General features: G+C 45.3%; 40 protein-coding genes and 1 tRNA gene (2 of these 41 running past the window's edge). 16 read left to right on the top strand and 25 right to left on the bottom strand.

Annotated features, from left to right (window positions below; all coding sequences use genetic code 11):
• The 4 genes from uvrC to B5D48_RS05010 all read right to left on the bottom strand — a co-directional run.
• Positions 1 to 497, bottom strand: partial view of an excinuclease ABC subunit UvrC gene (gene uvrC, locus B5D48_RS05030; RefSeq protein ID WP_023938161.1) — the start only. 1,375 nt of this gene lie to the left of the window's left edge; 497 of the gene's 1,872 nt are visible here — the first part of the coding sequence; its start codon is at positions 495 to 497; the stop codon falls past the left edge of the window.
• A gap of 18 nt (positions 498 to 515) precedes the next feature.
• Positions 516 to 2,405 carry a tRNA uridine-5-carboxymethylaminomethyl(34) synthesis enzyme MnmG gene (mnmG, locus tag B5D48_RS05025; protein WP_023938160.1) on the bottom strand — a complete coding sequence of 630 codons (1,890 nt, stop codon included), beginning with the start codon at positions 2,403 to 2,405 and terminating at the stop codon, positions 516 to 518.
• Positions 2,406 to 2,539: 134 nt separating this feature from the next.
• The gene (locus B5D48_RS05020) at positions 2,540 to 3,136 is read right to left on the bottom strand and encodes a hypothetical protein (RefSeq protein ID WP_042120445.1); all 597 of its coding nucleotides are present in this window, start codon (positions 3,134 to 3,136) and stop codon (positions 2,540 to 2,542) included.
• A 1,467-nt stretch (positions 3,137 to 4,603) separates the two neighbouring features.
• Complete coding sequence (locus B5D48_RS05010; protein ID WP_023938152.1) at positions 4,604 to 5,530, bottom strand: hydrogen peroxide-inducible genes activator; 927 nt, start codon at positions 5,528 to 5,530, stop codon at positions 4,604 to 4,606.
• A 270-nt stretch (positions 5,531 to 5,800) separates the two neighbouring features.
• On the opposite strand from B5D48_RS05010, the gene B5D48_RS05005 reads away from it, so the two are divergent.
• Positions 5,801 to 7,162 carry a PhoH family protein gene (locus B5D48_RS05005; protein ID WP_023938151.1) on the top strand — a complete coding sequence of 454 codons (1,362 nt, stop codon included), beginning with the start codon at positions 5,801 to 5,803 and terminating at the stop codon, positions 7,160 to 7,162.
• Between the two features lie 68 nt (positions 7,163 to 7,230).
• On the top strand, positions 7,231 to 7,608 hold the full coding sequence (locus B5D48_RS05000) for a hypothetical protein (protein WP_036889922.1): 378 nt from the start codon (positions 7,231 to 7,233) through the stop codon (positions 7,606 to 7,608).
• Between the two features lie 242 nt (positions 7,609 to 7,850).
• On the opposite strand, the gene B5D48_RS04995 is transcribed toward B5D48_RS05000, so the two are convergent.
• The 10 genes from B5D48_RS04995 to B5D48_RS04945 all read right to left on the bottom strand — a co-directional run bounded on the left by B5D48_RS04995 (position 7,851) and on the right by B5D48_RS04945 (position 23,414).
• Positions 7,851 to 8,801, bottom strand: coding sequence for an NAD(P)H-dependent flavin oxidoreductase (locus B5D48_RS04995; RefSeq protein WP_023938148.1), 951 nt, complete (start codon positions 8,799 to 8,801; stop codon positions 7,851 to 7,853).
• Between the two features lie 359 nt (positions 8,802 to 9,160).
• Positions 9,161 to 11,743, bottom strand: coding sequence for a TonB-dependent receptor (locus B5D48_RS04990; RefSeq protein ID WP_023938147.1), 2,583 nt, complete (start codon positions 11,741 to 11,743; stop codon positions 9,161 to 9,163).
• Between the two features lie 412 nt (positions 11,744 to 12,155).
• Positions 12,156 to 14,108, bottom strand: coding sequence for a DUF6562 domain-containing protein (locus B5D48_RS04980; RefSeq protein ID WP_023938145.1), 1,953 nt, complete (start codon positions 14,106 to 14,108; stop codon positions 12,156 to 12,158).
• 56 nt (positions 14,109 to 14,164) lie between these two features.
• A complete protein-coding gene (locus B5D48_RS04975) occupies positions 14,165 to 16,162 on the bottom strand; it encodes a DUF6562 domain-containing protein (RefSeq protein ID WP_036888091.1) in 1,998 nt (665 codons plus the stop codon).
• Positions 16,163 to 16,243: 81 nt separating this feature from the next.
• On the bottom strand, positions 16,244 to 17,281 hold the full coding sequence (locus B5D48_RS04970; RefSeq protein ID WP_036889918.1) for a DUF6562 domain-containing protein: 1,038 nt from the start codon (positions 17,279 to 17,281) through the stop codon (positions 16,244 to 16,246).
• A 16-nt stretch (positions 17,282 to 17,297) separates the two neighbouring features.
• Positions 17,298 to 18,389: a DUF6562 domain-containing protein gene (locus B5D48_RS04965; RefSeq protein ID WP_023938139.1), complete on the bottom strand. Its 1,092-nt coding sequence runs from the start codon at positions 18,387 to 18,389 to the stop codon at positions 17,298 to 17,300.
• 11 nt (positions 18,390 to 18,400) lie between these two features.
• On the bottom strand, positions 18,401 to 19,690 hold the full coding sequence (locus tag B5D48_RS04960; RefSeq protein ID WP_023938138.1) for a DUF3575 domain-containing protein: 1,290 nt from the start codon (positions 19,688 to 19,690) through the stop codon (positions 18,401 to 18,403).
• A gap of 1,307 nt (positions 19,691 to 20,997) precedes the next feature.
• The gene (locus B5D48_RS09240) at positions 20,998 to 21,255 is read right to left on the bottom strand and encodes a peptidase associated/transthyretin-like domain-containing protein (protein ID WP_023940632.1); all 258 of its coding nucleotides are present in this window, start codon (positions 21,253 to 21,255) and stop codon (positions 20,998 to 21,000) included.
• 403 nt (positions 21,256 to 21,658) lie between these two features.
• Positions 21,659 to 22,087: an acyl-CoA thioesterase gene (locus tag B5D48_RS04950; RefSeq protein WP_023938124.1), complete on the bottom strand. Its 429-nt coding sequence runs from the start codon at positions 22,085 to 22,087 to the stop codon at positions 21,659 to 21,661.
• 64 nt (positions 22,088 to 22,151) lie between these two features.
• Entirely contained in the window at positions 22,152 to 23,414 is a 1,263-nt protein-coding gene (locus B5D48_RS04945) for a peptidase U32 family protein (RefSeq protein WP_023940636.1), read from the bottom strand.
• 277 nt (positions 23,415 to 23,691) lie between these two features.
• On the opposite strand from B5D48_RS04945, the gene B5D48_RS04940 reads away from it, so the two are divergent.
• From B5D48_RS04940 to B5D48_RS04920, 5 genes are all read left to right on the top strand, one after another.
• Positions 23,692 to 24,501, top strand: a complete 810-nt coding sequence (locus B5D48_RS04940) for a glycogen/starch synthase (RefSeq protein WP_042120452.1) — start codon at positions 23,692 to 23,694, stop codon at positions 24,499 to 24,501.
• Positions 24,501 to 25,868, top strand: a complete 1,368-nt coding sequence (locus B5D48_RS04935) for a DUF4270 domain-containing protein (protein WP_023940640.1) — start codon at positions 24,501 to 24,503, stop codon at positions 25,866 to 25,868. The genes B5D48_RS04940 and B5D48_RS04935 overlap by 1 nt, the downstream gene beginning before the upstream one ends.
• Positions 25,869 to 26,157: 289 nt before the next feature.
• Positions 26,158 to 27,441: a nucleoside permease gene (locus B5D48_RS04930; protein ID WP_036889910.1), complete on the top strand. Its 1,284-nt coding sequence runs from the start codon at positions 26,158 to 26,160 to the stop codon at positions 27,439 to 27,441.
• A 54-nt stretch (positions 27,442 to 27,495) separates the two neighbouring features.
• Positions 27,496 to 28,968 carry a cysteine--tRNA ligase gene (cysS, locus tag B5D48_RS04925; RefSeq protein WP_023938112.1) on the top strand — a complete coding sequence of 491 codons (1,473 nt, stop codon included), beginning with the start codon at positions 27,496 to 27,498 and terminating at the stop codon, positions 28,966 to 28,968.
• Positions 28,956 to 29,978 carry a glycosyltransferase gene (locus B5D48_RS04920; RefSeq protein ID WP_023940645.1) on the top strand — a complete coding sequence of 341 codons (1,023 nt, stop codon included), beginning with the start codon at positions 28,956 to 28,958 and terminating at the stop codon, positions 29,976 to 29,978. The genes cysS and B5D48_RS04920 overlap by 13 nt, the downstream gene beginning before the upstream one ends.
• A 515-nt stretch (positions 29,979 to 30,493) precedes the next feature.
• Here the strand turns inward: B5D48_RS04920 and rnc are convergent.
• Genes rnc through B5D48_RS04905 form a run of 3 tightly spaced genes read right to left on the bottom strand, consistent with a single transcriptional unit; the run spans position 30,494 to position 32,809 of the window.
• Entirely contained in the window at positions 30,494 to 31,246 is a 753-nt protein-coding gene (gene rnc, locus B5D48_RS04915; RefSeq protein WP_023940648.1) for a ribonuclease III, read from the bottom strand.
• Between the two features lie 43 nt (positions 31,247 to 31,289).
• Complete coding sequence (gene fabF, locus B5D48_RS04910; RefSeq protein ID WP_023939023.1) at positions 31,290 to 32,546, bottom strand: beta-ketoacyl-ACP synthase II; 1,257 nt, start codon at positions 32,544 to 32,546, stop codon at positions 31,290 to 31,292.
• A gap of 29 nt (positions 32,547 to 32,575) precedes the next feature.
• Complete coding sequence (locus tag B5D48_RS04905) at positions 32,576 to 32,809, bottom strand: acyl carrier protein (RefSeq protein WP_023939024.1); 234 nt, start codon at positions 32,807 to 32,809, stop codon at positions 32,576 to 32,578.
• Positions 32,810 to 33,068: 259 nt separating this feature from the next.
• On the opposite strand from B5D48_RS04905, the gene purN reads away from it, so the two are divergent.
• Positions 33,069 to 33,650, top strand: coding sequence for a phosphoribosylglycinamide formyltransferase (purN, locus tag B5D48_RS04900; RefSeq protein WP_036888285.1), 582 nt, complete (start codon positions 33,069 to 33,071; stop codon positions 33,648 to 33,650).
• A gap of 34 nt (positions 33,651 to 33,684) precedes the next feature.
• The gene (locus B5D48_RS04895; RefSeq protein ID WP_143742809.1) at positions 33,685 to 35,001 is read left to right on the top strand and encodes a DUF6080 domain-containing protein; all 1,317 of its coding nucleotides are present in this window, start codon (positions 33,685 to 33,687) and stop codon (positions 34,999 to 35,001) included.
• Between the two features lie 760 nt (positions 35,002 to 35,761).
• On the opposite strand, the gene B5D48_RS04885 is transcribed toward B5D48_RS04895, so the two are convergent.
• The 3 genes from B5D48_RS04885 to B5D48_RS04875 form a co-directional block, all read right to left on the bottom strand.
• A complete protein-coding gene (locus B5D48_RS04885; RefSeq protein WP_023938616.1) occupies positions 35,762 to 37,096 on the bottom strand; it encodes a T9SS type A sorting domain-containing protein in 1,335 nt (444 codons plus the stop codon).
• A 541-nt stretch (positions 37,097 to 37,637) separates the two neighbouring features.
• Positions 37,638 to 39,266 (bottom strand): GLUG motif-containing protein, encoded by a 1,629-nt coding sequence (locus B5D48_RS04880; protein WP_023938612.1) that lies wholly within the window; start codon positions 39,264 to 39,266, stop codon positions 37,638 to 37,640.
• A gap of 9 nt (positions 39,267 to 39,275) precedes the next feature.
• Positions 39,276 to 40,478, bottom strand: a complete 1,203-nt coding sequence (locus B5D48_RS04875) for a hypothetical protein (RefSeq protein WP_023938611.1) — start codon at positions 40,476 to 40,478, stop codon at positions 39,276 to 39,278.
• Between the two features lie 420 nt (positions 40,479 to 40,898).
• On the opposite strand from B5D48_RS04875, the gene rseP reads away from it, so the two are divergent.
• Positions 40,899 to 42,218, top strand: coding sequence for an RIP metalloprotease RseP (rseP, locus tag B5D48_RS04870; protein WP_023938606.1), 1,320 nt, complete (start codon positions 40,899 to 40,901; stop codon positions 42,216 to 42,218).
• 13 nt (positions 42,219 to 42,231) lie between these two features.
• Complete coding sequence (locus B5D48_RS04865; RefSeq protein ID WP_023938604.1) at positions 42,232 to 44,802, top strand: endonuclease MutS2; 2,571 nt, start codon at positions 42,232 to 42,234, stop codon at positions 44,800 to 44,802.
• A 140-nt stretch (positions 44,803 to 44,942) separates the two neighbouring features.
• On the opposite strand, the gene B5D48_RS04860 is transcribed toward B5D48_RS04865, so the two are convergent.
• The 4 genes from B5D48_RS04860 to B5D48_RS04845 all read right to left on the bottom strand — a co-directional run bounded on the left by B5D48_RS04860 (position 44,943) and on the right by B5D48_RS04845 (position 48,995).
• Entirely contained in the window at positions 44,943 to 45,659 is a 717-nt protein-coding gene (locus B5D48_RS04860) for a Bax inhibitor-1/YccA family protein (protein ID WP_023935709.1), read from the bottom strand.
• Between the two features lie 39 nt (positions 45,660 to 45,698).
• Positions 45,699 to 47,738 (bottom strand): transcription termination factor Rho, encoded by a 2,040-nt coding sequence (rho, locus tag B5D48_RS04855; RefSeq protein WP_023935708.1) that lies wholly within the window; start codon positions 47,736 to 47,738, stop codon positions 45,699 to 45,701.
• Positions 47,739 to 48,026: 288 nt separating this feature from the next.
• Positions 48,027 to 48,746 (bottom strand): MarC family protein, encoded by a 720-nt coding sequence (locus B5D48_RS04850; protein ID WP_023935707.1) that lies wholly within the window; start codon positions 48,744 to 48,746, stop codon positions 48,027 to 48,029.
• A gap of 173 nt (positions 48,747 to 48,919) precedes the next feature.
• Positions 48,920 to 48,995 (bottom strand) — tRNA-Gly (locus tag B5D48_RS04845).
• Between the two features lie 279 nt (positions 48,996 to 49,274).
• On the opposite strand from B5D48_RS04845, the gene B5D48_RS04840 reads away from it, so the two are divergent.
• From B5D48_RS04840 to B5D48_RS04830, 3 genes are all read left to right on the top strand, one after another.
• Positions 49,275 to 50,288 carry an aspartate-semialdehyde dehydrogenase gene (locus B5D48_RS04840; RefSeq protein WP_036888281.1) on the top strand — a complete coding sequence of 338 codons (1,014 nt, stop codon included), beginning with the start codon at positions 49,275 to 49,277 and terminating at the stop codon, positions 50,286 to 50,288.
• Positions 50,289 to 50,488: 200 nt separating this feature from the next.
• Entirely contained in the window at positions 50,489 to 51,730 is a 1,242-nt protein-coding gene (locus B5D48_RS04835) for a hypothetical protein (protein ID WP_023935704.1), read from the top strand.
• Positions 51,727 to 53,424, top strand: coding sequence for an OmpP1/FadL family transporter (locus tag B5D48_RS04830; RefSeq protein ID WP_036888076.1), 1,698 nt, complete (start codon positions 51,727 to 51,729; stop codon positions 53,422 to 53,424). The genes B5D48_RS04835 and B5D48_RS04830 overlap by 4 nt, the downstream gene beginning before the upstream one ends.
• Positions 53,425 to 53,657: 233 nt before the next feature.
• Here B5D48_RS04830 and B5D48_RS04825 read toward each other — a convergent pair whose 3' ends face one another.
• A complete protein-coding gene (locus B5D48_RS04825; protein WP_023935701.1) occupies positions 53,658 to 53,927 on the bottom strand; it encodes a hypothetical protein in 270 nt (89 codons plus the stop codon).
• 632 nt (positions 53,928 to 54,559) lie between these two features.
• Here B5D48_RS04825 and B5D48_RS04820 point away from each other — a divergent pair.
• A complete protein-coding gene (locus B5D48_RS04820) occupies positions 54,560 to 55,870 on the top strand; it encodes a T9SS type B sorting domain-containing protein (RefSeq protein ID WP_052115827.1) in 1,311 nt (436 codons plus the stop codon).
• 54 nt (positions 55,871 to 55,924) lie between these two features.
• Positions 55,925 to 57,671, top strand: the 5' portion of a protein-coding gene (uvrA, locus tag B5D48_RS04815; protein WP_023935693.1) for an excinuclease ABC subunit UvrA. Its footprint extends 1,082 nt past the window's final position; the window shows 1,747 of its 2,829 coding nt (coding positions 1-1,747); it begins with the start codon at positions 55,925 to 55,927; its stop codon lies off the right edge, out of view.

The following is a 57,671-nucleotide window of genomic DNA, read 5'->3' as shown; positions in this document are numbered from 1 at the left end:
CAGGTGCGAAACTTATACAGATCCCTCAACAGAGCAACCATGTTTTTGGCAACTATGGCACTGGGATAGGGACCAAAATATTCTGTTCCATCTTTCCGTATATCTCGGGTAAATATAATCCGTGGAAAATGTTCTTTGGTGATAGCTATGCTGGGGTATGTTTTGCCATCCTTGAGCAAAACGTTGTACCGAGGTTGATGTGTCTTGATTAAATTACCCTCCAGAATAAGAGCCTCAGCCTCGGTATCTACAACAATGTATTTCAGCCCACGTATTTTCGATACGAGCACCTTGGTTTTGCGATCAGTGAGTTCTTTTTGAAAATAAGAACTGATTCGCTTACGCAAATTTTTGGCCTTCCCCACATATATAAGAGAACCTTCTTCATCGAAGTACTGGTAACAACCCGGCAGAGTAGGCAGAGTAGGCAAGATTGCTACAAGCTGTTCCCTGCTTAGCCTGGTAGGACTGATATAGATATGCTGGTTATGTTCCACGTGAAACAATCTGCTTTCTTATCTGCCACAAAGGACAAGCAAAATACTTATATCATGAGGCGAAATCCCCGGAATACGTGCCGCTTGTCCTATCGAAACAGGCCGTATTCTGCTGAGCTTTTGTCTGGCTTCGGTGGATAGTTGGAGCAGCTCTTCGTAGTTAATATGCTTGGGTATACGCACCTCTTCCAGTCGGTAAAGTTTCTCGGCTTGTTTTTTCTCTCGCTCTATATATCCACCATATTTGATAAGAATCTCTACCGATTCGCATACCTCTTCTTTCATCTTCCCAAGCTGTTCTATTCGTGTCAAGAAAGGGGGTATTTGCACAGCCAAGGTGAGCATATTCAGACGAGGACGGAGAATTAAATCCTTCAGTTTTGTCTTTTGCCGAATAGGAGTATCTCCTATCTGCTCTAAAAAAGGATTGATATTTTCGGGTAATACAGAGAAAGTTTCGGAGAAGCGAATTAGCTCATTCCTTAGCTTGTTCTTTTTGCCAAATCGTTGCTCTCTCAATTCCGAAGCCAGACCTAATTCGATAGCTTTGGGAGTAAGACGCATATCGGCATTATCCTGCCTTAGCAAAATACGATGCTCCGCTCTGGAGGTAAACATACGATAAGGCTCATCCACTCCCTTGGTCACCAAATCATCTATCAACACACCTATGTAGGCCTCATCACGATGCAATATGAATTCTTTTTTGGCCAAATCATTTCTGAGATGTGCATTGATACCAGCTACCATACCTTGCCCGGCAGCTTCTTCGTACCCTGTAGTCCCATTGATCTGTCCAGCAAAGAAAAGTCCCTCTATGAGCATTGTCTCGAGAGTAGGCTTGAGCTGTGTCGGATCGAAAAAATCATATTCTATGGCATAACCCGGTCTAAAGAACCGCACATCACGCAATGCCGGTATGGCCCTCATCGCCTCCAGTTGTACTTCGGGTGGAAGAGAAGAGGAGAAACCATTGACATAGTATTCCGTTGTTTTCTCTCCTTCCGGCTCCAAAAACAACTGGTGAGAAAGCTTATCTGCAAAGGAGACTATCTTCGTCTCAATACTGGGGCAATATCGGGGCCCTATACTTTGTATTTGACCATTATACAGAGGGGAGCGATCCAATGCCTGACGCAAAATATCGTGAGACTCCTCATTGGTATAGGTAATATAGCAGGGGAGTTGCTGCAATTTGGGATGTTCTGTATCAAGGAAAGAAAAGCGATGAAAGTCCTGTTCTCCCTCCTGTTTATCACATTCATCGAAGTGAATGCTGCGAGCATCTATCCTAGCAGGAGTCCCTGTTTTCATCCGATCGGTACGAAAACCTAAATCGGAGAGTTGCTGGGTTAGTCCAATAGAAGCTGGCTCAGATATCCGACCTCCGGGTATCTGTATCTCTCCAAAGTGCATCAGCCCTCCCAAAAAAGTTCCCACAGTCAGGATAACATTAGGAGCCTCAAAGAGCATCCCAAGCAAAGTCCGTACACCGGTCACCTTTTCTCCATCAAGGATCAATTCTTTTACTTCATCCTGATAGATCTCCAAGTTAGCCTGTTGCTCCAATTCCTGTCTCCAAGCTTCGGAGAAACGCATTCGATCATTTTGCGAACGAGGACTCCACATAGCCGGTCCTTTGGAGCGGTTCAGCATACGAAATTGTATGGCTGTACGATCTGTGATAAGTCCCATTCTGCCTCCAAGAGCATCTATCTCTCTGACAATCTGTCCCTTAGCTATTCCTCCTACAGCCGGATTACAAGACATCTGGGCTATCCTATTCATATCCAATGTGATAAGTAGCACCTGTGAACCCAAGTTGGCAGCAGCCGTAGCAGCTTCACAACCGGCATGACCAGCTCCCACCACTATCACATCATATTTTTTGTTTTGCGTGTATAGCATAATTTATTTCTGTTCAGGAAGAAGATTATCCGGATATGGTTGTAATCCTCCCCTCATAGGGTATAGAGTATCACTCCCTGACTTATATTATATATCTCGAGAATAAATATTCTGTTTTGTATGGACCTTGGGGATCATTCATATTGGCCATATTTATCGATCCAATTCCTACGGGCAATAATGTTTTTGATAGCCATTGTCAACCCTAAACCCCCAATCAGGGTACCAAAAATAAAGAGTAAAAATGGTAGTAACCAATTGGCAGAAAAACGATCTATCTTCTCTCCGATGAAAAATTCTCCTCGCGAATTTCCTTCCATTTTGGCACAGAAGGTAACAGTTCCACCCGGTGCCGTGAAGGAGGCTGTAGGAACAAATTTTGTCACCAATTGTCCATCAAGAGGAATATCTCTTTTACCGTTTAGTTTGGTAAGGGGTACTTCCTTGCCTTCGGTATCTCTTACCTCATACGAATAGTCGTTGCGATGGATCGAAAAGAAGTCTGTATAGATAAATGTCTTTTCGTCTTTTTGGGTCTGTATATCTATTTTTTCGTCCGAGAAAGTTCTGACAACTTTTGCATCCTTGGGGGTCGAATTGATTTTCCCGATTGTCATAAAACCGAGGACATACATGGCAGGAATTGCTGACAAGATGATAAGCAAACCTACGAACGTCAATAGCCGAGATGGACGCTTGGGAATATCCATATTGTCTCTTATTATTTTCATTGTGTCTTCTTTCGAAATTATGTTCTTCATTCCTTAAATTCTCCATAAACCATCAACAGGATTATGAAGGAGAAAACAATACTCATGAAAAGAACTACCTTTTCCAATCTGAGGCCAGCAACAGTATTCTTAACTCCATTTCTGTTCAGAAATTTGGCCAGAAAATAGTTTAGACAGAGAGGACAACATGTGTCAAAAGTACAAGAAGTACTTGAGTTTTGAATGGTAACGAACTAACAAATGGGAGCTTACCAACCAATAATATCCCTCCGAAATAAACGACCAATACCAAGATTATTCCCGGTCCTGTAAATGGAATCATGCCAAAATCTTCTATTGTTTCTATCGTTCTACAAATACTGCTTTATAATATCATCAGGTAGGGTAGTACATATTGCACACACCTCGGCCTTGACTCTTCATGAAAGCTCAGAATATTTATGGTAAGCCAAATCTTCAGGCTTGTATTTGACAGCATCGTCTGACCTCTATTTGTGATCCGAACTTTCATTTTGGGCAGAAAGATACTCACTTTCATATACAGGAGACCTCGTTAAAACTCGCTACAACACAGCTCAAATACGAATTCTTCAAATATTATACTTGATTTCAGTGAATGATGAACTCCGAGCAAAGGCTAAATTGCCAGTGTAATCCTTTTGAAGAATCTGAGTCGATAGGTGTAAACCTAAAACAGAAGTAAGAAAAGAGTGTGTAAACAGCTAATAAACCCAAGCACACCTACTGTCATCTTTTTTCAGTACACGTCAATCTCAGTGATGCCCGGAAAATCGCTCTCGAAAAGCGGAGAGCTGTAATCCGACATCCGATAAGAAAAATAGACATGTGGATAAGTTGTGAATAAGTTGTGCTTAAATGGTCGAAAAAAACACGCTAAGTTTTTTGGTGTTTTCAGAGATTCATATACCATCAAAAACAAATGAAATATGCAATACAGAAGGTCAAAAACTTATTATTTTGTTTTGCTCAATTTATAGACAAGGGAGAATATAGATACATATCGAGCCTGAAAGTAAAACGAAGATCTGGGCTTGTCAAAAACTAATGACTTCTCCGATCAATAAAGGATATATACTTGTTGGAAACCTGTCTACAACTCTGTCTATATTCATTTAATAATCCCACTTTATTCAGTAGATTATTCACGTATAAAAAGGGAAACAAATAGAGTTATAAACACTTTGCACAGACATTCTTATTATTGATTAGACCAATTAAAATCCTTCCTATATATACATAAAGAATAGAAAGAAAAAGACCATAAGGGATAGCTGCGGTGATTCTAATTATCTCCCGCAGACTTGATGTCTTTTTGGTAGTTCTCTGATTTAGTTTTTAGAGACCATTGTGTGATGCGGCATTCCGCACATCTCAATAAAAGATCATTTCAGTGATCTTTTAGGGGACTGTGTAGTGAGGTCTCTCTGGGAAGGATTCCCATTTTATTCAGACGAGTTGTTGTCCGGTCTTTAATTCGTGCATCGACTTTGGAACCGATGCGCGAAGCATCCGCTCTATTTCTCCTAATATTCGTTTGCGTACAAAATCTTCACGATAGCAGAGTCGTATCTCTCTGGTCGGTTTTGGGATGGTAAAGGGGCGTACCAGTTTGCTTTGTTCGGGGGAGAGCCTATCCAGTGCCAATTCTGGGATAAAGGTCATACCAGCACCACTCTCTACCATGTGCATGAATGTAGAGAGGCTGCCATTGGTATAGTTTCGAGATTTATTGATAAAACTTTTAAGCTGACAGAAGCGTACCAGTTGATCTCGGAAACAATGTCCTTCATCCAGTAGCCAGAGTCTACTGCCATCGACCTCGGTGCTGCGTATGGTTGGTGAGTTGTATAGAGGTTCTTGCTCTGATACATAACCGAAAAATTCCTCGTAATACAGGAGTGTATCGTCCAATCCCTCGGTTTTGGCTTTGCTGGCTATGATTGCTACATCTATTTCGTTGTCCATGAGTCCACTCAAGCATTGGGAAGTTTTTCTTTCCGAGATCTCAAAACTTACTTTGGGAAGTGCTTTGAAGAGTGATTGACCTAATCTGGGTAGCAGGAAAGGTGCAATTGTAGGTAATATGGAAATCCGTAGATTTCCGTGTAGACTATCTTGTTCTTCTGCTATTAGGTCAGTTATTTTTGAAGCTTCTCTTAGCACAATAGAAGCCTGAGCTATGACTTTTTTGCCTATCGGAGTGGGTTGTATACCTCCTCTGTTGCGGTCGAAAAGTTTGACTTCAAGTTCACTCTCCAATTTCTGTATCATAGCACTCAGGGTTGGTTGTGTCACATCGCAGTCAATTGCAGCCTTGGCAAAATGTCTGTTTCTCTCCAGTGCAAGTATGTATTCGAGTTGTTGGAGTGTCATTGTATTTTTATTTCTATTCGTTTTAGCTGTTGAGGAACTTACAGAGTTTGGTCGGTGAAATTTTGTTCTCACGCTCTAACTCACACAACCTCAAAGTTAATAAATAAAAAGGAGTGGATGTTAAACATACTTATTCTCTTATATTCCCAGCTTGTTTATTTAGTTCAATAGTCATAACTTAGCACGGAGGGAATTTCATGAGAGTTGGAATTTTTTTTGATTACCGACTCATTGATGTTTCCGCTAATGGAAAAGTAATTTTATACCAAAATGGCAGCCAGAAGAATTAACAAGAGTCCGAAAAGAAATGGGAGCAAGAAGATCTTCGTACTCGATACTAATGTGATATTGCATGATTACGACTCAATAGACAAGTTCGAGGAGAATGATATCTATATCCCTATTGTTGTGCTTGAGGAGTTGGATAAGTTCAAACGAGGATCTGAGCAGATCAATTTCAATGCTCGTCAGTTTGTACGCAAGCTCGATGAGTTGAGCGATCAGGATTTGTTTGCTTCCGGAGTGTCGTTGGGTGAGGGACGTGGCCGTCTTTTTGTATATGTCCGGGGACAAAAGGATGAGAGAGTAACTCAGGCTTTTCGTGAGAACATCCCTGATCACCGTATTTTATCCATTACTTTTTCAATAGCTGAGGAGCATCCGGAAGTGCCCACTATTTTGGTTACCAAGGATGTTAATCTGCGCATGAAGGCCAAATCCTTGGGTATAGTGGCTGAAGACTATATAAGCGACAAGGTGGAGAATGTAGATCATTTTGCATTGAAAGAAGTGGTCTATGAGGGAGTATCCGGCGAATTGATTGATAGGATTTATGCTACGCCAAGGGGAATCCCTGTGCAGAATTGGGAAATGGGAGAAAAGTTGGAGCCCAATCACTGTTTTTTGATGAAGAGCGAACGTAATAGCGTATTGGCTCGATACAATCCTTTTACTGATTGTATAGAACAAATAGAGAAGCACCCGGTGATGGGAGTACAACCACGTAATGCCGAACAGGCTTTTGCTTTGGAGATACTCAAAGATCCGGATATTAAGCTGGTAGGCCTGTCGGGTAAGGCTGGTACGGGTAAAACACTTTTGGCTCTGGCTGCTGCCCTTGATCAGGCCGATGAGTACGAGCAAGTACTTTTGGCACGTCCTATCGTTTCTCTGGCAAATAAAGATTTGGGTTTTTTACCCGGAGACGAGAAGGCCAAGGTTGCGCCTTATATGCAACCATTGTTCGACAATCTGAATGTGATCAAATTTCAACTCTCCAACAAGGCTTCCGAATTGCGCAAAATAGAGGATATGCAAAAGGAAAACAGGTTGGTAATAGAGGCTTTGGCTTTTATACGAGGTAGGAGTTTGGCCAAAACGATTTGTATCATAGACGAAGCACAAAATCTCACACCTCAGGAAGTTAAAACAATTATTACCAGAGCTGGGGAAGGTACTAAGATGATTTTCACCGGAGATGTACACCAGATAGATTCACCCTACCTGGATATGCAGAGTAATGGTTTGGCCTATATGATAGACAAAATGAAGGGGCAGAAACTGTTTGCTCATGTCAATCTTGTCAAGGGTGAGCGCAGTGAGTTGAGCGAATTGGCCTCCGATTTGCTCTGATCTTTTAGAGAGAAAATGGATAAAAAACCTGTTGTTAGTATTCACCTACAAATTGATTTTAATTACTTATGAGAAGATTTATCAGCACAGTCCTAATAGTAGCAGCTTGCTTCACGGTTAGTGTTGCATCGGCACAAAATCCACCAGTGGATAATCGTGCCATATTGGAGCAGAAAGGCAATGAAGTGCAGCAGAGAGAAAATATTGTGAAGCAGTTGCAAGAAGAATTGGACAAACTGGAGAAGGTAGAGAAAGCTGCTCGTTCTAAATACAAAGAGCATGAGGCAGCTATGAAGGAAGCACGTAAAGTCTACAAGAAGGCTATGAAAGATCGCAAGATTGCGGATAAGAATCTTGTCATTGCCAGAAAAAACCTCCAAGCAGCCAAAAAAGCACAGGAGTACCAGAAAAAACTCATGAAAGCAGAAAAGGAGATTAAGAATTGATTGGATATAATCTGAAACAGGATAGCGACTTTCTATTCAGTTTTTGGGTAGCTCTCTCGTATAGGTTCGGATCCTGAATAATAGGTAAATAACAGAGACTGCATACAGCAAATCTGAAAAAGGTTTGCTGTATGCAGTCTCTTATTTTTGGCATTGTAGACCTTTCTCGGGACTATTGCAAGATCCGGCAGAAAGGTTCTGAGAGAGAGTCGTGCAGCGATCTCTTCTTGTGTGTGGAGTACTTACATGGGTCTCAAGCGAGGGGACAATCTCTTGACAACTGCCTCATAGGTGAGTTGTAGATCTTGCATGATATCTGCCACTGTTTCCGATTTGTTGATGTGCGACACTACCTGACCTATTTCCAACATACCTTCATTGATTTGTCCTTCAAAAATTCCCATTTTTGCGCGCCCTTTCCCCATCATTTCCTGGAGTTGTTCCTTGCTAGCTCCATTGGCTTCTTCTGCAATTACAGAGCGACTGAATTCATTATCCAAGAGGCGAGTAGGGGAGACTTTTTTCAGGGTGAGCATGGTTGTTCCTTCTCCGCTGTTGCGACAGTATTCTTTGAAGGCTTCCGAAGCCGAACTTTCTTCGCTTAGAGCAAAGCGTGTCCCTATCTGTACGCCATCGGCACCCAAAGCCATTACAGCCGCTATGCTTCGTCCCAAAGCAATACCTCCGGCAGCTACTACGGGGATGTTCACAGCATTTACTACTTGTGGAATGAGACAGAGTGTAGTTGTTTCTTCTCGTCCGTTGTGTCCTCCGGCTTCAAATCCTTCGGCGATCACAGCGTCTACACCAGCTTCTTCACTCTTTTTGGCAAATTTGGCCGAGCTTACTACATGCAATACCTTGCTTCCTGCCTTGTGTAATTTGTCTGTCCACAATTTGGGACTTCCTGCCGAAGTTACTACCACAGGTACCTTGGAGGAGATAACGATATCCATGATTTCATCCAATTGAGGATACATCAGAGGGATATTCACTCCCCAAGTCTTGTTTGTTGCTTGTGCACATTGTTCTATGTGGTAGCGAAGCGTATCGGGGTGCATGGAGCCGGCTCCTATCAAGCCCAGCCCTCCATTATTACTTACAGCCGAAGCCAGTCGCCAGCCACTGCACCATACCATACCACCAGCAATTACTGGCAATTCAATGTTGAGAAGTCTACAAAGTCTATTCATATTCGGATTATTCTTGAGTATTTTCTTCTTGGCTACAACCTTATACAGTCGGTTGTCAAAGGTAACAAGTCATTTGAGACTGTTGCATAACATGGCACTTGCTGTGTTATTTTCGATATTCAGGCCTGATCATAACGACAAGTATACTCTCTGCATCCTCATCTCAATGCTTTTGAGATTACTGCACTCTGCAAAGTCAACAAAACGGCAACTAAAACTTGTCATTTTAGAATCTATACGAGGGGATTCCATTTGAGAATATTGCAGAACAAAGCCGTCTCAACTCACCCCTTTTGGAGAGTTAAAACGACTTTGTCAGATTGAGAAAAAGATTTGTTGTTTATGGATTCAAACGATTATCAGAAACTCAGTTTTAAGCCTAATGTAGCTCGGCGCGGTTGCATGGGTCCATAAACATAGGTGGATGCCCGACCCGGCCCCATATCACTGTCTTCTTGGTAACTGTTGAGAATGTTCTGAACACCTATGCTTAGTTCCATTTCGGTAGAAGAAGTCAGATCGAATACATATCCGGCCTGTATATCCAGGTCGAAGAAAGCTTTGGCACGCTGCAGTTTACCAAATCCTTGAGCCAAACCACGATAACGTTGTCCTTCATGGATAAAGTCAAAAGAACCATCGGGTGCGACATCTCCTACCGGTTTGTTGTCAATTATAGCCTTGCCTTCCTTTGCCGTTACGCCTTCGTAGGCTTCCCTTTTTACATCCATAGGACCGGTGTAGGTAGCAGAGAGGTTCACAAAGCTATGGTGAGAGGGTCGCAGAGTAGCTACCATGTAGCCATAAATGTTGGGTGTTTTGTCGAAATTCCTCGTCTTGACTTCTTGCTGACCTGTTTCAGAGTCGGCTTCAAAAACCACATGATCCATACCATAGCGACTGCGTTGCAGGGTTAATCCCAATTGCAAGTCGAACAACCGGCTGTAGGCCAATCTTGCTTCTAAATTTGCTCCGAATACCTTAGAAACTCCTTCGGTTTGGTTTCGTACTTCTACTATGTTGGCATCGGTATCAGTTGGTCCGGCCTCGAATTTATTTGAGATGAACGTGGCAAAGCCTTCTATCATCACATTGTATTGCCAAGAACCAAAATGTCCGTAGTAGTCTATCGAACCGCTGATTGATCGGGAGCGTTCTTCTTTCAGGTCTTTGCTCAAGACACGACTGATCGGCTGCCCACCTAATAGCTCTACGTGCATTTCTTCATCGAAGAATTGTGGAGCTCTGAATCCTTCGCTATACGAGAGACGCATTGCCATATCCGAAATCGGGTTGTACCGCAAGTTCGCTCTGGGGCTGAAGATAAACAGCGGATCGATTTTTCGTTTCCCTTTTTCGTAGAGATAGGTCAGGTCAAAGCGTCCACCGGCCAACGCAGAGAATTTATCAGTGCGAAATTCTACTTGGTCGTATTGCCCCCATACAATGCTTTTCTGGTCGATAGGCTCCGGCCTGTATACACTTTTGTCATCAAGTTGGTTGATCGAGTTTTCCAATCCGGAAGTCAGGTACCAGTCGCTTTCTCCGAACCGATGCACGAGCATTGCTCCACTCTGGGCAGTCAAATCTTGTGTGGTACCATAGCTGTTGAGTGCTGTTTTGGCATCATTGGCTGCTGATTTACGTCCCTCATCATCGCTGGAAGGATCTATAATGAGGTCTATCAATGCATCGGTTGTATCTCCTCCACCATAGTAGGAGCGTCGTTGGATGTGTTGAGCCGAAGCATAGAGAGAGAGTTGAGTCCGTCCTTCTGCAAAACCTTGATCGAAGCGTAAGCCTCCACCGTTGATATAGTGCTGCAAATATTCGGCTATACGAGCTTGAAAAGGAGGCATATCCAATCTGTCTCCACCACGGCGATATTCTTGCATACTGTGATATTCGAGAGAAAGTTTGCCATACAATCCGGTTTTGAGGTAGGAGCGCAATCCGAGCGAGCGGTTTCTTAGGTTTGGCAATTCGGTAAAGTCATCGCCATCGTAGTCGTGCCCCGGGCGATAGTTGTGCTGACCGAATACCATGAGGGCGGCACGTCTGTCTTCCGTGACAACCGAAGCATTGAATGAGGTTACGTTCTGCACCGAACTTTTGTTTTTTCCAGTCAATAAAATAGACTGATGCGATACTTCTCCGCTATTGCGAGCAGGCTCTCTAGTGATGATGTTTATGACACCCCCTACGGCTCCGGAACCGTAGAGAGCTGATCCACCTCCACGCACGACCTCAACTCGCTCGATCATATTGGCAGGTATTTGTTCTAACCCATAAACGCCAGCCAAGGCACTGAATATAGGTCGACCATCTATAAGGATCTGCGAATAAGCTCCTTCGAGTCCATTGATACGTACTTGGTTGAAGCCACAGTTTTGGCAGTTATCCTCTATGCGCAAGCCGGGTTGGAAGCGCAAACCCTGACTGAGTGTGGAAGACGAAGTCTTGGAAAACATTTCCGGTGATAGCACAGTAACCAGAGATGGAGCTACTCGCCTCAGTGTTTGGCTGCGACTTGAGGTTACGACTACACCATCCAGTTCGATGGCTTCCTCTTGCATATAGATATCTATGTGCTGGCTGCTTCCTTCCTGACTACTTATTTGATAAGTCGAAGAGGCATAACCCACCTGACGAGCAATCAGGCGAAAACTCCCGAGCGGAATATCCTTTATGGAGAAATTGCCGGCCGCATCGGATGTCGTACCGAGAGTTGTTCCGTCTACGACAACTTGTACGTAGGGTAGCGGTTGATGGGTCTTCTTGTCCAAAACAGTCCCGGTGACAGATACTTTCACGGGCTTTGTAGGGGCAGTGTCCGTAAACATTCCTACTGCCGGCTCTGTAGCTTGAACGAGGGTTGTTGTAAATAAGGAGACGGAGCCAAGAAAAAGAACTCCGAATAGATAAGAGGGTAATTTGTTCATACTATTGTGGTTTTAATATTAGGTTTTCTTAGATAATTGGGAACCTTCGGATTCTTCATTAAGAATCTTTCATAAGTTCTATTCACAGTTTTGGCTAATGCAGTAAAACACATCTGCCTCTCTTTTGTTCTGCACAAAGACAGATGAGTTGGCCGATCGGATTCGCACGAAAGTAAATAAAGAGTTGTAATTCAATACAAAAGCCCCCTAATAATGCCTATATATGGGGATTTTGACCTTTTTGTAACCATTGTTTGTAGGGAGTCGTTTCTCTCGGAGAAATATGGATGTAATACTGTAAGAACTTTATTTGCGCAACCTCAAAACGATAGTTTGCTTGGGTGGGGTATACAGAAAGAGCTGCCCCTTTTCATAGGGACAGCTCTTTCTGCTTTGACTAAGAATTCGAGAATTAAGGGGTTACCGTGATTTGGTCTGCCTGGTCTTCGCAGCTGCCATAAAGAGGGTGAACCGGAGCATAATTGCTTATGAGTTCGCCTAATTCATTTATGTAGGTTACCACTGTAGGAGCTGTACAGCCTTCAAACTTAGTCCCTGATCCATGTTTGATTTTTCCTACAAAACCGGAACGATCCTGGAAGTCTGTTGTTCCCATTCTTATGGTTATGTAGTCGGTCTTACAGTTCTTAATTGTGATGCCACGACCGCCCAATATTTCGCCAATGAGCCCACCAACTTCTCCCTTGATGTCACCGCTTACGAAATAAGCATCTGTTACCGAACAGTTTTGGATGGTATGAGTACCTGTGCCCAACCAACCTAATAAACCTCCTATGTTCTGCACCGTTTTGCCTTTGGAAGCTCTCACCACAATGTGTTTAACATGTACATTGTCAAACTCTGCCATGACACTATAGTTAGCTCCAGCATAGCCTACACACCCTGCAAAATACGCATGTTCATCACTGTGATCTACCGGCCCTGATGCGTTGTTGTGTATAGCATCGTCGGCACGACCATTTATGGTGATATTTTCAAAAGTCACATTTTTCATTGTACCTGTGAACTTTGCCCAGATGCCGGTATATGCCTTTACATTGGGTTTGTAGTTGTCATCCACATATTTGCTGTTGATCGAAACATTCTTAATCGTGTATCCTTTCCCGTCGAAAGTATAACTCCCAGCATCCACAATAGGAACCCAATCTACTCCGCTCATGTCAATGTCATTGTCGAGTACAACTGTCTTACCGGCAAGTTCAGCTTCATGACCCGGAAGCCACGCAAACTCTGCACGAGTCTTGATCGTATAGGTTTTTGTGGCATCGTCATAAGAAGGGGCAACAGGAATGATAGTGTTTGTTTCCCACCATTCTTCTGCTACATTCCATTCGTTGGCGAAGTGTTCGTCAATAGAGATATTGAAGGTAGCGTTATGGGTTAAGAGGTTACCTGTGATGGTAGTCAGCCAATTGCGTTGGATAGGAACATTAGTCTTGAAGTCATGTGCAGCGATAGGGGTTGTGCCATCAAAGGCTTCAAATTTCAGGTGGATAGGAGTTTGATTGCTCAAATCGGTCATTAGATAATCCACAACAAGAGTACGGTTGTTGGTACTCAGATCGTAGTTGAGAGCATATTCTTTCTGATCCTTATTGATAGAGCCTGTGTAGAACATTGTCTCTGTTGCCGGGAGTTCATCACTTTCCGATACACCTGTCACGGCATTGATGTTCTTGAATCGCTTACAGCCGTAGTAGGTTATCTTGAAGTTATCGGCCTTCTCCAGATTGTGCAGAGCCCAGTCTGTCGTTATAGCACGCAACTTGGCAAAGGGACGTTTCAAGACAAGTGACTGATTCACACCGGAGTTTTCTACTTCGAACTTTTGAGTAACGAAATAGGCATCACGACTTTCATCATTCAAGACAGCCACTTTTGTGGGTTGAGTGTAAGTGATAGCTGTAAAGTCCGTGGTGTTGTAGTGTAAGTCTTCTTCCGAGCCTTGCTCCACAAAATCCGCCCAAACAACGGCCTTGTAGGTACGGTTTGGAGTAAGACGCAGCGAGTAAGTCACAGGTTCATATTTATCTACTACCTTCTTGATGGGAGCCACGGCGATAGGAGTGTCGGATCCATCTACACGGTAGATAGCAAGCTGATAACGGAGGTCGTATTTGCTCATATCTACATTGGTAATACCCCCAGCAGCACTGTTGCTCTTATCGCCATAAAGGGCAGAGCGTGTGTTGCTGATCTCACCAGTGGTAGGAAGACTGAGCGTAAAGGTTACATTACTCTCCTGCGAACCGTTTACAGCTTGATTATTCATCTCAATATTTTCGGTCTGACAAGCAGTGAAGAGAAGAGATAAGCTGCTTAGATATATTGCTAATCTTTTCATTATTGTCTTTGATTTATAGTACTGAATATAACTCTCGATATGGTTGTGTGGCTAAATCAAGGATTGTTGATTACAATTTTATTTTCGTCTTGCTCGACAGTTCCATAGTAGACGTTTTGAGGAGTATAGTCTAATGCAGGAAGTCCTGTTTTATGATTGATATACTGAAAGTTGGTTGGAACGGGGTTTTTGTCCAATACGATTCCACTTCCATACTTTATTTTACCAATGAAAGCATTTCTGCTGCGAGAGGCTCCTATTTTGCGGATGGTTACTTTGTCTGACGTACAGTTGCGTACCTGTACATCATAACCACCTTGAATTTCTCCGATCAATCCACCAACTTCACCATCAAAGAAGCTCCCTTTAGCAACGAGGTATATATCCTGTACGGAACAGTTCTCTACAACTACCTTTCCTCGACCAATCCAACCGAAAAGACCACCGATGTTTTGCGTGTATCCCTTGGACATAGAAGCTTTGATGTCTACGTGCTTGGCATGTACATTGACGAAAGAGTCGTTAGTACCCCACACACGACCCGTGTAGGCGATACAGCCAGCAAAATAGGCAGGTTCGTTGTCATGCTTTATAGGATTGCCATGCTCATCGGTGTGCACAGCATCATCGGCACGACCGTTGATAGTGATATTCTCAAAAGTAACGTTGCTTATGTGTCCGTTGAATATGCCGAAAACGCCAGTATATGCCATCACTTTATACGATATGAAACCTCCAAGGGCACTATATTCATATAGGGTACTGTGTTTGCCATTAAGAGAGAAGTTCCTGAGTTTGTGCCCTTGTCCATCGAAATTAAAGCTGGCATTATGAATAGGTTTCCATTCTACACCACTCATATCAATGTCATTGGCCAAAACAACTGTTTTGCCATTGATCGCAGCTACATTGTCGGGCAACCAGGCAAATTCATCACGAGTCTGAATTGTATAGGTTTTGGTTGCATCATCATAAGAAGGAGCTGTTGGGTTTAGTGTTGCGGGATTCCACCATCTTTCCGAGACATTCCAGTTGTTTACAAAATTCTCATCAATGGTGATTGTGAAGGAAGCATCTGCTGTTAGGACATTACCCATTATCGTTGTCAGCCAGTTGCGCTGGATGGGTATGTTTGTCTTAAGATCGTGTTTGGAAATGGGTTTATCTCCGTCCAAAGCTTCGAAAGTCATATGGATGGGAGTTTGCTCCGAAAGGTCGGTCATAAGGTAGTCTACAGTGAGTGTCCTGTTGTGCTCACTAAGGTCGTAGTTGAGGGCATACTCTTTGGTGTCTTTATTGATATGTCCCGTATAAGATACAGCACCAGGTGTTGGAAGGTCTTCTGAAACGGTAGTTCCTGTTATGGCATTCATACCCGTAAATCGCTTGCATCCGTAGTAGGTGACTTTGAAGTGATCGGCCTTTTCCAAATCGTAGAGCCCCCAGTCAGTCGTTACGACACGCACTTTCGCAAAGGGACGTTTGAGCACTAAGTTTTCTGTTATTTCACCGGTATTGAGTGTGAATTCCTGACTTATAAAATAGGCATCACGACTTTCTTGATTCAGGATATCTGTCTTTGTTGCATCCGCATAAGTAATGTTCTTAAAATCGGATGTGTTGTAATGCAGGTCTGTATCAGTACCTTGTGCTACGAAGTCTGCCCATACCACTGCTTTGTAAGTACGATTTGGTGTTAAGCGTAACGAAAAAGATACGGGCTGGTAGGTATCTACTACTTTTTTAATGGGAGCAACAGCCTCGATCATATTACCGGAGGGGTCTATACGATAGATAGCCAACTGATAGCGAAGGTCATGCTCAGTAGCAAGATTAACGTTTGTAAGCCCTCCGGCAGCACTGCTGCTTTTTTCTCCATAGAGGGCTGCGCGAGAGGCTTGGAGTTCTACATCTTCAGGTAGAGTGAGAGTAAAGTTTACGTTAGCCTCTCTACTACCATCAGGTACTTGCTTATCCACTGTAAGGATATCTTCTGACTGGCAAGCGGTCAGAGCAAGTAACAACGACATGAAATAGATTACTTTTTTCTTCATCTTGATATAATTATGTGTGAGTTAATAATAAGCTGTTCGGAGATAGTAAGATATAGGACATGTACGTATGTGCATTTCTACTTACTCTTGTAGAGCATTGGGGAAAACTTCTTGGAGAGAGTATTCATATAGGGCTTTTCTTTTGTTTTTAGAGAGGAGATTTCCCGTGATTGTTGTCAGCCAATTTCGTTGGATAGGGATATTTCCTGTCAGGATATGTTTAGCAATGGAGGTGTCACCTTCAAAGCTTTCAAAGGTGAGACGAATCGGGATTTGTCCTTGATTAGGAATCATCAAGTACTCTATTGCTAAAGTGCGGTTGTTGGCACTGAGATCGTATCCTTGTGCATATTCTTTTTGTGTCTTGCTAAGAGACCCTTTGTAGGTTTCTCCTGCATTTTCGGGAAGATCTATGCTTTCTCCTTCCTCCGTAAGAAGATTGATACCGGTAAATCGTTTGCAACCATGATAGGTGATAGCCACTCTGTCTACATTCGGAGTGGAAGAATTCCAATCGGTTGTTACAATACGCAGCTTAGCAAAGGGACGTTTCAACACTATTTGTTCAACTATCCCTTTAGTACCCACCGTAAACTCTTGTACAGCGTAGTAAGCATCCCGGCTTTCATCATTGAGGATTTCCCTATTATTGGGTTGAGAAAAAGATATATTGGGAAAATGCTGTGTATTATAGTGATAGTCAGCTTCTTTCCCTTGTGGCACAAAGTCTACCCAAAGCACAGCTTTGTAGCTATGGTTGAGTGTTAGACGTAAGTTGAAATTTACAGTCTTTGCAGTATCCTCCACTTTCAGGATGGGTGCTATTACCTGTGTGACGCTACCATCAGTATTGATTTTATAAATAGCGATCTGGTAGCGAAGGTCATATTGAGTTTTGAGATCGACATTGATGATTCCTCCCAATGAACTATTGCTTGAATCTCCCAACAATGCCGAACGCATTTGTTGCAGTTCTTCTTCTGGAGCCTTGACTGAGAGATTTACATCCACGATTTGTGTATTCTTGTCTAACTCTTCCATTATATCTTGCTTGGACTCACAAGAACCCAGGAATAGAAGGCTCAAAAGAGCTATGCCAGTTATTATTCTTTGTTTCATAGTTAGTGGATGAAGATTATATCTCTACTATGTGTTCGCCCTCAAAATTTTCATCAATCGCTACTTGGCCACCATTGTCAATCTTTTTTGTTAAAAAAGGCCCTTTTACGATTGTCTCTTGATTACGCTTCAACGGAATCTCAACATTGGAGCATCGACTAATTTCTTTACCATTAGCATCAAAAAAGCATAGGTCTGCGATAATGTTGTCTTCTTTGTCGAAGCTCGTAAAGAGATAGTCTCCCACAAGGACTGTCTCTCCCTCTTGACCAGTACTTTCGTTCAATACAGGAGTTTCAAATCTATAAGTGCTTAGAAACTCGTTGGGCTCTCTTATCGACACATCGTATCCAACACTTACATATTGTTTATAGAGAACCTTCACTGTGGCTCCCTGCAGCTTACCACCTTCTTTTACAAAGGTGTTATAGTCCGAAGCCACAATCTTGTAGCGAGCCATTGGCCGAGACAACATTACCGGAACAATACGAGAGGTCTGTACCCCGGAGTTGGGTAATATAGGATAGCCTTCGGGCCCCAAATTCATATTAAGATTAAAGCTCTGCCGTCCGGCTGCGGCACTCTTCAGATGTCTATCAGGTGGATAATTGTGGATGTTGGAGTGGATGTTTAGGAGGGTATTGGTTGAATAATAGATGTCTGTCAAATCTCCCTTGCGTACATAATCCGCCCAAGCCAAAATGCAGTAGTTCCCATCGTTCAGGTAGGTGTGTAGAGTGTCCTGAGGAGGCATAGCGTCTTTGTCGAGCTCTATCACTCTGCGATCTACTAACTGTTCTTGTCGCATTGAGGGAGTTATTCTCATGGGATTACATCTGTAAATATCAATGATAAGTCGCAGAGAGTATCCATCAGCGAGGGTATAGGGAGAAGAGGGATGAGACTCGAGGTTTTTCTCGGAACGTTGCCACTTTTCGTTATAAACCACTTCTTTGTAATACAGAGGAGGATTGCGATCTATGTGTGGTTCTATAATGACTTGTGACTTTTTAGGATGAGGGTACTCGTGTATAGTGCGGTCACAAGAGGCCAGTAAGCCTAAAAAGACCCATAAGAGGACAATAACTTTATGATGTGCTTTGTACATAATGCGCTGTCTTATTTTGTTCTTGGCTTGTAGAACTTGTAAGCAATAGAAATTCCGGCTCTTGTTATGCCCCAATAAAAATCACTACCGGAATTGAATTTGGGGCCATTAGCCCAGTTGCGATATACATCATAGTCGTATTCGGCGAAGCCTGCTCCAAGATTGAATTCAAGACTCCATTTTTGGGATTTGTCCAAGTGGAATGTATATCCATAACTGAATCCTGCGCCCCACAGTGCGTGGTTGGGATCTTGATAGCGTCCGTTATCGTTGATCGCAACATTGAAGCCCACAATATGTGTGTGTAGACCGAAAAAGTGTCCTTTCCCTGCTTTCTTCGGCCAGAAACGCAGTTCGGGTTGAGTGGCCAAAAGACGTATCTTGCGGGTGGGAGTGTAGTCGTAGGGTGAGTACCAAACCGGGACATCCAAGCTCCATTTACGCCATAGTTCTACTTCAAAGCCTATGTTGGCGATTAAGGCTCCCAAATAGAGACCATTTGTCTTTAGGGCAAAGAAGCGATCCTCGGCCATCGTTGTTATTGTTGGTAGTTCAATATCAGGAGAGGAGATTGGTGGTGCTTCAACGGCAATTTCTTCCGAAGAGAGACTAACGGACGTATCGGAGAGAACTGGAGATTCCTTGACAGAGCACACAATAACCATACGAGCATTGCGTAATTTTGGAAACATCTCATGTAGAAGTAGGTTCCAAGTTTTCCTTTTATCAATCCGTTTGATCTTGAGTTTTCTTTGGTCCCACTTTTCCTCATTTGCGATGATTTGGATCACTTTCTCCTTATTGGGAAAATCCTGCTTCGACAAGAGAAGAGAAAGAGAGGCCCAATCCTCCCAGATGTTTTCTATTCGTATATCGACATCCTCCAAATGAGTCTCCCTTTTCAGGTAGTCCGCAAGTGCTTCTGCACGACTTTTTCCCAACCGTTTATTACCATCTATTGGGCCTTCCGGAGATGCACTACCTGCAATCCAGATATATCCTATCCCGAAGTGTTCATCTTTCCGCAACTTGTTGATAACCGACACGATGTTTTTAAGCTGCTCATTTTCTTCCAGATCTACTTTGTTTACCTGAAAAGTAATGGGCGTAACATCTGTCCCCTTGTACTCCAAAATAGAATCCAGCTTATTGCTGGGCAGGAAAGCAACGTATTTTGGATACTGTTCGCGCGCTTTGGATAAGATAGAGTCGCTTTCAGATAAACTAAATTCTCCGTGGATAGTAGCTCCTGCCAGTAGAGCATTGAGTGAGAGTAGTAGTAATGTTAGTTTTCTTTTCATATACAAACTTATTGGGCAACCCTTTTTGTAAAAGAGGTGCCATGGAGAAATGGAAAACCAAATGTATAGTGACACCTAAGGCATCACATTTTTATTCAAAATGATGTGGACGCAGTGTTGTAAATTGGAAAAGAGGGAAGACGAAAAATACCTAAAGAAACAAGCGTCCCCAATAAATTCATCGTTTGATTTAAAGAGACAAAAAGAAAAACACCCTCCTTATTGTCGGAGGTTTTGAGCAAGCTGTTTTCATTTTCGTTAGTTTTTCGAGTACACTTATATGTTGGATATATTTAAGGATGTGCTTAAATCCTTGCGCGCAAAGGTAGAAAGAATATTCCATTTGTGTTTATTTTTTCTCGTTCCTCTGTTTTATTTGAGACTAATTTTTTATTTCATCTCTTTGGATATGGAATACAAAAGATGTAAATCCGGATGTAAAAAAAGATTTAGTTGCGAATCGAAGTCATCGAGTAGAATTTCAAAGGCTGTCTGAAGAAGGAGAGAGGGATAGAGTTCTGGCTAAATATTTTTAGTAGGATGACAGCCACAGCTATCAAATTGCCTTGGTCGAAGTCTGGGAGGTCGAGAACAAGGCCCAAGAAATTGGCCATGCAGCAGCCTAGGAAGAAGGCTTGTTTTCGGATGACAAACCGATATGTTTTGTAAAATTTTCCTCTCAGTAAAAACCAGAAAAACGGAAGAAAAAGAGGCTGTAGAGACAAGTAAATACACCTCCCTTTTATGGGCTTTTATTCACCCTCCAGAACACCGATGAATAGGGAGTTCTGGAGGGGTCAAATTCTCTCCTGTGAAAAATTTTGCTAACACAGGAGAGAATAATTTTTTCCTCAGGAGAGAATTTTTGTTTTCTCCCGTGTTAGGAAAAACTGACTCCTCATAGCGTCAAAAAAGCGAGCAAAAAGCCCAATGGAAAACCCTCGATTTGGGTCGAAAAAACACTGTTGGATAATAACAGAAAGACTGTATAAGTAAACAAAATAATACACAGCGAAAGAGCCTCACAAAACTGGTTAGAGATTTCGTGTGCTTGTTTTGGATGATTGGGTTTATGTTGGGTGTACAGGAGAGGGATATCCCTGCTCTTGTCACAAGGCAGGTGTAGTTTTTAGGGATTCGCTCGTAAATGCCAAACTCAGTATCCAACAGATAAGAGACACTATGGTAGGACGAAGAAATTAGTTGTCCCGAGATCGCTAAGGCTGTGCTATCTATGTCCATTGTGGTACGACACGATGTTCCCAATACATGACCGGTATAAGAGCGATCCGTTTCGCTATTGTTCTTTAAGACAAATTCCGAGTGAAAGAAATATTTGCGATAATAGGGAAGAAGTAGGTTCTTTTTTTCTGCCGAAAATATTTCTCAGCGGAGAAACCACTTGGTCGAACCACTACAGAATCAAGTAAATATGAGTCTTCTTCCAGATTTACATTGATCAGGTCATTGGACAGAAGAACGCTATCTAATGGGATTTGTGTAGTCTTGTATCCGAGATATTTTACCGTCAGTAAGTCCTTCAACTTGAGAGTTTTGAGAGGCATCTCTAAAGTCCCATTTTCTGTTCCTATCTTATGAAAACCAGTACCAATTATGATCTCTGGATATGACAACCTATTTCCCTGTGTGTCAAACACTGCTACGGTTAATTTTTTTTTTTGAGCATGAAGCTGTGTCGCAAAGCACAGTATCAGGAGGAATATATGCAGTTTGTCTCTTTTCACTGCCGAATACATTTAGCGATGTATTAAAAGCAAGTGGAATTCTTCTCTTGAGAGGATGGTATACTTACCAACTTGAGCAAAGCTATGTGTATGATACCTGCCAATGATGTTTTACATTGCCTATGCAATGGCGGAAGCCTTGTGTGGGTTCTGATAAAGAGAGAGGGTACACTCTAAGTATTTTACTTGAGTGTACCCTCTATCGAGACAGTTGTACGGTCTCTTATTCTGCATCCTCGGGGAATTGATTGTGGATAATATCCATCAGAGCATCAAAGTGTTCTCCTCGGGTGATCTGTCCATTAAGTACAGCTACGGCTTCTACAACCCCTACGGCGCAAACGGTACCATCTTCACGCACAATACCCTGATCGAAAACCAGCTTGGCTCCGTCTTTGCGACAATTCAGGCAAGAATCGAATTTGTCTCCCGGTCTGAGTGCTGTTTTGTAGGTGATATTTACACTGCGCACAAAAGCATCCAACCCTTGGTCATGCATTTCGGCAAAGCCAGATCCTAATGCTTCCCAAAATTCGTGACGAGCGTGTTCCATGTAGTGTTGATAGTTGGCGTTGTTTACCACTCCCTGGATGTCGCATTCGTAGTCTCGCACCTTCATTGGCACGCTGTAGATGTACTTTTTCTTTTTCATTTTTATTGATGAATAAATTATCTGTTGGCAGCTATACAGAGCTGCTTTGATTCTGCAAAGGGGATCAGTACTTTGTTCCCGATTCCTCTTTTACGACCATTTTGTACAGCCGGTCGCCCGGCCGCACTTTCTCTTTTACCGGGATAGAGATGTGCCAGCCTTTGAGAGCTTTGTCTACGCTTTGTAATTCGTAGCGTATCTCCTCCACTTTTTGCATCAAAGCCCCGGTCGTAGGGCCGCTGATCAATATCTCTTCACCTACGGAGAGTTCGCCACTTTCCATGAGTATTTCAGCTACACCCAGCCGGGAGTAGTATTTGACCACTTTACCCAGGCCGACTTTTACCCTCGTAGCCGATGAGCCATACTGATGAGTCCATTCTCCCAGGCGACGTCCCAGATAGTAGCCATCCCAAAAACCACGGTTGAATACCGTGGCCAGCTGTTCGTCCCAGACTGCGATCTTATCTTCTGAATAAGTCCCATTGACTACAGCATCAATAGCCTCCCGGTAGGCTTTGACCACAGTGTAGACATATTCGGGGCCTCTGGCTCGGCCCTCCAGTTTGAATACCTGCACACCGGCATCTATCATTTTGTTGATGAAGTGGATAGTCTTGAGGTCTTTGGGAGACATGATGTTGGGATTTTCTACCTCCAACTCGATGTCACTACTGTTGTCCCGCACAGTATAGGATCGGCGGCATATTTGCGAACAACTGCCACGGTTGGCCGAGCGATTGGTTTCATGCAGACTTAAGTAGCATTTGCCCGATACGGCCATACAGAGAGCTCCATGGGCGAACATCTCGATGCGGATAGGTTGGCCTGAGGGCCCACAGATCGGCTCCCGGAGGATGGCTTCGTGGATGTACTTTACCTGCTCCAGATTTAATTCTCTGGCCAACACTACGACATCGGCATATTGGGCATAAAAACGCAAGGCCTCTACATTGCTAACATTGAGTTGTGTGGAGAGGTGTACCTCCACGCCTATACTGCGGGCATACTGCATTGCTGCCACATCCGATGCAATAATAGCGGAGATTTGAGCTTCTTTTGCTGCATCGATAATGCTGTGCATTAGGGGCATATCATTGTCATAGATCACAGTATTGACTGTCAGGTAACAGGCTACGGCATGCTCTCGGCAGATCTGTGCGATCTTACCCAAATCTTCCACTGTAAAGCTGTAGGCCGATCCGGAGCGCATATTGAGCCCTTTTACTCCGAAGTAGACGGAGTTGGCACCGGCTTTGATGGCTGCCATCAGGGATTCATAGGATCCGGCAGGCGCCATTACTTCATAGTTTTTGTTCTTTGTCATTGCTGCAAAGATACAGAGAGCCGACCATATAAGCTTTCTGTATGAAACCCTTACCGTCTGTTTCTGAATACCAAGAGGGTTTTTCTTCTGCTTCTTTCCTCGTGTTGTCCATGCAGGGAAGAGGCTAGGTTGTAGTCTCGAAATAGTTTCGATGAGGGGAGGGAGCAAAACATTTGACCGATGTTAAGAGCAGCAAGAAAAAAGCCATTTGTCCTGTGGCAGGGACGGTTATATGCTTTTTCGTACCTTTGTAGAAAACACAAATGTAGATACCATTATGGATAACAAGAAGATACTCTACATATCGCAAGAGATAGAGCCGTATATGCGCGAGAGCGAAATGGCCCATGTTTCGCGCTATTTACCACAGTTGATTCAGGAAGCCGGGCAGGAGGTGCGCATATTTATGCCTCGCTACGGATTGGTCAATGAGAGGAGAAACCAGTTGCACGAAGTGATTCGCCTATCTGGTCTTAATTTGATTATAAACGATACAGACCACCCACTAATAATCAAGGTGGCCAGTATTCCTCAGGCGCGAATGCAGGTGTATTTTATCGACAACGATGATTTCTTCAAGCGTAAGAGCAAGTTTGCCGTTGATGGCAAACAGCATAAGGATAACGATGAGAGAAGTATCTTTTTTGTGAGAGGGGCATTCGAAACTATCAAGAAATTACTTTGGATCCCCGATGTTATCCATTGCCATGGGGCATTCACTGCTTTGGCCCTTATCTACCTCAAACAAGTCTATCATGATGATCCTTGCTTTGCCAAGGCCAAGATCGTGTACTCTCTGTACAATGACCCCAGCCCGGTAGAGATGCCTGCGGAGTTGTTTGAAAAGCTCCGCTTCGACAAACTCGCGGATGAGCTGCTTGCTCCGATGGAAGGGCAGACAGACAGTGTCGCTCTGGATAGGCTCGCCATTGCCTATGCCGATGGTTTGGTGCGTGGCTCGGCCGAATTGAGCCCCGAGGTGGAAACTCTGTTGTCTCAGACAGACAAACCCGTATTGGGCTACCAGCAGGAAATTGATACAGAGGCTTACAACCTATTCTACAATCAAGTACTGACACACAACTGATGAAAAAGTTTGCAATGGCCATGCTCTGCACGGCCCTCATAGGTCTATTGACAACGAGCTGCAACGACTCTCTCTCCGAGGTGGGAGACTCCATAAGGCCATCGACCGATCTGGTGACGGCACGGCTCGATTCCGTGCGAATACAGACACGTACCGTATTGTCAGACCCCATATTTAGTCGCTCCACCTACACTTTGCTGGGCGATTTGCAGGATCCTCAATATGGGCACATGAAAGCCGACTTTATCGCACAGCTGCAGGGTGCCAGGGGGTTCAAGTTTTCGCACACTCCCAAAGACAACAAGATAGATTCGATCAAGATGGTTGTCTCCTACAGCTCTTGGGCAGGAGATTCTTTGGCCTGGCTCAAGGCTGCGGTCTATGAGATAAAAAAGCCCCTGCCAGAGGGACACTATTCTTCTGATCTCAGTCATTTGATAGACGAGCGTAACTTGCTCGGAACAAAAACCTATCGAGCAGCAAATGCCAAGGGACAGCACCAAGTGCAGATCCCTCTACCGAAACAGTTGGGGCAGAAGTTCTACGATTTGAGTCTCTCCAATCCCCATGTGTTTGATACGGATGAGAGTTTCTACAGAGAAGTATTGGGAGGGTTGTATGTCACTACCACCACTGGCACGGGTTCGGTATTGAGTGTCTATAACAACCATGTGGATATCTACTACACCTACCAGAGAACATTTAAGGATAAGAGTGGTAAAGACTCTATTGGTTGGGATACTGAGGTGGAGACATTCTCTAATACCAAACGCCAAATACTTGTCAATCATTTCGCCTACGAAGGCACGGATCAGCTTATTGCCGATGGACAGGGAGAATACTCCTATGTAAAGGCTCCGGCAGGAGTGGTAACAGAAGTCACCCTTGCTAAGGAAGACCTGCAAAAGGTGTTGTTGGACAAGGGCAAGAAGCGTATCGTGAACAGGGCTGCATTCGGCTTGGATGTGGAGCGCCCTTCTGAAAATACTCTGCTTAATCCTCCTACCTACTTGTTGCTTTTGCCTAAAGACTCTGTGGCTTCGTTCTTTCCGAACAATCAAACAGAGCAAAAGCAACCCCGGACAGCCTATCTCTCCACTGACTATAGCATTGTGTCACGAACTTATCAGTTCGGCAATATTGCCAGATTGCTGAGTGAGCATTTGGAGCGGCATGCCAAAGAGGTGGATGGTCAGGTAGTGATAGACAAAGACCTCACTTTTGTTTTGCTCCCAACCAGACGACAGACAGCAGGCAAGCGCAATCAGGAAACGACAGCTCTGGACAATTTCATATTCCCCAGTGCCGCCAAGCTGCTCATCGGTAAGGAAAGAAAGATTGGTATCCTGACAACATCTTACAACTGATCAGGAAATATTTGTAGAAGAATAAGGGGGCGGAAGCAAAGAGCTTTTGCTGCACTGCATTTTTAAGATAGAATATCTGGTTTGTCTTTCCTCTCTTTTTGCATGGGATTGGTGGATAGCTTTTTACGCAAACGAAAAATGAAGTTGTTGCACAGTGTGGCTCTGATGGGATCGTCATTGATACTTGAGTTTGTGCCTTGTATCTAAAGTTTGCTTCCTTCTCTTTCAATATCAAATCCTTTATCTAATTGTACAACACACTTGACCGAATGGTCTATGCTTTATTGACATGAACAACAGAACGAACTTTTCTCTGAAAATGAGGCTCATCGTGATGAACTTCTTACAGTTCTTCACTTGGGGTGCATGGTTGATCTCTCTTGGTGGCTATATGATGAAGCCGGCAGAGCTTGGTGGTCTGGGTTTTACCGGATTGCAAGTAGGAGCCATATATGGTACGATGGGTATCGCTTCGCTTTTTATGCCTGGTTTGGCTGGGATTATTGCCGACAAACGAATCAATGCAGAACGTTTACTCGGTATCTTGCATTTGCTGGGGGCCGGTTTGCTGATTACGACAGCTCAGGTCAAAGATTATACCCTGATGTACCCTCTTATGCTGCTTGTCTCAATGTGTTATATGCCCACAATTGCACTCACTAATACTGTGGCTTACAATGCTATGGAGAAGCAACAAATGGATATTGTCAAGGAATTTCCTCCCATCCGGGTTTGGGGTACTGTTGGTTTCATCTTGGCTATGTGGCTGGTAGATTTGAGTGGATCGGGGCGCAGTCCCATGCAGTTATACATAGCAGCTGGTTCGGCTGTTTTACTCGGTCTCTATAGTTTCACTCTTCCTCAATGCCCTCCATTGGGGCTTGCAGGGAAAGGATCGGGAGAGAAGAAAAGCCTTATCTCGGCCTTGGGTTTGGATGCTTTGGTGCTGTTTAAGGAAAAACAGATGGCTATCTTCTTTATCTTCTCCGTGCTGCTTGGTGCTGCCCTGCAGGTAACCAATACTTTCGGCAACCCCTTCCTCGATAGTTTCAAGTCTTCCTTTGCAGATAGTTTCGCTGTGCAGCATCCTAATGTACTTCTTTCTTTGTCGCAGATCTCCGAGACTCTTTTCATCTTGGCTATTCCTTTCGTACTGGGTCGCTTCGGCATCAAACGCGTGATGCTGATCAGCATGTTAGCTTGGGTACTTCGTTTTGGGTTCTTCGGGATAGGGAACCCCGGATCGGGTTTTATTTTCCTTATCTTGTCGATGATCGTGTACGGAATGGCATTCGATTTTTTCAATATTTCAGGGTCTCTCTTCGTCGAAAGAGTCTGCTCGCCTAAGATCAGAGCTTCGGCACAGGGGCTGTTTATGATCATGACCAACGGTATAGGAGCTATCATCGGAGGTTTTGCCTCCGGCTGGGTGGTGGACCTCTTTACCCGGCCAACAGAGGGGACGGATTGGCAGCCGGTGTGGTTTATATTTGCCGGATATGCCCTGATGGTAGCTATCTTGTTCCAACTCCTTTTCAAATACAAAGAGTCGGCCAAGCAGGTTCGCGAATAGGTCCAGCGGAAGCAAACAATCACACTTACATATCTAACTTCAACTCCTCAAATTATGGAACATCCACTGCATATATACAATACACTCAGTAGAAAGAAAGAGCAGTTTATCCCACTGCATGAGTCCTTGGTGGGGCTTTATGTGTGTGGCCCTACAGTCTATGGGGATGCCCATTTGGGGCATGCACGACCGGCTATTACTTTTGATGTGCTGGTTCGTTATTTGCGGCACTTAGGTTATAAGGTTCGCTATGTGCGCAATATCACCGATGTGGGTCATTTGGAGCATGATGCAGACGAGGGAGAGGATAAGATAGCCAAGAAGGCACGACTGGAGCAGCTTGAGCCCATGGAGGTCGTACAATATTACCTCACACGCTACCACCGCACAATGGATAAACTCGGGGTGCTCCCTCCGAGTATAGAACCGATGGCCAGTGGGCATATCATCGAACAGATAGATCTGGTACAACGTATTCTGGATGCAGGATACGCTTACGAGAGCAAAGGCTCTGTGTACTTTGATGTAGCGAAATACAATGCCGACCACCACTACGGACGACTAAGTGGCCGAAACATAGAGGATATGCTTAGCAATACACGTAGTCTGGATGGGCAGGACGAAAAGAGACAACCGCTCGACTTTGCCCTTTGGAAAGCTGCTCAGCCACAGCATATCATGCGTTGGCCCAGCCCTTGGAGCGAAGGCTTCCCCGGTTGGCATTGCGAGTGTACGGCCATGGGCAAGAAGTATTTGGGAGAGGTATTCGACATACACGGGGGTGGTATGGACTTGGTATTCCCTCACCATGAGTGTGAAATTGCACAGGCAGTGGCCTCTCAAGGTAAGGATATGGTGCGCTATTGGATGCACAACAATATGATCACTATCAATGGGCAGAAGATGGGGAAGAGTCTCGGTAACTTTATCACACTCGACCAGTTCTTCACCGGAGATCATCCAGCCTTGGAACAGGCTTATAGTCCCATGACAGTGAGATTCTTCATTCTTGGGGCACATTACCGAGGTACAGTGGACTTTAGCAACTCAGCCCTCCAGGCTGCAGAAAAGGCTCTCGCTCGCCTCTGGGAAGCCGAAGCATTGCTCGACGGATTGAAACCTTCGGATGAGTCCTCTGTAGAGATCTCCGATTTGGCTAAGCAATGCGAAGAGGCTATGAACGATGACTTGAACAGCCCAAAAGTGATTGCTGCTTTATTCGATGCTTCTCGTGTTATTAACTCCGTACACAATGGGCAGGCCACAATTACGGCCGAGCAGCTCGACAGTCTGAGAACGACTTACCGTACCTATCTTTTCGACATACTGGGATTGGATAATCGTCTTCACGCTGCTGAGGACAGCAAGGCAGAAGCCTATGCCAAGGCGGTGGACTTGCTCCTCGATATCCGAGCCGAAGCTAAAATGCGCAAAGACTGGCCTACGAGCGACAAGATTCGGGATACACTGACACAGATAGGCTTTACAATCAAAGACACCAAAGAAGGTACAGAGTGGACACTCTAAATACGACTCAGATAGCTCCGAGACTATCGCTTGTTATACCGGTTTACAACCGTCCGCAAGAGATAGCCGACCTTTTGCAGAGTCTCACTTCCCAGACAGATTCGGATTTCGAAGTCATCATTGTGGAAGATGGCTCTACACTCCCCTGTAAAGCGGAGGTACAGAGCTATGAGGATTTGCTGTCTATACGTTATTTGGTAACCCCCAATGGGGGGCCTTCCAAGGCCCGGAATATCGGAGTGAAAGCGGCTGGTGGAGCCTACATAATTATTTTGGACTCCGATGTCGTTTTGCCCTCGGGCTATATTCGTTCTGTGAGAGCTGCCATACTGCGTACGGGAGCCGATGCTTTCGGAGGGCCGGATACAGCTGCCGAAGACTTCTCCGATATACAGAAGGCAATCAACTACTCCATGACAAGCTTTTTCACTACCGGAGGGATACGAGGGGGAAAGAAAAAGCTGGATCGCTTCTACCCTCGTAGTTTCAATCTTGGCTGCAGACGCTCGGTATTTACCAAGCTAAATGGTTTTTCTGAGGATATGCGCTTTGGCGAAGACATTGACTTTAGTCTCCGTTTGTTCGAGCAGGGATACAAGGTTTGCCTTTTCGATGAGGCCTCCGTTTATCACAAACGGAGGGTTGATTTCAAGAAGTTTTTCAAGCAGGTGTTCAACTCGGGAATGGCACGTATACATATAGAGGCTCGTCATTCGGGGTCGATGCGCTTGGTGCACCTTCTCCCATCTTTATTTTCGATTGGGCTTATTGTGTTGCTGATCTTGAGTTTCTTCTTCCCTTGGGTTTTGCTCCCATTGTTGCTTTATGTCTTGATGATCTTTGTAGACTCCCTGCTCAAGAACCACTCCCTGAGTGTTGCCTGTCTTTCTGTACCGGCTGCATTTGTGCAGTTGATCGGTTATGGCACAGGTCTTTTGAGAGCATGGTGGAGCAAAAACATTCAGAGGAAATCGGAGTTTACAGCCTTCGATAAGAGTTTCTACGACTGATAAATCGATCTTTTCTCTTTAGGAGATTAGTATTAACGTGAGTTCGATGTAAGAACAAATCGGACTGGTGTTAAAATGAGAGTTGTTCCATTTCTGAAAAAGATGACTTGCGAGTGACAGGGTTGGGTACCAACGATAGAAGCCCACATTTTTTGTCAAGAGGGAAAAAAGTCGGGATTATTTTGAGGGACTTCACGATTTTGAATAACATAAAAGGTCTCTCTATATCGAACTCACGCAGTATTAGAGTATTCTTATGGGGAAAGGGCTGTGTCAAAATTTCTATTTGACACAGCCCTTTTTACATTGTAATAGCCCCATAAAAGAATTGCCGTATCAACCGACAACTCTATGCTCGATACTTTTTACAATGCAATAGTCCTATGAAAGGATAGCCATATTCGAGAGTTATTATGGAAAGGCTGCTGTGGATTTTATGATATTCTTAAAAGAAATCCCTCAACCATGCCAGACAAGGAAGAGGGAGATTATTAGAGAGATGCAGGGAGAGAAAACTATTGTTCTATTGTCTGTTGTGCTTTGGTCAGCTCTTTCAGAGCATTGTGAGAGGCATCCTGATGGGCCTCTTTTTTATTGTGTCCGTATCCTACACCTACACGCAAGCCGTTTACAACAACGGCACAGACAAACTCTCCCCTGGATCGTCCCGGCTCTCGGAGCATCTTATATTCCAAGGAGAGGTGGTGTTTCTGTACCCATTCCAAAAGTTGGCTTTTGTAGTTTGTTGTTTCGTCTTCCAGTTCTCCTTCCAGTTCGTAAAATGCGTGCAGGAATTTCTCATGGACAAATGTCTCTGCTTGTTGATACCCTTTGTCGAGGAATATGGCTCCAATAAGGGCTTCCAAAGCGTTCCCGAGAGTATCCTGACTCATTTTGTTGATACTCATCTTGGCGTTGATCATCTGCCCAAGTCCCATTTCCTGAGCAATCTTGTTGTTCACAGCCCTTTTGACAAGCATTCCTCTGCGTTGGCTCAGCTCTCCTTCCTGCCATTGAGGGTATTTGCAGTAGAGGAAATGACTGATAGCTGTGGCCAAGACGGAGTCGCCGAGGAATTCCAATCGTTCATTGTTGATCTGCGTGCCATCAAGGGCTGTAAGGCTACAAGAGCTGTGCCTGAAAGCCAATGAATACAAATCCCAGTTGGCAGGATCAAAGCCCAAAACAGAGGGGAGAGCAACAAGAGATCCCCTTGAGCTGCGTTTGCGCCAAGGGGATCTAAGGAAGTCGATTATTGATCTTAACACGACCTAATTTGAGTAAGTATAGATCGGAAGAAAATCTCGAAAATTATTCCTCGTACTTCTTGAAAATCACACTTGCATTGTGACCTCCAAAACCGAAGGTGTTGGAGAGAGCCACCCGCACCGGCCTGTGTTGAGCCTGACCAAAGGTAAAGTTCAACTTATAGTCGATCTCCGGATCCTTGTCTTCGGGATCATGGTTGATCGTAGGCGGTACGACATCGTGGTAAACAGAAAGCAGAGTTACCATGGCTTCCATAGCTCCGGCAGCACCCAAGAGGTGTCCTGTCATGGATTTGGTAGAACTGATATTCAGATTATATGCATGATCTCCGAATACAGTCTTGATAGCCTTTGTTTCCGATATGTCTCCAACCGGAGTGGAAGTGCCATGTACATTGACATAGTCTACATCTTCCGGCCGAATGTTAGCATCCTCTATTGCATTCTGCATCACCAGACGTGCCCCCAATCCTTCCGGATGGCTGGCTGTGAGGTGGTAAGCATCGGCAGAAAGTCCCGTGCCAACGAACTCGGCGTATATACGGGCTCCTCTGGCCTTGGCATGCTCCAGCTCTTCGAGCACCATACAGCATCCTCCCTCTCCTATTACAAAGCCGTCACGGCTGGCACTAAAGGGGCGTGAAGCTGTCTCAGGAGACTCGTTGCGAGTAGAGAGGGCCATCATAGCGTTGAAACCTCCTACTCCGGCAGCGCAGATAGGTGCCTCTGCCCCACCTGCTACAATTACATCTGCCTTGCCCAAACGAATGAGCATACAAGCATCTATAAGAGCATTGGTAGAGGAAGCACAAGCCGAAGCTGTGGAATAGTTAGGCCCGTGGAAGCCATATTTAATGGATACCTGACCAGCTGCTATATCCGAGATCATCTTGGGGATGAAGAACGGATTGAATCGTGGGCCGGCCTCCGGGTCGTAATCCATCACCTCTGATTCGAAAGTGTGCAAACCTCCGATACCTGCAGCAATGATCACTCCGACGCGATTTTTGTCTACTTTCTCAAGATTCAAACCGGAGTCGCTCAGACACTCGTCCGAAGCTACCATGGCAAATTGCGCATAGCGGTCGAAACGGCGAGCCTCTTTGCGATCGAAATAGTCCAGTGCATTGAAGTCTTTTACTTCGCAGGCAAACTGGGTCTTGAACTTAGACGCATCGAAGAGAGTGATCGGGCCGGCACCGCTCTTACCGGCCACGAGGGCATCCCATGTAGCATGGGCTGTCTTGGCCAAGGGAGTAACGGCACCTACTCCTGTTACGACTACTCTTTTCAGTTCCATAAATCTAATTTGAGAATCAGTCGAGCTAATTACTTGTGGCTTTCGATGTATGCCACAGCGTCGGCTACAGTCTTGATTTCACGAGCGTCGTCATCGGGAATTTGCATATCGAATTCCTTTTCGAAGTTCATGATCAACTCTACTGTATCCAAAGAATCTGCACCAAGGTCGTTGGTAAAGCTGGCTTCCATTGTTACTTCAGAAGGTTCCAGATTCAACTTCTCAACGATGATGTCGCGTACTTTTGCTTCAATTTCAGACATAACTAATACTATTAATAGGTTAAACACTCATTACCTTTTCCCCAAATAAAATTATTCAGGCTTGTTTTTTCTCCGTATGAAGCTTCCCAAATCCACCCTGCAATGCGGTATGCAATGAGATTGATCCGGCAAAGCTTACGTACATTTGCAAGCAAAGAAACAACAATTTCCTCGAACAATCACCATTTGAGAGGAGGAAAAACGCTTTTTCTTGCACAAACCCAAGAAAGATGTGCATATAAAGAAGAATAAAATATTGATGATGAACATTGCTATTTTCGCCTCTGGGGAGGGAACCAATGCGGAACGGATTTGTAATTTTTTTGCAGTGTCGAAGACTGTCCGTATAGTGGGGATCGTGTGCAACAGAGCTCAGGCCGGTGTGTATGACCGTGCCAAAAGATTGGGAGTGGAGATTGTACATATAAGTCGAGAAAAGTTGTTGGAGGGCGGTCAGGCCCTCGATTTGCTGCACAAATGGAAGACCGATTTGATTGTTTTGGCAGGATATATGTGCCCCATTACAGCTCCCTATTTGGAGGCTTTCCCCAATAAGATCTTGAATATTCACCCGGCCCTACTCCCCAAATATGGAGGCAAAGGGATGTACGGTGAGCATGTACATCGGGCAGTGATAGCTGCCGGCGAGACTGTCAGTGGTATCAGTGTGCACTTGGTGGATGACCATTATGACCATGGACGAACGCTTTGTCAAGCCTCTTGCCCTGTCTTGTCCGGAGATACGGTTGAGTCTCTGGCTGCAAGGATACACCGACTCGAACACCGATATTATCCCATTTGCATCGAGCAATACATTGAGGAGTTGCAGCAAATGCAATGAGGAGACAATGAGGAACTGCAAAACACTGATGAATATGTCCGAAATAAAGACTTCTTGCCATGAGGCACGACAGGTTTTCCTCGGATTTCTCTCTTCCTTGCAAAGTTTGAACAAAGAGCGTCTGCAGGCTTGGGGCAATCGACACAAAGCAGAGCTTCTATTTTTTGCAATTGTATGGCTGGGTTACCTCTCTCTTGCTCTGCTTGCATACCAGTTGCAATTACCCACTGTCTTGGAGGATCTGGAGAAGGATGATTTTCTTCCCGGAGCAATGCTCGGATACGACAACTTCTATTTCTTTTTCCGGAAAGGAGGGGTGCAAGATTTTGTTCACCCCTTTGTAGGACCATGGCATTGGCTCTTCGGTATTGTTGGCCTTGCTATTGTTCCGGTTCGGCTGAACTTTCTTTTCCAGATATCTCTCATGGCTACACTTGTAGCAGCTGGTGTTGCACTGCTTTTCGCCTATGCCTACCGGCTCAAAAAACTACCTCTTGTCAGCTCTATTGCTGTTGCAGCTGTCACCGGTACGAGCTTTACGGCTTTGGGACTGAGTTTTACCTGCGAATATTACCCATTCAGTTTCTTTGTTCTTATCCTGTCTCTCTACCTGCTTGAGCGAGATAGACAGCTGTATGGCTACTACCGATTACGTACTGTTTGGGCTTCGTCTTTTATTGCCGGAGGGATCACTCTGAGCAATGTAGCCAAACCCACCTTGGCCCTTCTGATACAGAAGCCGTATAAGCGAGGTTTTAAGCGAGCTTGTGTCTTGGCTCTCTGTTTCACTCTATTGTTTTTGTTGTCTATTGTGTTCTTTCAGTTGGCCTATTGGATGCGGCATGGAGAAATGCAGTGGATAGACTTGAGGAATGTCAGCTCTTGGATGCTTCCTTCTTCCCAATCTCACATTGAGGCTTTCTTGGCTCATCCGTTGTTCATCTCCGATTTGAGTCTGCAGGATTTTAATGGAGAGATTACCTGGAGACCGGATCCCTATTGCTCTGAAAACTACTTGTTCGTGCTGGGGCCACTCTTGGCCGTTTGCCTACTGGGTATTTGGCGAGGGCGAAGAGAGAAGGCTCTCCATCTTATCCTCTGCTATATAGCTGTCGATTTGACTATCCACCTTCTCCTCAACTACGGCATGAGAGAAGCTATTATATATGGTGGACATTGGGTTTTTGTCCCGGCATTGTTGGCTGCCTATGCTTACCCTCGGAAGGCACAAAACCGGATGCGATATGTACTGGATTGTGTTCTGCTATTCGTAGCGATGGCGATGCTGTGGCATAATATGGATGTACTCTTCGATACGGTGCTTAATTCGGCTCTTCTCCCGTATTCGTGAGGCTGCTATCTTGACTTGTTCCTCTTTTTAGATTTGCGAAATAATACTCAACGAGGGGGTGTCTCGTCCTTTGTGCTTTACTTCCGGGTTCTATGATCTTGAGGAGAACTGCTGTATAACAAGGCACTCATTGCATTATTATCGACACTTAGGGACAAGTATACTTCTATACCCTCATAGCCTCAATGCCTTGCAATTACCACATTCTGCAAGGTGAGCGAAATGGCAATTGATTGCCATCTCTTAGCTTGTGCAAAGAAGTCCTGAGTCTGTTGTACGGCTTTAAGATGATGTTTTTTGTAAAATGGCAACTAAGCCTCGAACAAGAAAAATCGAAGAAATGGGTCTCAAATATCCGACCTAATACCTTCTTTGGGGAGCCTCCCGAAATCGCTTCCCAAAATGCCCTATTCATCGGCATTCTGAGAGGGTCAAAATTCTCACAGGAGAGAATTTTTGCTAACACAGGAGAGAATAAAATTTTTCTCAGGAGAGAATTTTCGTTCTCTCCCGTGTCACGAAAAAATAGAACCTGTGGAGGTCGGAAAGGAGAGAAAAACGAGGCAATAGAGATCTCATTTCAGGCGGAAAAAAGATAGCAAAAGAGAAACGGAAAAACACAAAGAGAAATAAATCTATACATTTTGCGAAGGCGGTATCTCACAAAAGAAACTACATAGTGTGACGTGTACTGAAAAAGTTGACAGTCGGAGAGATTGAACACATATGTAATGTTCATAGAGCTTGCCTGTACATGTATCTATATCTGTATTTTGTACGAGGCAACTTGGCCATTGAAGAAGTAGATATTGAGGATATAGCCACCCGGTGTCAAAGATGAAACATCCAGTGTTCCGCTCTGGCTTTCATGAAAGTTTCTCAAGACAATTTGCCCCGAGAGATCGGAGAGCTCAACACGATTGATCGATTTATTTGCGACCGTCTCGTAGCGGAGTTGCCTACCTGAGCTATCCATATAAACTTTCAGCTCGGACTTTTGTGTATCAATTTTTTCTATGGGATTGCTTCCGGTCAAAGGGACTGAGATCAACCCCTTTCTCTCGGAGTGAAGGATGAGACGATCTTTGTAGCACAATATATCCAACAATTTCCCCAGCTCGGCATCTGCGGTGAAGAACAACTGACAAGTCTTCCCTGCATCTGTCGATACGTATATTTCATACTTATCCGAGGATGTGGCTAATAAGAATAAGGTACTGGGGGATGAGTAATCAATGCAGGTAGAGAGAAGAATCATGGAGCCACCCTCAAGTATTTTCTCTGTCCATGTGTTGCCTCCATCTTCACTTTTCACAAGAATATTATTGATCCCAGAAAAAGCGAAAAGACTTCTTGGATTGGAGGGGTGATAGATGATATTCTCCAGATTGCTATCGGTCTTCTTCAACTCATAATTTTTCACGGAAAAGTCGTCTAAATTGATAGTCGATATAAATCCTACATAGCTTGCAGATACCCCATAGAGAAGGAGTTGTTTAGGATTAGAGGGGACAAGCAGAGCTCCAGAAAGAGTCGACAGGTCGGAATGCGCCTCCTCTATGCTAACTTTTGGTGTCCATGTTTTTCCAAAATCGGATGAGGAAACGAGAAATATATCATCCCAATCGTCTATGAGTAGGAGAAGTTCTTTTTCGTTTTGAGGGTTTTGCATTAAGAAATATTGCCTCGGGGCTTTAGGAAGATCCAATCGTGAGGTTATCTCCCCTGTTATATCCTTAAAGGTCTTCCCCTTATTCGGAGAGTAAAGTAAGGAGATAGGACAGTCCGTTGGCGAGCCTTCCACTCCATTAAAAGCAAGAGCAAACGCTTCCTCTTCATGGATTACAGAGTTCAGAATACTAGACCCGGAGAAAGTCGGTCCTTGCCAAGGCGCATTGGTTGCAAGGTCTTTGCTGTAAATACCATCCTTGGAAAAGAAATAGAGTTGATCGCCAATGAGTTTGAGTGATTGATACGAGATTTGGGGGGGTCTTTCTTTCTCAAGATCCAGCGAAACCCACTGTGCTCGGCCTATTGGGCAAGAGAACCCAAGTAACACGAGAAACGTTACGGAGAAACGGATTATTCTTTTCATACTGACCACATGATTAATATTGAAAGAGAATTGGGGTGTTGCGGATTGTTTGAAGTGCTTTTCCCGTAATACTCTTTTTAAGTTTATTACTATAGGACACAACCCTCCGCGGATGCGGAGCTGCATCAGACCTCCATGGCACCTACAGAAACCCCACAAACTAATGTAGAGGATTTCATGTCCTATGAAAATTATTTTCTTTCTGTGCGGCCAAGATAATGTATTCTTGAGTATTTGACAAAAAGAGTAGTCTATGGTGAATGTGTATTAGCCCTGCTGGATCCCAAGACGAGCAGAATCTGTCAATTTTTTTATTATCCCTCTCTTTTCCCCTCTCCAACTGTCAACTTTCTCAGTACACATCACATTTTCTTTGAAGTCCATATTCCGGGGGGGGTAAAATAAAACAAGGCTGTGCCGAAATGGAATTTCAGTACAGCCTCATTTGTGTTTGCCTTTTTTCTTAGGAGATTATTTTGCTCTTTTCCCTAAGATCCGGTGTATCCACCTTACAGACATAAGACTTGCAACAGATGCTCTTCTATCGTCTGTCAAGAAAAAGCTTGAAACTTACAGCCTTGTGGCCAGTCTTGACACGCAGGACATGCAAGCCTTTTGGCAGGCTGTTTGTAGCCACACGGCAGCTATTAGCCTTTACCTGACGGGAGTACACTTTTTGGCCATCCGTCGAGAAGATATCTATCTGCTCTATCATTTCTTCACTATCTATGTGATAGCCGTCTGCCGTAGCTGTAAGCTGTATAGTGGGGTTTGGCAGATGAGCATTGTCGAGTGGATAGCTATCCTTTCCTCGCAGGGTAGGGTATCCCTCATTCAGGCTCGGAGATATCATCCATACTTGAGAGAAATCCCAACCTTCATAGGTATTTTGTTTCTTCATCTCTTCCGACGTCTTTCCATCGCATTGGATATCCTCGTGATAGAAACCTCCCACAGCTTCTTGCATATTCGAGGTTTCTGTATTCCAATAGCATTTGGAGACAACTCCTGTAGACTTGACTCCGATGAAAGCCCCTCCGAAGCTGGGATTCTCGGCCTTTACTTCGCCAGTGGAGTAGCAGCGGGTAACCCGGCTATCGCTATATGAGCTTGAGCCAAGCAAGCCCCCTACATTGCGCTCTCCCTGCACTTTGGCACGAGCATAGCAGTCCTCGATGATCGAAGTGTCATTCTCTCCGATCAAACCGCCTACATAGGTCTGCCCCTTAATCCAACCCCCGATGACATAGCTCCTGCGGACTTCAGCACGCGAAGCGACTCCCAGCAAGCCTCCCACTTTTTCATCGCCTGTCATTTCTACATTGGCCATACAGTAGGATATTTTGCCTCGTATATATCCGGCAATACCTCCTATTACGCGAGCCAAAGCATCTTCCGGAGTCCCTTCGGGGACTTTCCCTACTATCTTTCCCTCCATCGTACAGCCAGAGATTTCTCCTTCGTTGTTCCAGGAAGTGATACCACCGAGATAATCCCGACCATATACTTCTCCTTTCACGATGCAATCTTCTATCAATCCTCCATCTTGATAGCCCGCCAACAGACCGACATAGAAGTCTTTTCCCTGAGAACGACTGTCTATCACCTGGCAGTTGACAATATGGCTATTGTGTACATAAGCCGTGAGACAACCCACATTTTCCTGACCTATTATTTCGGCTTTTTCGATAATCAGGTTACGAACTTCTCCGCTATTGATATAGCCGAAAAGACCTTGGTAGGGATATTTCGGACGGTTAATCTTCAGATTCACTATCCTGTATCCTTGACCATCATAGTGCCCCCGGAAGCCAAACTTTTTGGGAATGCCACCGATGGAATAGAAACCTCCTATAGGCATCCAGCCCTCTCCGTTTTCCCACTTTTGTGTTTCACTGAAGTCAAGGTCTTTTGTCTGCACGAAGTGTACATCGGCCAGATCGTTGGTTGTATTGACTTGTTGCGCCATCCAGACCAGCTGATATATGTGATCGATCTGATAAGGATCTTCAGCTGAGCCACTGCCTCTCTCCGGTTTTGCGGCCAAGTGGTAGGGATATTCTTCTTGCTCTGCTCCTTCTTGAGCTTTGGAGACAATAGGCAGAAGGAGCATGGGCAATGCAAACCAAAGCAAGATCTTGCTTGCTACTGAGTGTAGATGCATATTCATGGGCTACTCTTATTTGATCATGAGTTTGCCTACACAACGTCCTTGTGCCAACAGGTAGGTACCTTCTGGCAGGTTTGATGCTGATATCTCTGCGCTACCGGCTTGAGGATACACCGTTGCAATACTTTTGCCGCTTATGTCCAGCAGCTCTATGCTTTGTTCAGAAGAAGTGCGGACAACAATTTTCCGGCTTGCTGCCAGATAGCTGTATTCGAATTGAGTCTGCCGGGCTATGTTTTCAGTAGAGGTGTATTCAGCCATCGGCACGACTTTCACATTCAGATCTTCATCGGCAGGCCAAGAGAGGGAGTTGTCTATATAATATTCACCCTTTCTGTCTACATACTCTCGGCCGTTTATTTCCCAATGATGCAGGCTCACTTTTCCACTGGGGTTGTCTGGAGGTGCTACTTGGAAGAGGATGGGGTCGCCGGGTGTCACCTTGGCACCTGTGCCGATCTCGGGACCTCCTGTCTCTCCTTGGTTGAAGCAGGAGAGTACGGCTGTGAGAGGCTGTGTGAAAGTGACTGTGCGAGTTTCTCCGTCTTTGTAGAAACGGGTGTGTAGGTAAAAGTCCTCGGGAACGTTTTGCTTGTAAAACTGGTCAGGACGGCTCGGAAAACGCAGTCCTTCACCGAAAGACCAGCAAAGGATATTATATCCTTCCTTTGTTTTGGGATCGAAATAGGCTCCTCGATTTTCTGGTAGCATGTAGGTCTTACCGTCTTTTTCCGGGGCAATCGCTCGGCCGAACTCTCCTTGCTCTTCTACATTCACCTCTTTGCCATCCGAACCTTCTTCCTCGGTAGTGAAGACGACAGGGATCAATCGGCATATATCAGCCTCTATCTCGATTGAGTTCTCTACTCTCTCTATCTCTATTGATGTGTTGCTATAGGACTCTGGGAACTCTTCTTTCCTTTCGTTGCCTTTGTTCGCTTTCTTCCACACAAAGACTACATATCCCTTGCGGGGGGCAACCTCGAAGCGTAGGTTGGATCCCTTGACAGCATGGTAAGTATATTGATCTGCATCGGGCTTCAGCTCACCGGTGGGGCCACTCGGAGCAGACAATACGACTACTTTGCGCACATCGTCACTGTGCATTCCTTTGCCAAAAACAATGGAGATCGTCTCCGTTTGAGCTAAGGCCGAGTTGCCAAAGCCGATCATTGCAAGCAGGGTGAACAACCCCCAGTAATACTTTCTCATACTCGTATAAACCTGTTTTAGAGATTAGAACATAATGGCCCCGGAGAGTCTTGGTATCCGTTGCTCCGGCAGGCCGGTCTCTGTCTCCGGGTGTGTAGAGACCTTGCCTTGGTGTCGGTGCAGGGCAAAGGTATATTATTCCGCTTTTCTGTGCCGGTTGAGATTGTTTGTGATACAGCTTTTGTTGCGTTATCTATAGACTTTTGGATTCGGTTGTCCATCCGAATATGTTCCTTTTGTTCTCTACCTCGAGCTCTTGTGATTGCTGCATTTTGAAAAGTCCGGCAAAAAGCTGCTGAGATAGCCTCTTGGTGCCTATGCAATGGTCTTCGATTGTGTGGACCTGCTTTTACCGGAAGCCTCCCTTTCCGAAAGTGCGTATCTTTGCCCGCACTAATAGTTTGAAGACGAATACATACAATGAGTACTATATTGATCAAGTTCGTTCAACTGATGCTTTCTTTCACCATACTGGTGCTTGTGCATGAGTTGGGGCATTATTTGTTGGCTCGCTTGTTTCGTGTGAGAGTTGACAAGTTCTATATTTTCTTCAACCCGTGGTTTTCGCTTTTTAAGTACAAACCCAAAGGGAGTGACACGGAATGGGGGATTGGCTGGCTGCCTTTCGGAGGATATTGCAAGATTAATGGAATGATAGATGAGTCGCTGGATCGTTCGATCGAAGGCACTACTCCTCAGCCCTACGAATTTCGTTCCAAGCCGGCTTGGCAACGCTTCTTGATCATGGTTGCTGGTGTTGTCTTCAATTTCCTGTTGGCAATAGTCATCTACGCCGGGATCATCTACACTTGGGGGCGTGACGAACTCCCGTCTGCTCGTATAGAGAACGGTATGGCCTTTTCGCCTGTGGCAGAGTATGCCGGCTTCCGGGATGGAGACATTATTCTTGCTACAGATGGTCGTCCTGCCGATATTCTCGATGCTGGTTTCATGCGTTCGGTAGCGCAGGCTGAGAGTGTGCAGGTTCGCCGCGAGGGCGTAGATACGACTCTGCTGATGCCAGATGATCTGATGAAGCGTCTCCTGCTCGATGGCCGAGGGTTGATGTACATCCGCTTCCCTTTTGTAGTGGGAGAGGTAGTTCCCGGCAAGCCAGCCGAGCGTGCTGGGCTGAAAGCCGGTGACAAACTGCTTGCCATAGAGGGGCGGAAAGTGGACGAGTTTCGCCAAGCAAGGGCAGAGATACATAGCCGTAGAGGCCAAGTTGTACCCATGACTTTTGAGCGTAATGGAGAGGTCTTGGATCTTTCTGTTCCTATAGATACTGCCGGGCAAATCGGTGTACTCACGGAGATGGATCTTTCTAAGCTGTATCAGGTAGATCATCACAGCTACAATTTGATAGAGGCTGTCCCGGCTGGAGTTCGGTTGGGTGTAACAACGCTCAAGGGCTATATCGGGGATATGAAGTATGTGTTTACCCCCGAGGGGGCCTCGCAAATAGGAGGTTTCGGGAGTATAGGGAATCTCTTCCCTCCTGTTTGGGATTGGCGTGCTTTCTGGAGTATGACAGCTTTGCTCTCTGTGATTCTCTCGGTTATGAACCTTTTGCCTATCCCGGCATTGGATGGTGGGCATATTGTCTTTTTGTTGATCGAGATGATCACAAGACGTAAGATGAAAGAGCAATGGCTTATCCGGGCACAGTTGATAGGTATGTTTCTTCTCTTTGCCCTGATGATATATGCCAATGTGAAGGATTTGGTTCGTTTCCTCTAAGCTCATTTGGTAAATGTCATTTCGGATTTATCCCTCGAATTTCGAGGCAAAAATTGGCTTTGATGAGCTGCGTCGTTTACTCTCTTCTTACTGCGGATCAGAACTGGGGCAAGAACTTGTCTCAAATCTCCATGCAACAGACGATTTTACCTCTATCGAAGCCTGGCTGCATCAGACAGCTGAAATGCTTCTGCTGATAAGGCAATCGCGCCCAATCCCTTCTATTGTTGAGACAGACTGTCGGTTGGCTCTCCGCAGGATACGGCCCGAGGGGACTTACTTGGAGCAGGAGGAGCTGCTCTCGGTACTCCACTCTATGCAGTCGATAGAGGCAATTGTTGCCTTTGTGGCTGCACACAATGTCCCCGAAAATGAAATAACGGTTCCTTACCTGCAACGGGTCTTTTCCGGTTGTCATACATACCCTGATCTGAGCCGGCATATTGCGTCTCTGTTTGATGTACGTGGCAAGATTGCTGATACGGCTTCACCGGAATTAGGAACTATTCGGCGAGAGATAAGTCAGATTGAGCGGCAAATGAGTCGCTTGATAGAGCGAGCGATGCGCCATGCCAAGGCCGAAGGGTACATGGAAGCTGACGCCATGCCTACGGTCAGGGATGGCCGTGTGGTGTTGCCGATCATCCCTTCTCACAAAAGAGCTTTGGGTGGGATTGTTCAGGGGGAATCCACCACCGGGCGCACCGTATTTGTGGAGCCGGCTGAAGTGGTAGAGGCTGGCAACAGGCTTCGAGAACTGGAAGGAGAGGAGCGTAGAGAAATTATCCGTATTCTCATACAGACTACTGCTCAAATTAGGAGTGTCGCACAAGAGATCATAAGAGGAATTGCCTATTTGGCTCAATTCGACCTGATTGTAGCCAAGGCCAAGTTTGCTCACAAGTTCAATGGTAATTTACCACATCTATCTCCCCAGCCGGATTTGTTGTGGGTAGGAGCTACTCATCCCGTATTACAGCAATCTCTATCTGAGCATGGGCGTTCGGTGGTGCCATTGGATATTACGCTTTCTTCCGATAATCGCATACTGGTTATTTCCGGGCCCAATGCCGGGGGAAAGAGTGTGTGTCTCAAAACAGTCGGTATTGTCCAATATATGCTGCAATGCGGTTTGTTGCCGACTCTTTCGCCAGACAGCCGGGTAGGCATATTCGGTTGTCTGGCTATTGATATTGGGGATGAACAGAGTTTGGAGGATGATTTGAGTACCTACAGCTCGCATCTGAAGAATATGAAAGAGTTTATCCGCCTTTCCTCCGAGCGCAGTTTGTTGCTTATCGATGAGTTCGGATCGGGTACCGAACCTCGTATTGGAGGAGCTATTGCGCAGGCCCTTTTGCATCGGTTTAATCAGGCCGGTTGCCGAGGTTTGGTAACAACCCACTACCACAATCTCAAACTCTTTGCCGATGATACCCGCGGGCTCGTCAATGCCGCTATGCTTTACGACAGACATGAGATGCGCCCTCTTTTTAAGCTCAGCATAGGTCGCCCCGGATCGTCTTTTGCCATTGAGATTGCCCGCAAGACAGGTTTGCCCGAAGATGTGATAGATATGGCTTCCGAGCTTGTTGGGCAAGATTATACCGATATGGATAAATATCTGCAAGATATTATCCGTGACAAACGCTATTGGGAGTCGAAGAGAGAGAAGATACGTCGGGAAGAAAAACGCCTCACAGAGAGTGCTGACAAGTATGCCCGGCAGTTGGAGTCTTTTGATACAGAGCGCAAACGCCTTTACAAAGAGGCTGCTGCCGAGGCCGGACGCTTGTTGGACGAAGCTCGTAGTCGCATCGAAGGGACGGTTCGAAGCATCAAAGAAGCCAAGGCCGAACGAGAAGAGACCTTGAAAGCTCGCAGAGAATTGGAGGATTTTCGCAGACAAATAGCCGAATTGGGGAAGACTGAAACAGCCAACTCACAGCCCAAAGATGATCGCTATACCCGCGAATTGGAAAAGCTAAAACGTCGCAAAGAACGTAAGGCTGTGGGCAAAGTCCCTACATCTGGTTTGCCTGTCGAACCTGAGCGGCAATCTCCGGTTGCTCCTCCTCGTTCTCTTCGCTTGGATGACCTTTCGGTAGGTGATTTGGTCAAAATTAAAGGGCAGCAAGCCCTCGGTCGAATACTGGAGATTAACAGCCGGGATGTATGTGTAGCCCTCGGGATGCTCAAAGTAAATGTGTCGATAGATAAGATCCTTTTACCCAATGAGCGAGAGCAGGAGCAAGCCGATAAGCAGCAGGAGCAGCTGCGTGATACGCGAGTGTCACGTCACTCCAATGTGATAGATACTATACATAACAAACGGCTTCAGTTTAAGGCCGATTTGGACGTGAGAGGTATGAGAGCAGCCGAAGCCATTGATGCTGTGGCTTATTTTGTCGATGATGCCATACAGCTATCTGTTCCACGAGTGCGTATTCTCCATGGTACCGGAAGCGGAGCTTTGAGGATGGCTATACGGGACTATTTGAGTGGAGTGGTGGGAGTACGGCAATATAAAGATGAACATGTACAGTTCGGAGGAGCTGGTATCACTGTGGTCGATTTGAACTGAGTGGGATTGTGGAATAGTCTCATTCTAAAGAGATTCCATGTCTCCAAGGTTTATAAAAAAAAGCGGCACGACCCGGAGAAAGGGTCGTGCCGCTTTTTTTGCGCCCGGCAGAGCCGGATCATAGAATTGGAATGCTTTGTTTATCGTCTGTTGCCCAAAAAGCGCAACACGAATAGAAAGAGGTTGATAAAGTCAAGGTAAAGAGTCAGGGCTCCCAGCAGTGCTACTTTGCGTGTCTCTTCGTTCTCTTCATATGCCTGACCAAAAAGCTTTCTCAGCTTGTTTACGTCATACATCGTCAGGCCTGTGAAGATTAAGACTCCGGCTCCAGATACTATAAGGTCCATCATGGAGCTACCTACAAAAAGATTTACCACAATGGCTATCAATAGGCCTATGAGAGCCATATAGAGAAGTTTCCCCATCTTGCTCAGATCCATCTTGGTCGTGTAGCCCAAAATAGCCATTGCCCCAAATGTGCCGGCCGTGATTAGGAAAGTTGTCATGACCGAACTACCTGTAAACATGAGTAATATCGGACTGATCGTAACTCCATTGAGCAAGGCGTAAGCCCCGAACATGAGGGTTGCTAATCCGAAAGACAGACGTCTGATGGCTGCTGAGAGAAGCATCACCAAGGCAAACTCCGCAATACACAAGCCTAAATACAAACCTCTGGACTGCAGCAAGGCAATGTCGAACTGCTTGTCATGTATGATATAGGCTGCCAAAGCGCTGATGCCTAAGCCTATAGTCATCCATAGGAAAACAGAGCACATCAATCGTGAAGTAACCTCCGAACTTATCGCATAGGACTGTTCGTAGTGATTGGTTGGTTGTTCATTGTAATCTATCATGGTTGTAACAATTGTAGGTTATCTGAAAACTGCATCAACTCAATTCTGCATACTTGCCAAAAACTCGATGTTGGAACCGGTCATCTCAAGTCGTTGTTTGACGAACTCAAGAGCTTCCACAGGGTTCATATCCGATAGATATTTACGGAGGATCCACATACGGTTCAGTGCTGTTTCTTCCAAGATTAGATCATCTCTTCGAGTGCTGCTAGACACAATATCAACAGCTGGGAACAGTCGTTTGTTGGCAAGTCTGCGATCCAATTGCAGCTCCATGTTACCTGTACCCTTAAATTCTTCAAAGATCACCTCGTCCATCTTCGATCCTGTTTCCTGCAGAGCTGTAGCTAAAATGGTAAGGCTACCTCCATGCTCTATATTCCGGGCAGCACCGAAGAACCGTTTGGGTTTTTGCAGAGCATTAGCATCGACACCCCCGGAGAGGACTTTGCCCGATGCCGGTTGAACTGTATTGTATGCACGCGCCAGGCGGGTGATGGAGTCGAGTAGGATTACTACGTCGTGTCCGCATTCGACGAGGCGTTTGGCTTTGTTGAGCACAATTTCGGCCACCTTCACATGGCGTTCGGCCGGTTCGTCGAATGTAGAAGCAATGACTTCGGCATCCACATTACGGGCCATATCGGTTACTTCTTCGGGGCGTTCATCAATTAACAGGATCATCATGTAAACCTCCGGATGGTTAGCAGAAATAGCGTTGGCTATATCCTTTAGCAGCATCGTTTTACCTGTCTTAGGCTGGGCTACAATCAGACCACGTTGCCCTTTTCCGATAGGAGTGAAAAGGTCTACTATACGTACAGCTGTCTTGTCGTTGACTGAGGCTACATTGGGGCATTCGAGCTTGAATTTCGAATCAGGAAATAGAGGTGTGAGGTGGTCAAAGGGAATACGATCCCTGATTTCCTCCGGGTTACGACCATTTACAGAAATCAGGTCAACAAAGGGGAAATACTTCTCTCCCTCTCTGGGAGGGCGGATTGTGCCTTCCACCACATCGCCTGTTTTAAGAGCTGCGGCCTTGATCTGTTGTTGAGAGATGTATACATCATCCGGTGAGGTGAAGTAATTGTAGTCCGAAGAGCGGAGAAATCCATATCCATCGGGCATAATCTCCAATACGCCAGTGCATTGTAATATACCGGAGAAATCATACAATGGCTCATTGCTTTCTTGTGCTATTGGTTCCACTGTGCTTTGAGCCATTTGTTGCCGCTGTTGGCGAGTCCCGGGTGTATGCGATGGTACACGCTGAGAGACTACTCTTTTGGACTGAGCCACTCTGGGCTGAACCGGTTTGCTGTTGAAAGGCAAGACTTGGTCAAGTACCGAAGATCCGGAGTCATTATGCTTAAATACCATTCTAGTCAGATCAGTGCTTTCGCTTTCTGTCGCTTTTTCTTCCCCCATCTGATCTTGCTTGGGTTGAATGTTTTTTTCGGCTTTCTCTTCTGACTCAAATCTGGGGCGAGCGGTTGGCTGCGGTTTATTACTTTCCTCTATATCAAGGATGGCTGGGTGAATTTGCTTTCTCTCTACTGGTTCTTGCATATCACCTTGGGGTACTTGAGATGCGGCCTGAGTGAGGATGTTCAGAGCAAGTTCCCGAGCAGCCACTTCTTCCTTAGAGGGACGACCTCGACGGCGTTTGGGAAGTTCTTGAGCAATCTCTTCCACGCTTTTCCCAGAGCCTGCTACCTCTTTGGCCAAATCAACAACCACATTGGGATCTATAACGCTCTCTACGGCCTCCAGCTTGGCACGTATTTTTTGATTGTCTACCGGAGTAGCTGATTCTTCATCTTTTTGTCCGGAGTTTTCTCGGCGGTTGTTGTTACGGTTGTCGGTAGGAGCCCTACGGTCATTTCGTCGCTCCTCTCTGCTTTTTTGTCTGTCAGCCTGTGCTCCGGCCATGGCAATGGCTTGTTCATCCAATATACCGTAGATCAGATCCTGTTTGGAAGGGTTGCTGTCCAAGTTCAAATCCAGTGCACGTGCTATTTGTTTCAGCTCTTCTTCCGATTTGGCACTCAAATCTACTATTGTGAATTTCTGCATAAAGAACTCCTATCTGTATTGATACTTGATGTTTTTTCTTTTTGTTTTGGAAGGGGATGCAATTGACAATTGACTTTAGGCGAGTAAAACAAATTGAAAATAAAAGAGACTCATCCTTTCTGTTTTTCTCGGAAAGACCTCTTCTGGCATACGATAGTATGCTCTCACCCCCAAAATCGATATCAAAGGAACATTTTCTATCCTTTGAGCATCGCAAATATATAGAATATCGTCTTAATAAGGAACAAAGGCATACGGATTGTGGATCCGAGGCACACTCATTCCCTCTCACTTTCGGAGAAAAGCAGAAAGCACAGTTGTGTCTGCCTGCACTGGTACTTCGGAAGGAGTCGTTTGCAATTGCTCTGTTCGCGTTGCACTTTCATCGGCAGAACTACTCATGTCGATGATCTTGAGAAGATTGCCAGTGAAAAACTTCACTGAGATAGCTAATAGCAGCACTCCGAAGAATTTGCGCAGAATATATACTCCACCTTCGCCTAAAAACTTTTCTACCGGTCCCACATATTTAAGCATGAGGAAGATTGCCAATACATTGATCAGCAGGGCGCAGAGTATATTGATTACGGCAAAACCATCGGCACGCAGGGTAAGCATGGTAGTGAAAGACGCAGCTCCGGCGAAGAGGGGAAAAACAAGAGGTACGATTGTGCTACTGTTGCTCGGCCCATCATCCTTGAATACTTGTATCCCAAAAATCATTTCCACAGCCAATACGAAAAGAACGACAGCTCCGGCTACTCCAAAAGAGGAAATGTCTACACCGAAGAAACCCAGCATGGGCTCTCCAACGAAAAGGAAAGCTATGAGCATAACCCCGGAGTACAGGGAGATACGGTTGGGACTGATTGTTTTACCCTGAGTTTTTAGGCTAAGAACAATAGGGATAGCTCCTATTGTATCAATAGCTACAAACAAAATCATAAAAGCACTGAAAATAGCTCGAAGGTCGAAGCTCTCAAGGTCAGCTAAAAATTCATTCCACATGTGGTTTTTGTTGTTAAATAGTGGTACATGCATTAAGATCCTACACTCGAATATACTCCTCTCTCTTTCAACTTCTATCGAGGCTCACGAATGCACATACGGACAGAACAAAAGTACTGAGGGGAGGGATCGTAGCCTTGGTCTAGGCCGATTGCAGACACAAGGGACCCAAGTGGAGCGGTAGGCGAGGCTCGAACTCGTGACCCTCAGCTTGGGAAGCTGATGCTCTACCAACTGAGCTACTACCGCATGATCAGCGGATGCAGAAAAACCGCCTATCGGCTACAAAGGTAGAAAAATGATCGTTTTGAGCAAACACTTTTCTGTATTGAATGCAACAGCTTGATGTCGGAATGTGCTAGCTCTATTTCCCACATAAAACTTCGTTTTTTGATATACCTTTGACAGAGGAGGTGAATATTTCGGCTGGGTTTGTGCTCCGGAGCTTTGCCTCTCTCTTTTTATTTTGGATAGAGTTGATGGTAAATGGCTTTCTCACAATAGAAGACAATAAATAGAATGAAACAATTGAATATCGCCATCGTCGGTGCGAGTGGCGCCGTGGGGCAAGAGTTGTTGCGAGTGTTGGAACAAAGACAATTCCCTATTCGTCAGCTTACGCTCTTTGGTTCGGAGCGTTCGGCAGGTAGTACATATTTATTTGCTGGTAGAGAATATACAGTACAGTTGCTCAGACAAGAGCCAGAAGATTTTAAGGATATAGATGTGGCTTTTTGTTCGGCAGGAGGGAGCGTTTCTTTGGCCTATGCCGAAACAATCACCAAATATGGTTGTCTGATGATAGATAATTCTAATGCATTTCGTATGCAGGAGGATGTGCCGTTGGTGGTACCCGAAATCAATCCGGAAGATGCTCTTAGTCGCCCCAAAGGCATTATAGCCAATCCTAATTGTACAACCATACAGATGGTGGTTGCTTTGGGAGCTATTGAGAAGCTCTCACATATTCGTCGTGTACATGTTGCTACCTACCAGGCTGCCAGTGGAGCCGGAGCTTCGGCCATGGCAGAGTTGGAAGAGCAGTCGAGAGAGCTAGTCGAGGGACGCAAGGTAACGGTGAAGAAGTTTGCACATCAACTGATGTACAACTTGATTCCTCAAGTGGATGTATTTATGGACAACGACTATACCAAGGAGGAGATGAAGATGTATCACGAGACACGCAAGATTATGCATAGTGATATTCTTGTTAGTGCCACATGTGTGCGTGTGCCGGTCATGAGAGCGCATAGCGAGGTAATATGGGTAGAATGTGAACATGAGTTGAGGATAGATGAAGTCCGAAAGGCCTTCTCGGAGACTCCCGGTATCGTATTGGTAGACACTCCTGCAGAAGGGGAATATCCAATGCCATTACATGTGACAGAAAAAGATCCTGTATTTGTTGGGCGCATCAGAAAAGATCTCTCGAACCCCCATGGAATTAGTTTTTGGTGCGTAAGTGATCAAATACGCAAGGGGGCTGCTCTTAATGCTGTGCAGATAGCCGAGTGGCTCATTGCCCACGGAGATTTGAAGTAGCATAATTCGAAACATTGTCTATCTTACGCCCCGAAATAGGGGAGTATTCGGCCTATCTAATCTCAATTAGGAGGGTAGAGAGGAATAAACCCCAACCGGATCGAATGATCCAAGTAGATGAAGGGAGTGCTGTGCAATGCGTGCTCTCCGTGAAGTGAAGATGAATAGGTTAAACCTCATAATACGGAAGGAATAGAGTCATGAAAACGAATAAGCTGATACTTCTGCTGGGGATGCTACTAACCATGGGTGGTAGTTTGTACGCTCAAAACGAGGATCCCTATGTAGACGATGTCTACAACACAAGAGGCCGTATAGTAAAGGATTACAAGACAGGCGCGAAGAAGGGAGCCCAGGACCTCGAAGAGGCTCGGCGTGATGCTTATGCACAGGAAGTCTCCGAAGGGGTCTACCCAATTGCCAGTGATGCTGAACTGGAGGCTTACAATAGGCGTAGACAAGGCGATGTACAGAAAGCCGAAGTGAAAAGACAAGCGAAAGTAGAGCGAAAGAGGAGACCACATCGCTGTGCCGGTCCGGGAGTCTACTCTCGTCGCTTGAGTCGCTTCTATGACCCGGATGTGAGAGTAAGAAATGCCGATGAAGTGAACATATATATAGATGACTATGGTTGCCACGGTTATGAGTACGACAGAGGTTGTTACGACGATGGAAACACTTATGTTAATCTGTATGTAGGCGCTTCCTCTTGCTGGGGCGTTTATGATCCTTGGTGGCCTAACTCTTACTATCCTTGGTATACCGGTTGGGATTATTATCCCGGTTGGGGCTGGAGTTGGCATTGGGGTTGGAGAGGCCCTCGTTGGGGTGGTTGGTATGGCTGGTATGGTCCTTCCTATCCTTATCCCGGTTGGGGATGGGATTGGGGTTACCATCATGGTTTCTACGATGGCTATAGAATCGGCTACGACAACTATCGCTACCGTAACTTCTCACACGGTTCTCGGTCTAACAACTATTACTATGATCGGGGCAATACCTATGAGCGTCGTCACCATTCACGATCCACTTATGATCGGGACAGTCGGGGTAATTATGACCGCAATAACAACCGTGATCGTTTCAGTACCCCCTCTCGCAGTCGCTACAACAGTGACAGACAGGGACGTTACAACAGCCCTTCACGTAGCAATCGCTATGATTCTCCCTCACGTGGCAGTTACGACAGTAACCGCCGTGGTAGATATTCTTCTCCATCGCGCAATTCGAGTGGCAACTATAACACTCCTTCTCGTAGGAATTATGATAGTGGCAGTGGTAGATATTCCACTCCATCTCGTAGTAGTGGTAGCTCTTCGCCATCTCGCAGCAATAGCTACAGTACCCCTTCTCGCAGTAGCTCATCGAGTGGGAGTTATAGTACTTCCTCTCGCAGTGGCAGTAATGCATCTTCCAGATCATCATATACACGTAGCAGATGAAATCTATATTTATGACATGTAGTAGAGGGCTGTTTATTGCCCTGCTTGTAGCGACATCTTTGTCCCTGACTCCTTTTATCTCCAGTGCGCAGTCGGAGACAGACGTGGTTCGTTATAGTCGTTCGGAGCTTGCCGGCTCTTCTCGTTACAAAGGTATGGCTGGAGCTATGGGAGCTGTGGGTGCCGATTTCTCTTCGGTTAGGCAGAACCCTGCCGGTTTGGGGCTCAATCGTAGGTATTTCGGGCTTTCTTTTTCTTCAGATTTAGAACGCCATTCCCATGGGGCTGAATGGATGGGGAAGAAGGGAGATGATAATACCTCCCATCTTACTTTTAGTGAGTTGTCTCTGGTTATGTTGTTGCCGACTTCCGATGATACGGATGTTTCCTTGGGGTTCGGCTTCCAGCGAGAATACGACTTTAGTCGCAAAGTGAATATTTCCGCTGCCAATCCCGGAGCTTCCTTGGCCGATTATGTATCGGCAATGCTCAACAATATTCAGAACCGTACTGGTGGGCTGATTTCGCACAAGGATTTGGGAGCAAAGAACTTCAATAATCCTCGGATTCCTTGGCTCGGTATCCTCGCTTATGAGGGAGGTTGGATAGATTCCAATGATGAAGCTGGTGGAGTTTACTTTCCGCGCTATGTCTATGGAGACAAAATCGAATTGCCCACAGCTGGAGAGATGTGGTTGGAAGAGAGTGGTAGCAAGTTCCGCTACGATATGAATATCGGAGTTGGTATAGGAGAGACCTTCTATTTTGGTTCAGGTTTGGATATTCATTCAATCTCCTATCAGGGTAAGAGTAACTATACCGAGTGGTTTTTGAAGGATGATAGTGATGGAAAGGAAGATTATTTGGGTCTCGATGGTTTGGTAGAATCCAAAGGTGTTGGTATGGGATTGAGTGTGGGTGTTATCTATGCTCCTGTTCCCGAACTTCGCTTGGGAGCTGCCTATCATTCGCCTACATGGTGGTCTATGGAGAGAGATTTCCGTGCCACGGCTTCTTCTCGCTATGGTGGAGATCGAGCCTTATTGGATGAGCATGGCAATGTGGTCAAGGACCTGAAGGTACAGTCTGAAGATGGTTTGAATCGCTTTTCTATGAGGACTCCCGGGCGTTTCGCTGCTTCTGCGGCATTGATCCTTGGGCAGCGAGCTGTTTTGAGTGCCGATTACGAATATATTGATGTCGGTACAGCCAAGTTGAGTGACGATGAGGTTGCGTCAGCCTATCAGGCCGATAATAGTGCAATCAAGGAGGATTTTGGTTCAGAACATATATTCCGTCTGGGGGCAGAGTTCAGGCTGACCAATCGCCTCAGTCTCCGTGCCGGTACGATGCAAGGTTCTCAGCCGGTGAAGAACAAGAGACTTACCAATTTTTCCGGTTCACAAGAGCAAGAGGTTTTGGTAGCTGGTACCACTCCTCACTATGTTTTACCGGGCAAGAGTTCTGCATATACATTGGGTTGGGGGTATCGAATCACTCCAGAGTGGAGCCTTGATATGGCTTTGGTATGGCAGCGTTATGAAAGCCATCTGATTACCTTCCCCTTTATCAATGATGAGGGAGCCTTGTTAGGTTCACCAGCAGGGCTGGTAGAGCCACGTTTTACTCAAAAACCAATAACTCTGAATAGAGACAAGATGACTATATCGGCTACCTTGGCCTACCGTTTCTGAGAAATTCCTGCATTCTGCAGAGTTCGGCAAAAAGGCTGTTGAAGCTTTTGCTGCAATCTTAAAAAAACGAAGCGAGCCCTGAAAGTTGGATAAAAACTTTCAGGGCTCACTTCGTTGGTACAGCCTCCTTTCTCGATTAGGAGACAGTGGGAGGGCTATTTTATTCTCATTTGTAGCATTGTTACACTATAGAATGATCCTGAGAGGCGCAACGGCTCCTTCTTGATTTTAATTCACTTGAGTTTCATACCAGTATTTTCGATCATGTTGCCTGTTGTGATACTTTTTTGTCCGGTGAGATAATTGATATTGACATTTTCTCCCTCCCCGGTCATACGGTTAAAACTGTCACTTTGTTCACCGATGAGATAAAAGTCACCTGACTGGAACTTGTATCTATATGTGGTGGCCCTGGTGTTGGCCGTACCCATACTCGTCCAGAAAGTGACAACAATATCCATTGCTTCTTTTGGGGTGATTGAGATTTCAGCATTGGTGTCCATAGATTCATCCACGCAATGCTAAGTCATAGTGGGATCAAAAAGAAACTCGCCAAGGGGAGGGAAATACGAGATCAATTCGATATAATTTGTAAAGTTTCATCCGGGCTCTGAGCAAGAAAAATCGAGGGAAAAGCTCACGAATACCCAACCCCATATTTTCTTTTTTACCCCTTCCGATCCTCTCTCTCAAAAAGCCCTGTTCATCGGTATTCTGAGAGGGTCAAATTTTTCACAGGAGAAAAATTTTATTCTCTCCTGTGTTAGCAAAAATTCTCTCAGGAGAGAATTTTTGCTTTTTCCGGTGTCACAGAAAAACAGACCCCATAGGAATCAAAAAGAGGAAGAAACTTCAGGTGCATAAGTCTCATTTTGCTCCGAAAAAAGGCTCTGGCGAAGACGCATAAATAAACATATATGCATCTTTCTAAACGAGGTGTTGTCCGGAAAATTCTTGGAAAAAATTGCCCTTGATAAGCTATCGCATGATAGACTTCTTCTTGTGTCATTCTCTACTACTTGTGCTTTCTCTTTCTTATTACCTTTGTGTTGCTATGTACCGTTTGTCCGTGATGCCAAATACTTTGCACCATTTTTGGAGGGGTCGTTTAAGATTTCTGCAAGGCTTTCTGTCAATGGTCTTGCTGTGGGTGAGTGTGGCTCTTCCGCTCGAAGCACAGTTGAGGGTGGAGGGGGTGCGTTCTCATAAGGCTGTAGAGGACAAATTTGGTCGAGTAGAGGTACATCTCTTGGCTTCTCTTGATAATGCTCGGCTTATTCTGTCAGCTCCCCCCGGCTCTCAGCTTTGGAGCTATGTCTCGTCAGCAGAGACGGCGGTGTTGTTGTCTTCTTCTCCTTCGGATGGAGTCTTTGTGGTGGATAAGCCGGAGAACGCTACTGGCTACTTTGTGAAATCGGGAAATGGGGATTTGCAAGCCTACTGGATTGTTGATTATTCTTCTTACCCGTTGCCAGCTGCCATTCGGGTAGCCCAAGAGCAACCTGATCCATGCAGTCTAGTTGTTATTGAGTGGGAGGGAGATATACGACAGATTCGCTACCATACTCCTGCTGGTATGGAGAAAGGCTTGGAGCGGAAACTACGATTTGTCTACCCCGATTGGGTTTGGGAGGAGAAGAGTCGTAGCTATACCGATAAGCAGAGCGTTTATGACGTGGATGCAGTGGGCAGTCGTGCTGAGTTGCCGGCTTCTCTCGTCGATGCTGCATACAGTTTGGAGGGAGACAATTTCGCTGCGGCTTTAGGTGTTACTCTCCAACCCTTGTACACGGAGCATTATCTAACCAAGCGGTTGGACTTGCATCCATACATAGATGTTATTCGTAGCAGTCAGCCTGATAAAGAGGAGAAGCCCGATCTTGACAAGCTCTTGGCTGATGCTTCAGCCCCCTTGCATGTGCAGATGGATGTTTTTGCCAATGAGCCATCGGCCTCTCTCTATTCATGGTTTATTTATCCACAGGGGAAGACTAAAGAGGAGGCTGTTGTTCGCTATTTGGGCAAGAGTTTCGATTACACATTCGAGCAGGCCGGGGAGTATATGATTGCTCTTGAGGTTAGCAATAGGGATCATAGTTGCAGCGACCATGGCTTTAGTCGTGCTGTGAAGATCAGAGAGTCGATGCTTGAAGTGCCGAATGCTTTTAGTCCGGGAGCTTCTGCCGGTATCAATGATATTTTCCGTGTACAACACCGTTCATTGGTTTCTTTCAAAGCCCAAATATATGATCGGAACGGGCTGCTGCTATACAGCTGGCAGGATCCGGACGGAGGATGGGATGGCAAATACAATGGTCGGCTAGTATCTCCGGGTGTATATTTCTATGTAATATCGGCCAAAGGAGCCGATGGGCATGAGTACAGCGAAAGAGGGCATATCAATATCATTGGCTATGATGGGGCTGAATCCCAACCCACGCAATAGTCATGGGTGGAGATTTAAGATCGAAGGGAAGGATTAGTGGGGAGTTTTTATAAGATGGATATAGAAGTATACGCAGCCAGAGAACATAATTTGAAAGAGATAGACGTCCGGATACCGAGACATGCACTCACCGTGATTACCGGTTTGAGTGGCAGTGGTAAGTCTTCTCTTGCTTTCGATACACTCTATGCCGAGGGGCAACGTCGTTACATAGAGACCTTTGGGGCCTATGCCCGAGGTTTTCTCTCTGGAGGAATGGAGCGTCCCGATGTGGATGAGATAAGGGGATTGGGACCGGTGGTTTCCATTGAGCAGAAAACGACCAATCGTAACCCCCGCTCCACAGTAGGTACGGTGACGGATATATACGATTTCTTTCGCTTGCTGTATGCCAGAGCCGGTACTGCTTATTCTTGGGCCAGTGGAGAAAAAATGATCAAACATACAGAGGAGCAGATCATAGACCTCTGCATGAAGAGATATGTAGGGAAGCGAATTATTGTCTTGGCTCCGGTGGTCAGAGAGCGTAAAGGACATTACAAGGAGCTTTTCGAGAGACTTCGTCGCAAAGGTTATCCCAATGTCCGTATTGATGGGGAGATTAGGGAGATATATCTGGGAATGAAGTTGGATCGTTACAAGCTTCACTCCATAGAGGTGCAGATAGACAAGATCCATATTCGTGGAGAGGCTGATCGGGAGCGTTTGGCTTCTTCGATTGCTTTGGCACTGAGAGAGGGAGACGGATTGATAATGATAGTCGATGTAGATAGTTCGGAGCAACGCTACTACAGTCGTTCGCTGATGTGTCCCTCCACGGGTATCGCCTATCGTGATCCTGCTCCACACAACTTTTCTTTCAATTCGGCCCAAGGCTACTGCCCTTGCTGTAAGGGATTGGGAGTGGTAACTGTGCCGAATCGGGAACGGATATTCCCGGATCCGAATCTTAGTATCCGAGCCGGAGGGATTGCTGCTCTTGGCAAATACAGAAACACCTATACTTGGGATACGGTGGAGACCCTTTGTCGGAAACATGGTTTGTCGCTTTCTGTGCCCATAAAGGACTTGCCGGAACCATTTGTCAAAGAATTGTTTTTCGGTACAGATGAGTTGGAGGAGAACAACTCTTCAGACTTTTCCTTTGCCGGTTTGCAAAGCCTTCTTCTGGATGCTCGTATGGATCCTGATATGCCGGTGGAGTTTCGTCGGGATATAGAAGAATTTCTAAGGCCGGAAGTCTGCCCCGAATGTAGTGGCTTCAGACTCAATAAGGAGGCCTTATACTACCGCATTGATGGACTTAATATCGGGCAGGTCAGCCACATGGATATTCGTTCCCTCTATGCATGGGTAGAGACATTGGAAGATAAATTGGAGGGGCGACAGAGAGCTATTGCCACAGAGGTTCTCAAAGAAATTAGAGGAAGGCTGGAGTTTCTTCTGGATGTAGGTTTGGGCTATCTCTCTTTGGATAGGCCGGCAGCAACGCTTTCCGGAGGAGAGAGCCAGCGTATTCGTCTGGCTACCCAAATTGGAACGCAACTGGTGGAGGTTATTTATATTCTTGATGAACCCAGTATTGGCTTGCATCAGCGAGATAATATTCGATTGATACACGCCTTGGAGAAGCTAAGAGATATTGGTAATACCGTAATTGTCGTAGAGCATGACAGAGATATGATGCTGCATGCCGACTACTTGATTGATATGGGACCAGAGGCCGGTCGTAAGGGAGGGGAGATCGTATATGCCGGTGCACCGCAGGGAATTGTTTCGGCAAGCGGACTTACAGCCGATT

Source organism: Porphyromonas crevioricanis (assembly GCF_900167225.1).
Lineage (GTDB): Bacteria > Bacteroidota > Bacteroidia > Bacteroidales > Porphyromonadaceae > Porphyromonas > Porphyromonas crevioricanis.
Note: the sequence above shows the minus strand (reverse complement) of the source record. Positions and strands in the feature narration are given on the sequence as shown.

Bases quoted from the DNA above. Each gene is read 5' to 3' on its own strand.
- B5D48_RS04825 (WP_023935701.1), bottom strand. From the start codon at position 53,927: ATGGACACCAATGCTGAAATCTCAATCACCCCAAAAGAAGCAATGGAT.
- B5D48_RS05010 (WP_023938152.1), bottom strand. From the start codon at position 5,530: ATGACACTCCAACAACTCGAATACATACTTGCACTGGAGAGAAACAGA.
- cysS (WP_023938112.1), top strand. From the start codon at position 27,496: ATGGAACATCCACTGCATATATACAATACACTCAGTAGAAAGAAAGAG.
- B5D48_RS04880 (WP_023938612.1), bottom strand. From the start codon at position 39,266: ATGAATATGCATCTACACTCAGTAGCAAGCAAGATCTTGCTTTGGTTT.
- B5D48_RS04860 (WP_023935709.1), bottom strand. From the start codon at position 45,659: ATGATAGATTACAATGAACAACCAACCAATCACTACGAACAGTCCTAT.
- fabF (WP_023939023.1), bottom strand. From the start codon at position 32,546: ATGGAACTGAAAAGAGTAGTCGTAACAGGAGTAGGTGCCGTTACTCCC.
- B5D48_RS04975 (WP_036888091.1), bottom strand. From the start codon at position 16,162: ATGAAGAAAAAAGTAATCTATTTCATGTCGTTGTTACTTGCTCTGACC.
- B5D48_RS04820 (WP_052115827.1), top strand. From the start codon at position 54,560: ATGGTCTTGCTGTGGGTGAGTGTGGCTCTTCCGCTCGAAGCACAGTTG.
- B5D48_RS05000 (WP_036889922.1), top strand. From the start codon at position 7,231: ATGAGAAGATTTATCAGCACAGTCCTAATAGTAGCAGCTTGCTTCACG.
- B5D48_RS04935 (WP_023940640.1), top strand. From the start codon at position 24,501: ATGAAAAAGTTTGCAATGGCCATGCTCTGCACGGCCCTCATAGGTCTA.
- B5D48_RS04850 (WP_023935707.1), bottom strand. From the start codon at position 48,746: ATGTGGAATGAATTTTTAGCTGACCTTGAGAGCTTCGACCTTCGAGCT.
- B5D48_RS04895 (WP_143742809.1), top strand. From the start codon at position 33,685: ATGTCCGAAATAAAGACTTCTTGCCATGAGGCACGACAGGTTTTCCTC.
- B5D48_RS05005 (WP_023938151.1), top strand. From the start codon at position 5,801: ATGGCAGCCAGAAGAATTAACAAGAGTCCGAAAAGAAATGGGAGCAAG.
- B5D48_RS04905 (WP_023939024.1), bottom strand. From the start codon at position 32,809: ATGTCTGAAATTGAAGCAAAAGTACGCGACATCATCGTTGAGAAGTTG.
- mnmG (WP_023938160.1), bottom strand. From the start codon at position 2,405: ATGCTATACACGCAAAACAAAAAATATGATGTGATAGTGGTGGGAGCT.
- B5D48_RS04875 (WP_023938611.1), bottom strand. From the start codon at position 40,478: ATGAGAAAGTATTACTGGGGGTTGTTCACCCTGCTTGCAATGATCGGC.
- B5D48_RS04930 (WP_036889910.1), top strand. From the start codon at position 26,158: ATGAACAACAGAACGAACTTTTCTCTGAAAATGAGGCTCATCGTGATG.
- B5D48_RS04980 (WP_023938145.1), bottom strand. From the start codon at position 14,108: ATGAAAAGATTAGCAATATATCTAAGCAGCTTATCTCTTCTCTTCACT.
- B5D48_RS04950 (WP_023938124.1), bottom strand. From the start codon at position 22,087: ATGAAAAAGAAAAAGTACATCTACAGCGTGCCAATGAAGGTGCGAGAC.
- B5D48_RS09240 (WP_023940632.1), bottom strand. From the start codon at position 21,255: ATGCCTCTCAAAACTCTCAAGTTGAAGGACTTACTGACGGTAAAATAT.
- B5D48_RS04960 (WP_023938138.1), bottom strand. From the start codon at position 19,690: ATGAAAAGAAAACTAACATTACTACTACTCTCACTCAATGCTCTACTG.
- B5D48_RS04945 (WP_023940636.1), bottom strand. From the start codon at position 23,414: ATGACAAAGAACAAAAACTATGAAGTAATGGCGCCTGCCGGATCCTAT.
- purN (WP_036888285.1), top strand. From the start codon at position 33,069: ATGATGAACATTGCTATTTTCGCCTCTGGGGAGGGAACCAATGCGGAA.
- B5D48_RS04970 (WP_036889918.1), bottom strand. From the start codon at position 17,281: ATGAAACAAAGAATAATAACTGGCATAGCTCTTTTGAGCCTTCTATTC.
- B5D48_RS04885 (WP_023938616.1), bottom strand. From the start codon at position 37,096: ATGAAAAGAATAATCCGTTTCTCCGTAACGTTTCTCGTGTTACTTGGG.
- B5D48_RS04865 (WP_023938604.1), top strand. From the start codon at position 42,232: ATGTCATTTCGGATTTATCCCTCGAATTTCGAGGCAAAAATTGGCTTT.
- B5D48_RS05020 (WP_042120445.1), bottom strand. From the start codon at position 3,136: ATGAAAATAATAAGAGACAATATGGATATTCCCAAGCGTCCATCTCGG.
- B5D48_RS04835 (WP_023935704.1), top strand. From the start codon at position 50,489: ATGAAAACGAATAAGCTGATACTTCTGCTGGGGATGCTACTAACCATG.
- rseP (WP_023938606.1), top strand. From the start codon at position 40,899: ATGAGTACTATATTGATCAAGTTCGTTCAACTGATGCTTTCTTTCACC.
- B5D48_RS04965 (WP_023938139.1), bottom strand. From the start codon at position 18,389: ATGTACAAAGCACATCATAAAGTTATTGTCCTCTTATGGGTCTTTTTA.
- B5D48_RS04995 (WP_023938148.1), bottom strand. From the start codon at position 8,801: ATGAATAGACTTTGTAGACTTCTCAACATTGAATTGCCAGTAATTGCT.
- B5D48_RS04830 (WP_036888076.1), top strand. From the start codon at position 51,727: ATGAAATCTATATTTATGACATGTAGTAGAGGGCTGTTTATTGCCCTG.
- B5D48_RS04990 (WP_023938147.1), bottom strand. From the start codon at position 11,743: ATGAACAAATTACCCTCTTATCTATTCGGAGTTCTTTTTCTTGGCTCC.
- B5D48_RS04940 (WP_042120452.1), top strand. From the start codon at position 23,692: ATGGATAACAAGAAGATACTCTACATATCGCAAGAGATAGAGCCGTAT.
- rho (WP_023935708.1), bottom strand. From the start codon at position 47,738: ATGCAGAAATTCACAATAGTAGATTTGAGTGCCAAATCGGAAGAAGAG.